51 protein-coding genes and 2 pseudogenes (1 of these 53 running past the window's edge) are annotated in these 56075 nt (G+C 71.7%); 39 read left to right on the forward strand and 14 right to left on the reverse strand.

Going from position 1 to position 56075, the window contains the following annotated elements; translation table 11 throughout:
- Positions 1–232 precede the first annotated feature (232 nt).
- Positions 233–838, reverse strand: a complete 606-nt coding sequence (locus AC3EUV_RS31820; RefSeq protein ID WP_435604446.1) for an HD domain-containing protein — start codon at positions 836–838, stop codon at positions 233–235.
- Positions 839–939: 101 nt separating this feature from the next.
- Between AC3EUV_RS31820 and AC3EUV_RS31825 the strand changes: the two genes are divergently transcribed.
- The 5 genes and pseudogenes from AC3EUV_RS31825 to AC3EUV_RS31845 all read left to right on the forward strand — a co-directional run.
- A complete protein-coding gene (locus tag AC3EUV_RS31825; RefSeq protein ID WP_042158238.1) occupies positions 940–1167 on the forward strand; it encodes a hypothetical protein in 228 nt (75 codons plus the stop codon).
- Positions 1168–1297: 130 nt separating this feature from the next.
- Positions 1298–1465, forward strand: coding sequence for a hypothetical protein (locus AC3EUV_RS31830; protein WP_432145834.1), 168 nt, complete (start codon positions 1298–1300; stop codon positions 1463–1465).
- A gap of 318 nt (positions 1466–1783) precedes the next feature.
- Positions 1784–3304: an AlkA N-terminal domain-containing protein gene (locus AC3EUV_RS31835; protein WP_432145833.1), complete on the forward strand. Its 1521-nt coding sequence runs from the start codon at positions 1784–1786 to the stop codon at positions 3302–3304.
- Entirely contained in the window at positions 3301–3813 is a 513-nt protein-coding gene (locus AC3EUV_RS31840; RefSeq protein WP_435604447.1) for a methylated-DNA--[protein]-cysteine S-methyltransferase, read from the forward strand. The genes AC3EUV_RS31835 and AC3EUV_RS31840 overlap by 4 nt, the downstream gene beginning before the upstream one ends.
- Positions 3814–3821: 8 nt before the next feature.
- Positions 3822–4253: pseudogene (locus tag AC3EUV_RS31845) on the forward strand (2OG-Fe(II) oxygenase); the annotation flags it as partial.
- A 47-nt stretch (positions 4254–4300) separates the two neighbouring features.
- On the opposite strand, the gene AC3EUV_RS31850 reads toward AC3EUV_RS31845, so the two are convergent.
- Both AC3EUV_RS31850 and AC3EUV_RS31855 read right to left on the reverse strand, forming a co-directional pair.
- Positions 4301–5065, reverse strand: coding sequence for an SDR family oxidoreductase (locus AC3EUV_RS31850; RefSeq protein WP_432145838.1), 765 nt, complete (start codon positions 5063–5065; stop codon positions 4301–4303).
- A 146-nt stretch (positions 5066–5211) separates the two neighbouring features.
- Positions 5212–6195 carry a ScbA/BarX family gamma-butyrolactone biosynthesis protein gene (locus AC3EUV_RS31855; protein ID WP_432145831.1) on the reverse strand — a complete coding sequence of 328 codons (984 nt, stop codon included), beginning with the start codon at positions 6193–6195 and terminating at the stop codon, positions 5212–5214.
- A gap of 174 nt (positions 6196–6369) precedes the next feature.
- Here AC3EUV_RS31855 and AC3EUV_RS31860 point away from each other — a divergent pair, with 174 nt between their 5' ends.
- From AC3EUV_RS31860 to AC3EUV_RS31870, 3 genes are all read left to right on the forward strand, one after another.
- Positions 6370–7056 (forward strand): ScbR family autoregulator-binding transcription factor, encoded by a 687-nt coding sequence (locus AC3EUV_RS31860; protein WP_432145830.1) that lies wholly within the window; start codon positions 6370–6372, stop codon positions 7054–7056.
- Between the two features lie 478 nt (positions 7057–7534).
- Positions 7535–9160 carry an MFS transporter gene (locus AC3EUV_RS31865; RefSeq protein WP_432145829.1) on the forward strand — a complete coding sequence of 542 codons (1626 nt, stop codon included), beginning with the start codon at positions 7535–7537 and terminating at the stop codon, positions 9158–9160.
- Entirely contained in the window at positions 9121–9429 is a 309-nt protein-coding gene (locus tag AC3EUV_RS31870) for a carboxypeptidase-like regulatory domain-containing protein (protein ID WP_432145828.1), read from the forward strand. The genes AC3EUV_RS31865 and AC3EUV_RS31870 overlap by 40 nt, the downstream gene beginning before the upstream one ends.
- 315 nt (positions 9430–9744) lie before the next feature.
- Here the strand turns inward: AC3EUV_RS31870 and AC3EUV_RS31875 are convergent, their stop codons facing one another.
- Positions 9745–10278, reverse strand: coding sequence for a GNAT family N-acetyltransferase (locus AC3EUV_RS31875; protein ID WP_432145827.1), 534 nt, complete (start codon positions 10276–10278; stop codon positions 9745–9747).
- Between the two features lie 643 nt (positions 10279–10921).
- Between AC3EUV_RS31875 and AC3EUV_RS31880 the strand changes: the two genes are divergently transcribed.
- The 15 genes from AC3EUV_RS31880 to hypE all read left to right on the forward strand — a co-directional run bounded on the left by AC3EUV_RS31880 (position 10922) and on the right by hypE (position 25434).
- Positions 10922–11656, forward strand: a complete 735-nt coding sequence (locus AC3EUV_RS31880; RefSeq protein WP_435604448.1) for a DUF4232 domain-containing protein — start codon at positions 10922–10924, stop codon at positions 11654–11656.
- A 309-nt stretch (positions 11657–11965) separates the two neighbouring features.
- Positions 11966–13054: an NADH-quinone oxidoreductase subunit B family protein gene (locus AC3EUV_RS31885; protein WP_432145825.1), complete on the forward strand. Its 1089-nt coding sequence runs from the start codon at positions 11966–11968 to the stop codon at positions 13052–13054.
- 92 nt (positions 13055–13146) lie between these two features.
- Positions 13147–14928 (forward strand): nickel-dependent hydrogenase large subunit, encoded by a 1782-nt coding sequence (locus AC3EUV_RS31890; RefSeq protein WP_432145824.1) that lies wholly within the window; start codon positions 13147–13149, stop codon positions 14926–14928.
- Positions 14925–15554: a hypothetical protein gene (locus tag AC3EUV_RS31895; RefSeq protein WP_432145823.1), complete on the forward strand. Its 630-nt coding sequence runs from the start codon at positions 14925–14927 to the stop codon at positions 15552–15554. Before AC3EUV_RS31890 ends, AC3EUV_RS31895 begins: the two co-directional genes overlap by 4 nt.
- A complete protein-coding gene (locus AC3EUV_RS31900) occupies positions 15551–16219 on the forward strand; it encodes a DUF5947 family protein (protein ID WP_435604449.1) in 669 nt (222 codons plus the stop codon). Before AC3EUV_RS31895 ends, AC3EUV_RS31900 begins: the two co-directional genes overlap by 4 nt.
- Positions 16216–16920: a DUF6084 family protein gene (locus AC3EUV_RS31905; RefSeq protein ID WP_432145821.1), complete on the forward strand. Its 705-nt coding sequence runs from the start codon at positions 16216–16218 to the stop codon at positions 16918–16920. The genes AC3EUV_RS31900 and AC3EUV_RS31905 overlap by 4 nt, the downstream gene beginning before the upstream one ends.
- Positions 16917–18335: a hypothetical protein gene (locus tag AC3EUV_RS31910; RefSeq protein ID WP_435604450.1), complete on the forward strand. Its 1419-nt coding sequence runs from the start codon at positions 16917–16919 to the stop codon at positions 18333–18335. The genes AC3EUV_RS31905 and AC3EUV_RS31910 overlap by 4 nt, the downstream gene beginning before the upstream one ends.
- Positions 18332–18895 (forward strand): hydrogenase maturation protease, encoded by a 564-nt coding sequence (locus tag AC3EUV_RS31915; protein ID WP_432145819.1) that lies wholly within the window; start codon positions 18332–18334, stop codon positions 18893–18895. The genes AC3EUV_RS31910 and AC3EUV_RS31915 overlap by 4 nt, the downstream gene beginning before the upstream one ends.
- Positions 18889–18993 carry a DUF6893 family small protein gene (locus AC3EUV_RS31920; protein ID WP_435604451.1) on the forward strand — a complete coding sequence of 35 codons (105 nt, stop codon included), beginning with the start codon at positions 18889–18891 and terminating at the stop codon, positions 18991–18993. Before AC3EUV_RS31915 ends, AC3EUV_RS31920 begins: the two co-directional genes overlap by 7 nt.
- 133 nt (positions 18994–19126) lie before the next feature.
- The gene (locus AC3EUV_RS31925; protein ID WP_432145817.1) at positions 19127–19507 is read left to right on the forward strand and encodes a hydrogenase maturation nickel metallochaperone HypA/HybF; all 381 of its coding nucleotides are present in this window, start codon (positions 19127–19129) and stop codon (positions 19505–19507) included.
- 3 nt (positions 19508–19510) lie between these two features.
- Complete coding sequence (gene hypB / locus AC3EUV_RS31930) at positions 19511–20410, forward strand: hydrogenase nickel incorporation protein HypB (protein WP_432145816.1); 900 nt, start codon at positions 19511–19513, stop codon at positions 20408–20410.
- On the forward strand, positions 20407–22821 hold the full coding sequence (gene hypF / locus AC3EUV_RS31935) for a carbamoyltransferase HypF (RefSeq protein WP_435604452.1): 2415 nt from the start codon (positions 20407–20409) through the stop codon (positions 22819–22821). The genes hypB and hypF overlap by 4 nt, the downstream gene beginning before the upstream one ends.
- A gap of 51 nt (positions 22822–22872) precedes the next feature.
- Positions 22873–23211, forward strand: a complete 339-nt coding sequence (locus tag AC3EUV_RS31940; protein WP_435604453.1) for a HypC/HybG/HupF family hydrogenase formation chaperone — start codon at positions 22873–22875, stop codon at positions 23209–23211.
- A complete protein-coding gene (gene hypD, locus AC3EUV_RS31945; protein WP_432145813.1) occupies positions 23208–24332 on the forward strand; it encodes a hydrogenase formation protein HypD in 1125 nt (374 codons plus the stop codon). The genes AC3EUV_RS31940 and hypD overlap by 4 nt, the downstream gene beginning before the upstream one ends.
- A 46-nt stretch (positions 24333–24378) precedes the next feature.
- Positions 24379–25434, forward strand: coding sequence for a hydrogenase expression/formation protein HypE (gene hypE, locus AC3EUV_RS31950; protein WP_432145837.1), 1056 nt, complete (start codon positions 24379–24381; stop codon positions 25432–25434).
- Between the two features lie 77 nt (positions 25435–25511).
- Here the strand turns inward: hypE and efeB are convergent, their stop codons facing one another.
- On the reverse strand, positions 25512–26765 hold the full coding sequence (efeB, locus tag AC3EUV_RS31955; RefSeq protein ID WP_432145812.1) for an iron uptake transporter deferrochelatase/peroxidase subunit: 1254 nt from the start codon (positions 26763–26765) through the stop codon (positions 25512–25514).
- A gap of 289 nt (positions 26766–27054) precedes the next feature.
- On the opposite strand from efeB, the gene AC3EUV_RS31960 reads away from it, so the two are divergent.
- From AC3EUV_RS31960 to AC3EUV_RS31975, 4 genes are all read left to right on the forward strand, one after another.
- A complete protein-coding gene (locus AC3EUV_RS31960) occupies positions 27055–27543 on the forward strand; it encodes an acyl-CoA carboxylase epsilon subunit (protein ID WP_432145811.1) in 489 nt (162 codons plus the stop codon).
- 345 nt (positions 27544–27888) lie between these two features.
- Complete coding sequence (locus tag AC3EUV_RS31965; protein ID WP_432145810.1) at positions 27889–29526, forward strand: APC family permease; 1638 nt, start codon at positions 27889–27891, stop codon at positions 29524–29526.
- Positions 29527–29695: 169 nt separating this feature from the next.
- A complete protein-coding gene (locus AC3EUV_RS31970; RefSeq protein WP_435604454.1) occupies positions 29696–30529 on the forward strand; it encodes a PP2C family protein-serine/threonine phosphatase in 834 nt (277 codons plus the stop codon).
- Positions 30530–30592: 63 nt separating this feature from the next.
- Positions 30593–31579: an MASE1 domain-containing protein gene (locus AC3EUV_RS31975; protein WP_432145836.1), complete on the forward strand. Its 987-nt coding sequence runs from the start codon at positions 30593–30595 to the stop codon at positions 31577–31579.
- A gap of 31 nt (positions 31580–31610) precedes the next feature.
- Here the strand turns inward: AC3EUV_RS31975 and AC3EUV_RS31980 are convergent, their stop codons facing one another.
- The gene (locus tag AC3EUV_RS31980) at positions 31611–32672 is read right to left on the reverse strand and encodes an ATP-dependent DNA ligase (RefSeq protein WP_435604455.1); all 1062 of its coding nucleotides are present in this window, start codon (positions 32670–32672) and stop codon (positions 31611–31613) included.
- Between the two features lie 93 nt (positions 32673–32765).
- Here AC3EUV_RS31980 and ligD point away from each other — a divergent pair, with 93 nt between their 5' ends.
- From ligD to AC3EUV_RS31995, 3 genes are all read left to right on the forward strand, one after another.
- On the forward strand, positions 32766–33779 hold the full coding sequence (ligD, locus tag AC3EUV_RS31985) for a non-homologous end-joining DNA ligase (protein ID WP_432145807.1): 1014 nt from the start codon (positions 32766–32768) through the stop codon (positions 33777–33779).
- 9 nt (positions 33780–33788) lie between these two features.
- Complete coding sequence (locus AC3EUV_RS31990) at positions 33789–33950, forward strand: hypothetical protein (protein WP_435604456.1); 162 nt, start codon at positions 33789–33791, stop codon at positions 33948–33950.
- A 124-nt stretch (positions 33951–34074) separates the two neighbouring features.
- A complete protein-coding gene (locus AC3EUV_RS31995) occupies positions 34075–34392 on the forward strand; it encodes a hypothetical protein (protein ID WP_432145805.1) in 318 nt (105 codons plus the stop codon).
- Positions 34393–34447: 55 nt separating this feature from the next.
- Here AC3EUV_RS31995 and AC3EUV_RS32000 read toward each other — a convergent pair whose 3' ends face one another.
- Positions 34448–35995 (reverse strand): AMP-binding protein, encoded by a 1548-nt coding sequence (locus AC3EUV_RS32000; RefSeq protein WP_432145804.1) that lies wholly within the window; start codon positions 35993–35995, stop codon positions 34448–34450.
- Positions 35996–36466: 471 nt separating this feature from the next.
- Here AC3EUV_RS32000 and AC3EUV_RS32005 point away from each other — a divergent pair, with 471 nt between their 5' ends.
- Entirely contained in the window at positions 36467–38551 is a 2085-nt protein-coding gene (locus AC3EUV_RS32005) for a SpoIIE family protein phosphatase (protein WP_432145803.1), read from the forward strand.
- 380 nt (positions 38552–38931) lie between these two features.
- On the forward strand, positions 38932–40383 hold the full coding sequence (locus AC3EUV_RS32010) for an APC family permease (protein WP_435604457.1): 1452 nt from the start codon (positions 38932–38934) through the stop codon (positions 40381–40383).
- Between the two features lie 58 nt (positions 40384–40441).
- On the opposite strand, the gene AC3EUV_RS32015 is transcribed toward AC3EUV_RS32010, so the two are convergent.
- The gene (locus tag AC3EUV_RS32015) at positions 40442–40780 is read right to left on the reverse strand and encodes a hypothetical protein (protein ID WP_432145801.1); all 339 of its coding nucleotides are present in this window, start codon (positions 40778–40780) and stop codon (positions 40442–40444) included.
- Between the two features lie 460 nt (positions 40781–41240).
- On the opposite strand from AC3EUV_RS32015, the gene AC3EUV_RS32020 reads away from it, so the two are divergent.
- From AC3EUV_RS32020 to AC3EUV_RS32040, 5 genes are all read left to right on the forward strand, one after another.
- Positions 41241–43970 (forward strand): SpoIIE family protein phosphatase, encoded by a 2730-nt coding sequence (locus AC3EUV_RS32020; RefSeq protein WP_432145800.1) that lies wholly within the window; start codon positions 41241–41243, stop codon positions 43968–43970.
- Between the two features lie 49 nt (positions 43971–44019).
- On the forward strand, positions 44020–44418 hold the full coding sequence (locus AC3EUV_RS32025) for an SHOCT domain-containing protein (protein ID WP_432145799.1): 399 nt from the start codon (positions 44020–44022) through the stop codon (positions 44416–44418).
- Positions 44419–44548: 130 nt separating this feature from the next.
- A complete protein-coding gene (locus AC3EUV_RS32030) occupies positions 44549–45361 on the forward strand; it encodes a DeoR/GlpR family DNA-binding transcription regulator (RefSeq protein ID WP_435604458.1) in 813 nt (270 codons plus the stop codon).
- Between the two features lie 112 nt (positions 45362–45473).
- Complete coding sequence (locus tag AC3EUV_RS32035) at positions 45474–47609, forward strand: MFS transporter (protein ID WP_435604459.1); 2136 nt, start codon at positions 45474–45476, stop codon at positions 47607–47609.
- 273 nt (positions 47610–47882) lie between these two features.
- Positions 47883–48143 (forward strand): hypothetical protein, encoded by a 261-nt coding sequence (locus AC3EUV_RS32040; protein WP_432145796.1) that lies wholly within the window; start codon positions 47883–47885, stop codon positions 48141–48143.
- Positions 48144–48244: 101 nt separating this feature from the next.
- Here AC3EUV_RS32040 and AC3EUV_RS32045 read toward each other — a convergent pair whose 3' ends face one another.
- Positions 48245–48745, reverse strand: a complete 501-nt coding sequence (locus tag AC3EUV_RS32045; RefSeq protein WP_432145795.1) for a MarR family winged helix-turn-helix transcriptional regulator — start codon at positions 48743–48745, stop codon at positions 48245–48247.
- Between the two features lie 52 nt (positions 48746–48797).
- Here AC3EUV_RS32045 and AC3EUV_RS32050 point away from each other — a divergent pair, with 52 nt between their 5' ends.
- Complete coding sequence (locus tag AC3EUV_RS32050; RefSeq protein ID WP_435604460.1) at positions 48798–49445, forward strand: TIGR03086 family metal-binding protein; 648 nt, start codon at positions 48798–48800, stop codon at positions 49443–49445.
- On the opposite strand, the gene AC3EUV_RS32055 is transcribed toward AC3EUV_RS32050, so the two are convergent.
- A complete protein-coding gene (locus AC3EUV_RS32055) occupies positions 49435–50262 on the reverse strand; it encodes an alpha/beta fold hydrolase (RefSeq protein WP_432145793.1) in 828 nt (275 codons plus the stop codon). The genes AC3EUV_RS32050 and AC3EUV_RS32055 overlap by 11 nt on opposite strands.
- A gap of 319 nt (positions 50263–50581) precedes the next feature.
- Between AC3EUV_RS32055 and AC3EUV_RS32060 the strand changes: the two are divergent.
- Positions 50582–51548: pseudogene (locus AC3EUV_RS32060) on the forward strand (cytochrome P450).
- Positions 51549–51593: 45 nt separating this feature from the next.
- On the opposite strand, the gene AC3EUV_RS32065 reads toward AC3EUV_RS32060, so the two are convergent.
- From AC3EUV_RS32065 to AC3EUV_RS32080, 4 genes are all read right to left on the reverse strand, one after another.
- The gene (locus AC3EUV_RS32065; protein WP_435604461.1) at positions 51594–52793 is read right to left on the reverse strand and encodes an MFS transporter; all 1200 of its coding nucleotides are present in this window, start codon (positions 52791–52793) and stop codon (positions 51594–51596) included.
- A 131-nt stretch (positions 52794–52924) separates the two neighbouring features.
- Positions 52925–54730, reverse strand: a complete 1806-nt coding sequence (locus AC3EUV_RS32070) for a M4 family metallopeptidase (RefSeq protein WP_432145791.1) — start codon at positions 54728–54730, stop codon at positions 52925–52927.
- 602 nt (positions 54731–55332) lie between these two features.
- Entirely contained in the window at positions 55333–55623 is a 291-nt protein-coding gene (locus AC3EUV_RS32075) for a hypothetical protein (protein WP_432145790.1), read from the reverse strand.
- A gap of 238 nt (positions 55624–55861) precedes the next feature.
- Positions 55862–56075, reverse strand: partial view of a hypothetical protein gene (locus AC3EUV_RS32080; RefSeq protein WP_432145789.1) — the 3' portion only. 38 nt of this gene lie beyond the right edge of the window; the window shows 214 of its 252 coding nt (coding positions 39–252); its start codon lies off the right edge, out of view — the gene reads right to left on this strand; its stop codon occupies positions 55862–55864.

A 56075-nucleotide genomic window follows, 5' to 3' on the forward strand; every position in this document is an offset into this window, starting at 1 on the left:
CAGGATCGGGAGGGTGTCTCCCGGTGGGCGGGGGCGTGCCGTGCGCGGGCGGGGTGACGGTCATCACCCCGCCGGCCTGGAACGCGCAGCTGTAGTTCACCGTTCAATTGGGTGTGGGTGCTACGGCACCCCGCCCGAGCCGCCCCGGCCAGCGTCCCCCCGTCTGGCCGGGGCTTCCTCTTTGCCGCGCGCGACTGCCATGGCCTGCGGGCCGCGGGTCCAGGGGGGTCCGCTACGCGCCGTGCGCATCCAGCGGATTGGCGGAGATCCGCGCGGCGATGCCCTGGCGGACCGCGGCCGCGGGGGAGCTGTCCGGCTTGCGCTCGGCCTGGTCCCGGAAGCACGCCAGGAATTCTTCGCCGAGGCCGAGCCGTGGATAGCGCGCCAGCACCTCGGTACGGAGGTCCGCCGGCAGCGCGTCGGGCCGCCGCCCGGAGATGTCCAACGAGGTGGAGAACACCAGCAGATGGGCCTCCGGATCCATGGCCACGTCCACCTCGTCCCACATGTGCCGGACGATCACCTCGGACGCCCGCACCCGCCGCTCCACCGGCCACCCGGCGCCCGCCGCGAACACCCACGCCACATGGCCGCCCGCCTCCTCGAAGGGCACGGTGTGACTGTCGAACTCCTTCACCAGGCCGATGTCGTGGAGCATGGCCGACACATAGAGGAGCTCCGGATCGAAGGCGATGTCATGGGCCGAGGCGTAGGCGGCCGCCCAGAGATACGCCCGTACGGAGTGGTTCAGCAGCGCGGGTGAGCAGTAGGCGCTCGCCACCTCCAGCGCGGCACGACAGGCGCGGGAATCCGGAATCACAAGATCATCCATTGTCATGGCCAGGATTGTCGCGCATTGCTCCTGGCCCGTCGCGGAGGATTGACGCTCACGGCGGCTGCCGAAATGCGCGAGCGCGGACCCCGGCGCACGCTGGAGGCATGACCGAGCATCCGCCTGTCATCGTGCATCCGCCGACGCCGTCCGGTGGCCGACGGGTGACCGTGCGTGGGCAGATCGTCGGCCTGGCCCATGGCCGCGGCGATGTTGCCGAGTTCCTCCGCCGCGCGGGCGTCACCGGCCCGGCCGGGAGTATCGCGCTGGACGATCCCCGCCTCGTCGAATGGCGCGGAGGTTCCCTGGACGACTGGCCGATGCCCCCGGCCTGACATCCGCGCTGATCAGCCGTTCGCTGTGGCCGTACCCGTCTCTCGGTGCCGCGGGCCCCAGGGATACGCTGACCTCCGGCGATCGGCAGGCCGTCGGTCGGTGAGCCGGCGGCAGGGAGCGGAGCAGGGCGTGAGCGACGACAGCGGGAACAGCGACAGCAGCGACGACGGCGGGCTCATGACGCGCAGTGGCGGGTCGGGCGGCTCGTCGGACCTGAGTGTCCTGCGGAGGGCGATGCGCTGGGAGACTCTCGTGATCCTCCTGATTCTCGTGATCCTTACGGTAGTGGCTTCGTAGGACGGGTTCGATGCCGGGGAATCCCTGAACTCGCCTCGGCCTCTCGGGAGTTCAGGTGCTCACCTGCTGACCGGGCACGGTGGTCCCGGAATCCTCCCTGGCAGGGCTCGTGGGGCTGAACTCTCGTACGGCTGAAGGATGTTGTCCGCCGGGCCGGCGGTGCGCCGCGGTCCTGCGGGGCGGCACGGCCGCAAGGGGGCGGGCGCGCGCATCCCCACGCGCGTACGCGTGGCCCCGCGGGCCCGACCCGGATCCCCGAACGTGCCGTCCGATTTCCGCCAGCGCCGCCGCCTGACCTGCTGCACAGTGGACCCTGTGATGAACGAGGACAGCAGGTACGAGGCGGTGCGCAGCAGGGACGCCCGATTCGACGGCGCCTTCTTCTTCGCGGTGTCCACGACCGGGATCTACTGCCGGCCGAGCTGTCCCGCCACCACACCCCGCCGCCGCAATGTCGCCTTCTTCCCGACCGCCGCGGCCGCCCAGGGCTCCGGATTCCGCGCCTGCCGGCGCTGCCGCCCCGATGCGGTGCCCGGCTCGGCGGAATGGAACGCCCGCGCCGACGTCGTCGGGCGGGCGATGCGGCTGATCAGCGAGGGTGTGGTCGACCGGGAAGGAGTCGCCGGACTGGCGGCCCGGCTCGGCTACAGCGCCCGGCAGGTCCAGCGGCAGCTGAACGCCGAGCTGGGCGCCGGGCCCGTGGCCCTGGCGCGGGCCCAGCGCGCCCACACCGCCCGGGTCCTGCTGCAGACCACCGGACTCCAGGCGGCCGAGATCGCCTTCGCGGCGGGCTTCGCCAGCGTGCGGCAGTTCAACGACACCATCAAGGAGATCTACGCGCTCACCCCGAGCGAGCTGCGTGCCGCCCGCCCCGGCAAGGGGACCCGCTTCGGCCCGGTGGCGCCGCCCACGACGCCCGGGGTGCTGCCGCTGCGGCTGGCCTTCCGCGGGCCGTATGCGGCGCGGCAGCTCTTCGACCACCTCCAGCGGCGCGCGATCACCGGCATCGAGGAGGTCAGCGGCGAGCCCGGGGCCCGTACCTACCGGCGGACCCTGCGGCTGCCGCACGGCGCCGGGATCGCCGAGGTCGACGAGGCGGCCGGCGACGGCTGGCTGGACTGCCGGCTGCACCTGTCCGAGCTGCGGGATCTCACCACGGCGAGCCAGCGGGTGCGCCGCCTCTTCGATCTGGACGCCGATCCGTACGCGGTCGCCGAGTGGCTGCGCGCGGATGCCGTACTGGCGCGGCTGGTGGACCGGCACCCCGGGCTGCGCTCGCCGGGCGCTCCCGCCCCGGACGAGCTCGCCCTCCGTGCCGTCCTCGGCCAGCAGGTCTCGGTCGCGGCCGGCCGCAGACTGGGCGGTGCCCTGGTCGCCGCGTACGGAGACCCGCTGCCCGAACCGGCCGGCGCGCTCACCCACCTCTTCCCCCGCGTCGACGACCTCGCGCAGGCCACCCTCACCGAACTCGGGATGCCGGAGTCCCGGCGCGCGACCCTGCGAACCCTGAGCACCGCCCTGGCCGACGGCACGGTCGTCCTGGACGCCGGAGCCGACCGGGACGAGGCCGAACGCGCGCTTCTCGGGCTGCGCGGCATCGGCCCCTGGACCGCCGGATACATCCGGATGCGCGCCCTCGGGGACCCTGATGTCCTGCTGAGCGGCGATGTGGCCGTACTGGCCGGCATACGCCGGGCCGGTGCACTCACGGCCGGACTGCGGGAGCGGGCCGACGCCTGGCGCCCCTGGCGCTCGTACGCGATGCACCACTTCTGGAACGCGCCGGTCACGGAGCCGGCGAGCCCCCGCCCCACCACCACGGAAAGCACCGGACCATGACGCTCTACACCACCCTCGACAGCCCGTTGGGCGAACTCCTGCTGGTGGGCGAGGAATCGGCCACCGCACCCGGCGGCACCGCGCTCGCTTCGCTGTCCGTACCCGGGCAGAAGGGCGGGGCGACCGTCCAGGACGGCTGGACCTACGCCCCCGCCGCCTTCGACGGCATCGCCGACCAGCTCCGCGCCTACTTCGACGGGGAGCTGACCCGCTTCGCCCTTGCCTACGCCCCCACCCGGGGCACCGACTTCCAGCGGCGCGTGTGGCAGGCACTGGAGGCCATCCCGTACGGCACCACCACCACGTACGGGAAGATCGCCGCCGACATCGGTGCGGCGCGCGGTGCGGTCCGCGCCATCGGAACGGCGATCGGCGCGAACCCGCTGCTGGTCGTCCGGCCCTGCCACCGGGTGATCGCCGCTAACGGTTCCCTGTCGGGCTACGCGGGCGGGCCCGAACGCAAGCAGCAACTCCTCGGCATCGAGGGCGCTTGGCAGCAACTCCGCTGAGCTGCCACCCCACCGCCCGTGACCGCCGAGCGCCGCACCGACCCAAGCCGGCCACCCTGGAGGAGTGGCTGACCATGTGCCACGAAGCCGGGCAGACCAAGTCCGCGCAGATTCTGCTGCGTTACGGGGCGGGGGACTGGAACGCGCTGCACCGCGACATCTTCGGGGAGATGCTCTTCCCCCTCCAGGTCGTCATCGGCCTGGACGAGCAGGGCACCGACTACACCGGCGGCGAGTTCCTGCTCGTCGAGCAGCGGCCGCGCGCCCAGTCCCGCGGCACCACCACCGTCCTGCCCCAGGGCCACGGACTGATCTTCACGACCCGCGACCGCCCTGTACGCTCCGCCCGGGGCTGGTCGGCCGGCCCCGTACGCCACGGTGTGAGCACCGTCCGCTCCGGCCGGCGGCACTCCCTGGGCCTGGTCTTCCACGACGCCTGAAGCGGCGGTCGCGGGTCGCGGCATGCGGACCCAGGGGGCCGGCGGCCTCACAGCATGGAGCCGCCGGTGACATCGATGCGCTGGCCGGTGATCCAGCGGGACTCGTCGGACGCGAGGAAGGCGGCGACGTCGGCGATGTCCTGGGGCTTGCCGATCCGGTTGAACACCGAGAGGGAGGCCAGCGCGGCGTGCGCCTCCGGAGTCGCCCGCATCGCCGCGTTCATATCGGTCTCGGTGAAGCCGGGCGCGATGGTGTTCACCGTGATGCCCCGCGCTCCGAGATCCTTCGCCAAGGTGAGGGTGAAGGCGTCCACCGCGCCCTTGGAGACGCCGTAGGCGATGGTCGAGGGGAACGCCGTACTCGTCACCGCCGACGAGACGTTGATGATGCGTCCGCCGTCCCGCATCCGGCGCAGCCCGTGCTGGGCGATGAAGAACACGGCCTTGGTGTTGACCGCGAGGGTGCGGTCGAAGTCCTCGGGCGTCACCTCGTCGATGTGCCCCGGGATGCTGATCGCCGCGTTGTTGACAAGGATGTCGAGACCGGGCTCGGCGCCGTACGCCGACAGCCCCTCGTCGAACGCCGCGTAGAGCGCCTCGGCATCACCGGGAACGCCCAGTTCCGCACCGATTATGAAGGCCCGGCCACCCGCGTCGAGGATGCTCTCGGCCGTTTCCTTGGCCGCGGTGTCATTACTGCGGTAGTGGACGGCGACCAGGGCCCCGTCGGCGGCGAGGCGCTGCGCGATGCCCCGGCCGATACCCCGGCTGGATCCCGTCACCAGCGCGGTCTTTCCCTTGAGTTCACCCATGGTGGTCTGGCCTTTCACGTGCCTAATGGTGGGCATGCCGCCCCCGAGGACTGTCGAGTGGTGTGGTGGTGACGCGGTCGCACCGGGCCGGCTGCTCCGCGTAGTGCGTCGGCCGACGGTGAACGGTCCGCCGTGAGAACGGGTCGTCAGTCCCGTGGATCCAGCGCCGTCAGGGTGGAGACGAAGACCGGACTGCCGTCCTGCGAGCCGGTCACCTGCACCGTGGTGGTGCAGGGCAGCGCCGACGGGACACGGTGGGCTTTGATCACACAGGGAGTGCCGTGCTCGGCGTACCGGTGGAAAACGGTCCTGAAGGCGTACGGGACGAAGGCGCCTGGCGAGGTGAGGGTGCGGGCGGCCTGCTGGGCGGCGTCGAGCAGCACCATGCCGGGGACATGGTCGTTCGCCGGGTTCACCACCGCGGGGTGGCCGGGCGGGATGCGCAGCAGCCAGCGGTCGGGCCGGCCGGTGGGGGAGAGCAGGACGTCGTGTTCCTTGGCGCTGCCGGTCGGCCGGGGCGGAACGGGGGCGGGGAGGGGGCCGGGGGTGTGCCGCGCACTCAGTCGATCGCCGCGGAGCCGGCGGTAGACGGCGGGTGAGGTGACCGTGACGTCGGAGTGGCCGGTCGCGACGATCTGGCCCGCCTTACGGAAGGTCATGTCGAAGCGGCCACTGGTCAGCGTGCCCGCCCGCATACGCGTCCGACTACAGATGACGTCGATGGTCAGCGGAGTGGGCCCGCTTCCCACCGCGAGATGCTCGGGGTGGGTGGTGTACACGAGGTCGCCGAGGATGAAGTGGTGGCCGAGCGGGACACCGAGTTCGGCGTGGCAGAGCAGCAACCCGGCCTGACGGATGGTCTCACCCGTGAGGATGAGATGGTGTCGCCCGCGATTGGGGGCGAAGTAACCGTGATCGTGCGGCCACTGGGCGGTCAGCGAGAAACGCGTGTCACCGACCCGGCGCCATGAGGTGACCAGCATGTCGTCGGCGAGAGGGCGGTGTACGAACTCCTGGGGGACCGGGACGCCGTGGGGGTCCCGCGGTCCGGTCGCCCGGTCCCCGACGGGGGCCGGCAGGTGGTGTGGAGACCTGGGCTGAACAGTGCTGACCTGCATCGTGTCGCTCATGACTGCCCCCAGGCGTCGCTACGGGTGGAACTACATCGCTGATAAGATACGTACCATCCGGTTTTATTTTCAATGCCGGGCCGTCGAAAAGGGGAAAGTGGCTGATCGAGCGACGACTTGAGCTGTAGCTAACTGTTGCGGAACGTAGAGACATCGAGAGACAGGAGGCGTCCTGTGGCACAACAGGACCGCGCGATTCGGACCCGGCGAGTGATCTTGGAGGCGGCTGCGTCGGTTTTCGACGAGCAGGGTTACGACCGCGCGACGATCGCCGAAGTCCTCGAGCGCGCCGGCGTGACGAAGGGCGCCTTGTACTTCCACTTCGCCTCCAAGGAGCAGTTGGCGCTCGCGGTGATCGAGGAGCAGGTGGTCGATATCGCCGTGCAGCCGCAGACGATCAAGCTTCAGGAATTCGTCGACTCGGGCCAGGTGCTGGCCTTCCGGCTGCGCAGCGACCCGATCCAGCGGGGAGCGGCGCGACTGGCGGTGGAGCAGGGCTCCAATCACCTCGACCGCAAGCAGTCGATGCTGTCGTGGACCCGGTTCGTCGAGGGCTTGCTGAACGACGCCCGGAGCCGCGGCGAAATTCTGGAGAGCGTCGTCGTGAGGGAGACCGCCGAGTTGTTCGTCGGCGCCTTCGCGGGGCTCCAGATGATGTCGCAGGCCATGACCAACCGGGCCGACCTCAGCCGCCGGCTCACCGTCTTCTTCGAGCACACCCTCCCGAGCATCGCCGTGCCGGCCATCCTCGCCAAACTCAACCTGGACTCCGAGCGGGGTGCCCAACTCAATGCCGCCCTCCAGGCGAAGGCGGTGGTGAAGGCCGCGGCCGACGCGGATGCCGGAGTGGCCGCGGGCTGATCCCGCCCCGTCCGATGTCCGGTTGCGGTCGCGAAAGGCGGCGGATGCTTTGGTGCATCACGACTGCTGAAAACATACCGCGTGTGCGGTGTTGAATATCGAAGTGTGTGCAAGGTGTGGGTGAGTTGTGCAGGTCAGGGGCGTCGCGGAAGAGCCGCGGCGCCCCTCGGCGTTGAGGTGGCGGCAGGGGGTGCGAGAGCCGCGAACGGTGGCCGGCGCAGGCGCGGCGCCTGGGCTCGGGTGAATGTCAGTGGTGTGCTGTTCACTGGACTCGGCGGGCTCGGAGAGGCCGCGTCCGGCGCGAACGGGGAGGTCCGGTGCACGGGGTGAGGGAGAGCGAAGGCCGGGGCGGCATGACGCAGGTCACCGATTCCGGGGGCTCATGCCCCAGGCTGCGTTCGACTCCCCCTCTGCTCACCCCTGCTCCGTCACCCGCTGACGACACCCACCCACCTCTGCCGCCCTGGAGGCCGCACGCATGACCCGGACGACGACGGACCAACTCCCCGCAAGGGCCGCGGAGACCGCGGCCACGACCCCGGGGTCCGACCCGGCCGTGGGCGGGCGGCGGAGATCCCCCGGCGGCATCGTCCCGGTCCTCGCCTTCGCCGGCATCGTCGTCGCGGTGATGCAGACGCTGCTGGTGCCGGTCATCAAAGACCTGCCGGTGCTGCTCAACACGACGGCCGGCAACGCCACATGGGTGATGACCGCCACCCTCCTCGCCGGTGCCGTCTCGACCCCCATCATGGGGCGCCTCGGCGATCTGTACGGCAAGCGGCGGATGCTGCTGACCAGCCTCGCGATCATGGTCGTCGGCTCGCTGGTCTGCGGCTTCACCAGTGATCTGGTCACCATGATCGTGGGCCGGGCGCTCCAGGGCTTCGCCATGGGCGCCATTCCCCTCGGTATCGGCATCATGCGCGACGAGCTGCCGCGTGAGCGGCTCGGCTCGGCCATGGGCCTGATGAGCTCATCGATCGGCGTCGGCGGCGGGCTCGCCCTGCCGGTGGCTGCGCTGGTCGCCCAACACGCCGACTGGCACACCCTGTTCTTCGGTGCGGCCGGGCTCGGCGTGCTGTCGATGCTGCTCACCCTCCTCGTCGTCCCGGAGACCGCGGTACGGGCCCAGGGGCGCTTCGACGTGGCGGGCGCCCTCGGGCTGTCGGCCGGTCTGGTGGCTCTGCTGCTGCCCGTCACCAAGGGCAGCGACTGGGGCTGGGGTTCGCCGACCACCCTCATACTCTTCGGCGTTGCGGCCGTCATCCTGGTGCTGTGGGGCGTGATGGAGCTGCGTCTCGCCGATCCGCTGGTCGATCTGCGGACCACCGCGCGCCGTGAGGTGCTGCTGACCAACCTCGCCTCGATAACGGTCGGTGTGGCGTTCTACGCCATCTCCCTGGTACTGCCGCAACTGCTGCAACTGCCCACGTCGACCGGTTACGGACTGGGTCAGTCGATGGTGGTGGCCGGGCTGTGCATGGCGCCACTGGGCCTGACGATGATGCTCGTCGCCCCGCTGTACGCCCGGATCGCCGCCCGGCGCGGCCCCAAGGTCTCGCTGCTGCTCGGCATGCTCGTCATCGCGATCGGCTACGGCGCGGGCATCGGCCTGATGGACGCCCCCTGGCAGACCGTCATCATCGCGGTGGTCGTCGGGGCCGGCATCGGCCTGGCGTACTCCTCGCTGCCCGCCCTGATCATCGGGGCCGTCGACGCCTCGGAGACCGGTGCGGCCAACGGCCTGAACACCCTGATGCGCTCCATCGGCACCTCGGTGTCCAGCGCGGTGATCGGCATGGTCCTGGCCCATATGTCCCAGAAGGCGGGACCGGTCACGGTACCCACGCTGGCCGGCTTCCGGGTCTCCTTCCTCATCGCCACGGCCGCCGTCCTGGCCGGCGTCGCCCTGGCCTGCTTCCTGCCGTCACAGCGCACGGCGTCCCGCCGGACCCTGGTCGCCCAGAGCACCGACGACGCGGCGGAGGCGGTGGACGCGGTGGATGCCGATGGAGCGCAGGGTGCGGCGCGGCCGGTCACCAGCCGCAGGCGCACGCCGTGGACATGTCCGGCGGGGCGCCGGAACGGCAGGACGCCCGGCTGAAGCCGACTGTCGCCGTCCGCGGCACGGTACGGGGCCCGCACGGCCGGCCGGTTGCCGACGTCGCCGTGACCCTCGTCGAGGACGGCACGGTCGCCGGGCACACCGTCACCGGACCGGACGGCGCCTTCGCCTTCTCCGGCCTGCGCGGCCCGCACTACACCCTCACAGCGGCCGGTTACCCGCCCCACGCCGCCCCGATATCCCTCGCCGCCGGCGCCCACGAAACCCAGGATCTGGACCTGGCCCAGCCACCGACAGCCACCGGCTGACGGACTCAGGCAAGCGGACGCACACCCGCGGACGCACACCGCAGACGCATGCAGACGCCCTGCCGATCACCACTCAACCCGGCAGGGCGGCGGCCTCTCAGCCGCAGCCCCAAGTCGGCTTCTCCACAGGTGACTTGAGGCACAGCTGTCCGCCCTCGGTCCCATCGTGCCGCGTGGTGCTTCAGGTCTCCGGTGCGGCCGGAGGGAGAAAGCCGTCGAACTTCGGTGTGCCGGGTTCCGGGGCGAGCCTGGTCGAAGCAGTGGAGGGAGGCTGGTGCTTCTGAAAACGAAGTACCAGCGTTACCAGTGGCCGACTCAGCCCTGGTACTCCGTGAGATCGATGCTGTGCACCGTCAGCGCATGGCCGTACTTCGGATGTGTCGCCTCCCGTTCGAAGGCCATGCCGAGCTTGCGTATGACGCTCAGGGAGGACTCGTGGCCGAGCCGGTTGACGGCGATGACGCGGTCCAGGCCGCGGTCCTGGAGGGCGAACTCCAGCACGGCCTGGGCGGCTTCGGAGGCGTAGCCCTGGCCCCAGTACTGCCGGCCCAGGCGCCAGCTGATCGCCACCTCGTGCCGGACCTCCGGGAGGAACTGGGGGACGGACAGCCCGGCGCATCCGGCCAGTTCGCCCGAGGCAAGGAGTTCGACGGCGAAGATGCCGAAGCCTTCGTCGTCCCACTCCTCCTCCCATCGCTCGATCTCCTCGGCCGTTTCGTCCAGGCCGAGGGTGGAGCCGTCGCCGATCCAGCGCATGACGAGCGGGTCCGTGTGGATGTCCGCCATGGGGGCGAGGTCGTCGTCGGTCCAGCGGCGGAGGATGAGGCGGGGCGTGCGGATCTCGGTCATGCCGCCCATCCTGTCGAATACGAGGGCGCGGCGGTAATCGGCGGGTGTCCGGTCGCGGGCCGTCCGGTGCAGGTCAGCGGCCCAGCAGCTGCGCCGGCGTCGCGTCGAGTTCGGTCTGTGGACGTGGCTCGCCGCCGCTCCGTCGCTGTCCGTCACGGCCTGGACGAGCGCGGCACGGCGAGGGCCGGCGGCGCGACGGCGCCCGACGGCGTCACCCTCCGTGACCCGCACTCCGCCGCTGCCACGGCGCACACCCCCCGCTCGCCGGTCCCCAGCACGCCTACGACAGCACCTCTCCGCCCGCAACCCGAGCAGTCCGGGTGGGTGAACCGGAGCGGTGCCGCCGGGGCCGGTGGGTCCGCAGGGGGCCGTGGGCCCGGTGATCTCGGTCGACGGAACGGCCGAACCCGGCGGTTCCGTATCCGCAATCCGGGAATTTTCTGCGAGTCTGAGCGGCACGCCCCACATCCCGGCTGGTCACACCGGTTGCCGGGGCTTTCGGCGTGTCGGTGACCCAAGCTCGTTAGTGGTGTGTTAGTGCCTCGTTAGCGGACCGGCAGTGCCCAGGGCCACGCTGGAACGAGCAACGGACGGACCGCACCCCACTACGAGAGCTCGCACCTACCAGACGAGGGGGACACTTATGTCGCTCACCATCAAGTCGCTCGGCCGGGGTCGTCGTGTCGCCGCCGGATCGCTGATCGCTGTCGCGGCGCTTGCGCTCACCGCCTGCGAGGGCGACCCCGACGCCGCATCCCGCCCCTCGTCGGCCGCCGCACCCGCCTCGTCCCACGACAAGGAAAGCGGCGGCTCCTCGTCGTCCCAGGGCAGCGCACCGTCGTCCGGTGCGAAGGAGCAGTCCTCCGCGGGCGGTCAGCGGCCGTCGGCGAAGCCGGCCATTCCCGGCGGGAAGCCGACGGGCAAGGCCCCCAGTGCCGCGGAGGCCCACACCTCCGCCGAGGCGACCTCGGACCGCTGCACCGCCGCCAATATGTCGCTGCGCCTGGGCGCCGCCGACGCCGGCGCGGGCAACATCCGCTACCCCCTCGTCTTCACGAACAAGGGCACCAAGCCCTGCTCGCTGCGTGGTTTCCCGGGCGTCTCGCTGATCAACCGTGACGGTTCGCCGGTCGGCAAGCCCGCCACCCGCGAGGGCGGCGCCGGCGGGGTCGTCCGGCTCCAGCCGGGCCAGAGCGCACACGCCCTGCTGCACACCCTCAACGAGGGCGTCTCGGACACCCCGTGCTGGAGCAAGTCGCAGATCGTCTTCGTCTACCCTCCCGGCTCCAAGGAGTCGATGACCACCGGCAGCCGCGGACTGCGGGTGTGCGGCGGACGGTTCGGCGTGACCGCGGTGGAGGCCGGCGCCCTGGGCTGACGGCCCAGTCCGCGGACCCGGCGGCCAGGACGGCCGCGGACGACTCCGCCACGACAGCACGCCCCCGGCGCACCGTGCGCCGGGGGCGTGCCGTGTGCGAGGTGTGGGGGGCGAACCGGCACAGCGCATGGCGTGACAGCGGCCGGCGATGACCGGCTGTGGTGCCGTGGCCTTCGGTTCGGACGCTCGGGTGGTGTGTCACCGCAACGGCCCCTGGTGACCGCCCCATGTCCGGGGATCGGTGTTACCAAGGTGGATGGAAGCCTTGAATGAGCGCTTTCGTTGCATATCTGCCTAGGAGACATGCCCATGTCCGCAGCTTCGAGCGTGGCCGAAAAGGCCGCTGCGAACGGAAAGCCGTCCGCCGAGGACGAGTCCCCGATCCACATTCTCTGGATCAACGCCGGCCTGAGCTGCGATGGCGACTCCGTGTCGCTCACCGCCGCGACGCAGCCGAGCATTGAGGAGATCGCGCTCAGTGTGCTGCCCGGGCTGCCCAAGATCGCCGTCCACTGGCCACTGATCGATTTCGAATGCGGTCCGGTCGGTGGCGCGGACACCTTCATCGAGTGGTTCTTCAAGGGCGAACGCGGTGAGATCGACCCGTTCGTGCTGGTCGTCGAGGGGTCCATCCCCAACGAGTCCATCAAGCCGGAAGGGTACTGGTGCGGCTTCGGTGATGACCCGGAGACCGGCCAGCCGATCACCACCAGTGAGTGGATCGACCGGCTCGCCCCCAAGGCGCTCGCCGTAGTGGCGATCGGTACCTGCGCCACGTACGGCGGTATCCATGCGATGGCGGGCAACCCGACCGGAGCCATGGGCGTGCCCGACTACCTGGGCTGGGACTGGACCTCCAAGGCCGGGATCCCGATCGTCTGCGTGCCGGGCTGCCCGATCCAGCCGGACAACTTCTCGGAGACGCTGACCTATCTGCTCTACCAGGCGACGGGCGCGGCTCCGATGATCCCGCTGGACGAACAGCTGCGGCCCACCTGGCTCTTCGGAGAGACCGTGCACGAGGGCTGTGACCGGGCCGGCTACTACGAGCAGGGCCAGTTCGCCACCACCTACGACTCGCCCAAGTGTCTGGTGAAGCTCGGATGCTGGGGTCCCGTGGTCAAATGCAACGTGCCCAAGCGGGGCTGGATGGACGGCATCGGCGGCTGCCCGAACGTCGGCGGTATCTGTATCGCCTGCACCATGCCCGGCTTCCCCGACAAGTTCATGCCGTTCATGGACGAGCCGCCCGGCGGCAAGATCTCCAGCAGCGCCAGCTCCGCGTACGGCAGTGTCGTCCGCCGTCTCCGGAGCATCACGGCCAGGACCGTCGACCACGAGCCCAAGTGGCGCCACCGCGGCGACCAACTGACCACCGGCTACCGGAAACCGTGGTGAGCACACCCCGCCCGTAGCCGTCCGGCAGCACCCCGGACCCTCCGTCCGACCCCACCTCCGCGCGCACGCAAAAGAAGGGCACGGCACTCACGATGGCACCGAGAACGAAGGCGGCCGACGGCAGCGGTCTGACGGAGATGTCCTGGGATCCGATCACCCGGATCGTGGGCAGCCTCGGGATTCACACCAAGATCGACTTCAAGCAGAAGCGGGTGGCGGAGTGCTACAGCACCTCGTCCGTCTTCCGTGGCTACAGCGTCTTCATGCGTGGCAAGGACCCGCGTGACGCGCACTTCATCACCAGCCGGATCTGCGGCATCTGCGGTGACAACCACGCCACCTGCTCGGTGTACACGCAGAACATGGCCTACGGGGTGAAGCCGCCGCACCTGGGGGAGTGGATCATCAACCTCGGCGAGTCCGCCGAGTACATGTTCGACCACAACATCTTCCAGGAGAACCTGGTCGGGGTCGACTACTGCGAGAAGATGGTCCGCGAGACCAACCCCGGCGTCTGGGAGCTCGCCCAGCGCACCGAGGCCCCCCACGCGGGCGACCACGGCTACCGCACCATCGCCGACATCATGAGCTCCCTCAACCCCATCGAGGGCGAGTTCTACCGCGAGGCCCTCCAGGTCAGCCGCTACACCCGGGAGATGTTCTGCCTCATGGAGGGCCGCCATGTGCACCCCTCCACGCTCTACCCGGGCGGTGTCGGCACCATCGCCAGCGTCCAGCTGTTCACCGACTACCTCAGCCGGCTGATGCGCTATGTCGAGTTCATGAAGCGGGTCGTGCCGCTCCATGACGACCTGTTCGACTTCTTCTACGAGGCGCTGCCCGGGTACGAGGAGGTCGGCCGGCGACGCGTCCTGCTCGGCTGCTGGGGTGCGCTCAACGACCCGGACCACTGCGACTTCACCTATCGCAACATGACGGACTGGGGACGGAAGATGTTCGTCACCCCGGGCATCATCGTCGACGGCAAACTGGTCACCAACGACCTCACCGAGATCAACCTGGGCATCCGGATCCTGCTGGGCAGCTCCTACTACCAGGACTGGGAAGGCCAGGAGCAGTTCGTCACCCACGACCCGCTCGGCAACCCCGTCGACCCGCGCCACCCGTGGAACCAGCACACCATCCCCGCCCCGCAGAAGCGGGACTTCAACGACAAGTACAGCTGGGTGATGTCCCCGCGCTGGTTCGACGGCAAGGAGCATCTGGCCCTGGACACCGGCGGCGGCCCGATCGCACGGCTGTGGTCCACGGCCCTGTCGGGGCTCGTCGACACCCCGTACGTCAAGTCCACCGGCCACAGCGTCACCATCGACCTGCCCCGCTCCATGACGCGGCCCGAGGCCCGCTTCGAGTGGAAGATCCCCAAGTGGAGCAACGCGCTGGAGCGCAACCGGGCCCGCACCTACTTCCAGGCGTACACCGCCGCCATGGCGCTGCACTTCGCGGAGCAGGGCCTGGAGGAGGTCCGCGCCGGGCGCACCCAGACGTGGGAGAAGTTCGAGGTTCCCGACGAGTCGATCGGCTGCGGCTTCACCGAGGCGGTGCGCGGCGTCCTCTCGCACCACATGGTCATCCGGGACGGCAAGATCGCCAACTATCACCCGTACCCGCCGACCCCGTGGAACGCCAGCACCCGGGACACCTACGGCACCCCCGGCCCGTACGAGGACGCCGTCCAGAACACCCCGATCTTCGAGGAGAACTCCCCGGAGAACTTCAAGGGCATCGACATCATGCGCACGGTGCGCAGCTTCGACCCGTGTCTGCCGTGCGGCGTCCATATGTACGTCGGCAACGGCAAGTCGGTGGAGAAGATGCATGTGCCCACCGGACTGAGCGGGCTCTCCGGATGAGCGCCCGGGCCACCACGGCAGAGGCCGCCGCACCGCAGACCGGTGCACCCGGGGCCGCCGCGCCGAACGCAGCCGCCGCGGCCCCCGCCGCGCCGAACGCCGAGGCCACCGGCCGGCGCGTCGAAGAGGTGCTGGACCGCCTCGCGCAGCGCGACGACCGCGAGGCGAGCGCCGCCGCCGAGGAACTCGTCCGCGTCCTGATGGACTTCTACGGCGCGGGACTCGCCCGGATCATGCACCTCGTGGGCAGCGCCACGGGCGACGACGGCCCCCGGCCGGCGCTGCTGCGCGACGAGCTGGTGACCAGCCTGCTGGTGCTGCACGATCTGCACCCCGAGGACCCTGCGACCCGCATCGGCCGCGCCTTGGACAGTGTCCGGCGCCAACACCCCGCCGAGGTCGCGGAGTTCGACGCGGGCAGCGGAACGCTGCGGCTGCGCGCCGCCGACTCCGGCGGCTGCGGCTGCCCGAGCACCAGCCAACAGGCCCAGCAGGCCGTCGAGGCCGCCGTCTCCTGCTTCGCGCCCGAGGTGACCTCGATGGGGTGGGAGGCGGCGGGCGAACGGGCCGAGCCGGCGCTGTTGCAGATCTCCCGTCGCCCGCCGACCGCCGCCACCGCCTCGTGAGCGGCCGGCAACCGGCGCTCCCGCGCCTCGGAACACCGCCCGCCCACCGTGGCCTGCGCCGCTTCCGGGCCCCGGTGCCGGCCGCCCCCGAGCGCTGCGAACTGTGCGCCGTGGTGCTCGCCGAGCACAACCACCGCCATCTGGTCGACACCGCACGCCGCGCGCTGGCCTGCGCCTGCACCCCGTGCGCGCTGCTCTTCGACCGGCCAGGCGCCGGCGCCGGACAATTCCGTACCGTCCCCGACCGCTACTTCGTCGACCCGGGCTATACCCTCGACGACGCGGCCTGGGACCGGCTCCAGATCCCCGTCGGTGTCGCCTTCTTCCTGCGCAGCGCCGACCCGGACCGGCTGGCCGCCCTCTACCCCAGCCCGGCCGGCGCCACCGAGAGCGAGCTCGACCCGTCGACCTGGCAGGCCGTGCTCTCCGCCAGCCGGCTGGCCGCCCTCCTCCGGCCCGATGTGGAGGCGCTGCTGCTGCGCCGCGCCGAAGGCCGGATCGACTGCTACCTGGTGCCCGTCGACATCTGCTACGAACTCGTCGGCCGGATGCGCCTGTTGTGGCAGGGCTTCGACGGCGGTGCCGAGGCACGCGCCGCGCTCGCCGACTTCTTCACCAAGGTCGCCCGCCGGGCCCGCGAGCCGAGGGAGGACGACCGGCCGTGACCGAGCTGTCCTTCGTCTGCACCGGCGTCCGCGCCGACCGCTACGCGGCCGCCCCCACCCTCCTCTTCCGGCTGCGGATCACCGCCGCCGAAGCGGCCCGGGTGCACGCCCTCGCGCTGCGCTGCCAGCTCCGTATCGAACCGGCCCGCCGCGGCTACCGGTCCGACGAGGCCGAGGCACTGTCCGACCTCTTCGGCGAGCGGTCCCGCTGGGGCACCACCCTGCACCCGCTTCAGTTCGCCCAGGTCTCCCTCGTCGTCCCCGGATTCACCGGTGAGACCGAGGTGGACCTCCCCGTCCCCTGCACCTACGACCTGGACGTCGCGGTCGGCCGCTACTTCCATGCGCTGCGCGAGGGGGAGGTCCCGCTGCTGCTGTTGTTCTCCGGCACGGTGTTCGCCGGCGCGGGCGGCTTCCAGGTGCACCCGGTGCCCTGGAACAAGGAAGCGTCCGTACGGATGCCGGTGGCCGTCTGGCAGGAGATGACCGAGGCGCACTTCCCCGGCTGCGGCTGGCTGCGGCTGCCCCGCGAGACACTCGACGCGCTGCTCGCCTACCGCTCCCGGCACGCCCTGCCCTCCTGGCAGGCGACCGTCGAGTCGCTGCTGGCCGCCGCCGACGGCACCCCACCGCCCGCACCGCGCGCCCGGCTCTTCCCGGGCACCGCCGTCCGCCCCGTCAGCGAGAGGACCGCGCCGTGACGACCAGCGTGCTGCCCCAGGAGATGGCGGACCGCTTCGCCGCCGCCCGCCAGGTGGCCGACGCCGTGCTGTTCGAGGGCTATGTGCTCTACCCGTACCGCGCGTCCGCCGCCAAGAACCAACTCCGCTGGCAGTTCGGGGTGCTCGTCCCGCCGCACTGGGGCGCCGGCAGCGCGGAGCACTCCTTCCAGCGCACCGAATGCCTCATGGAGCCCCGCTCCGGTGCCCGGCTCTCGGCCGAGCTGCGGTTTCTGCGCGCCCAGCGGCGCACGGTCCAACGCCGTTCCCCGGAGGGCGGGTTCGAGACCGTGACGGAACTCGAACTGCCCGACCGGGTGCTGGTCCCCTGGGACGAGGGCGTCGAGGAGCGCGTCACGCTCGCGGCCGATGTCTCCAGGCTCACCGGCGAGGGCGTCACCGTCCCGTTCACCCGGCCCGCGCGGAACGAGACCGAGCCGGTCCATGACGCCGACGGACAGCTCGTCGGCCGGCTGGCGCGGCACAGCGCCCGGATCGACGGCCGGGTCCGGCTGACCGCGAGCGCACTCGACGGCCCGTACGCGGCGTTCCGGCTGACCGCGACCGTCGAGAACACCAGCGGCTGGCAACCGGACGACGACGCCGACCGTGCCGCGGCACTGCCCCGCTCGCTGGTCGGGGCCCATCTCCTCCTCGGCCTGAGCGCGGGCGCGTTCGTCTCCATGACCGACCCGCCGGAGTGGGCCAAGGCGGCCGTCGCGGCCTGCCACAACGAGCACGCCTGGCCGGTGCTGGCCGGCGAGTCCGGCCGCGCCGATGTGGTGCTCTCCGCGCCGATCATCCTGGAGGACCACCCGGCCATCGCCCCGGAAAGCCCCGGCGCGCTCTACGACGCCCTGGAGATCGACGAGATCCTGACCCTGCGCACCGCGGCCCTCACCGACGAGGAGAAGCGCGAGGCCCGCGGCACCGACCCCCGCGCCGCCGAGGTCATCGAGCTCGCCGACACCATGCCGCCCGAGGTGCTGGAGCGGCTGCACGGCGCCGTACGGGCCCTCCGCGATGTCACCGGACCCGGCCCGGCCGCCCCGGACACCCTCGCCCCGGACGTGCCGGGCGTCCGCCCGGACACCCCCTGGTGTGACCCGGAGAGCGACCGCAGCGTCGATCCCGTCCGCGACCGGATCACCCTCGACGGGCGGTCGGTCGGCGCCGGCAGCCGGGTGCTGCTGCGCCCCGGCCTGCGGCGCACCGACGCCCAGGACCTCTTCCTCCAGGGCCGTACCGCGCAGGTCGAGGCGGTTCTGCACGACGTCGACGGCGGGGTGCACCTCGCGGTGACCGTGGAGGGCGACCCGGGCGTCGACATCCGGCGCGAGCAGGGCCGGTTCCTGTACTTCCAACCCGACGAAGTCGCTCCCCTGGAGGACGCGTGAGTGCCGAGGCATCCGTCGCCAGGCGGCCCGCGAAGACGCTGATCGCCGGCGTCGGCAACATCTTCCTCGGCGACGACGGCTTCGGCGTCGAGGCCGTCCGCCGGCTCGGTGAGCAGCAACTCCCCGACGGGGTCGAGGTCGTCGACGCCGGCGTACGGGGCATACACCTCGCCTACCAGATGCTGGACGGCTACCACACCGTGCTCCTCGTCGACGCCTCCGCGCGCGGCGGCGACCCCGGCACCGTCTACCTTCTCGACGCCACCGCGCCCGCCGCCCGCCCGCCGGACACCGCGATGGACGGCCACCACATGACCCCCGACGCCGTGCTCGCGCTCCTGGACACCCTCAGCGCGGGCACGGGTGGCCGACGCCCGGAGCGCGTCCTGGTCGTCGGCTGCGAACCCGCCGATGTCGCCGAAGGCATCGGGCTCAGCGAACCCGTCGACGCCGCCGTCGACGAGGCCGTACAGCTCATCCTGCGGCTGATCGGCGCGGAGGAACCGACCCCGTCCGCCGCCGGACCGCACACCAGTGAGAGGAACACGACACCATGCTGAAGTTCGCCCTGAGCGGGGCGGTCGCCGCCGCGCTCGCCCTCGTCGTGAAGTCCATGCTGCCCGACCTCAAACGCTATCTGCGCATCCGGTCCATGTGACGGGGCGGGGCGGCGCTGCACCGAACGGTGTACGCCACCGCGCCGCCCCGGCGAGGCACCCCGGCCGCCCTCCGGCCGCGCCGTCTAATGAAGCCGAGCGGCACCCGGTCGTCCCCGCACCAGAGAGGGACCGATGCACGAGATGTCCATCGCGCTTGCGGTCGTGGACCAGGTCGAAAGCGCGGCCCGGCCCGCCGGGGCCACCGCCGTCCACCGCGTCCGGCTGCGGGTCGGCGAACTGGCCGGGGTGGTCCCCGACGCGCTGGCCTTCTCCTTCGAACTCGCCTGCGCCGGAACGGTGCTGGAGGGGGCGGAGCTGGTGACGGAACCCGTCGCGGCCCGCGCCCGCTGCGGCCCCTGTGCGGACACCTGGCCGGTGGGCATGCCGCCGCAGCTCAGCTGTCCGGGCTGCGGCGGAGCCACGGCCGAGCTGCTGTCCGGCCGGGAACTCCAGATCGTCAGCGTGTGCTGGAACGACGCACCGGTACACGCACCGACCCACGAGGAGCGCTGAACCATGTGCCGTGTCGTCGACCTGCAACAGGCGGTCCTCGCCAAGAACGACGCCTGTGCCCACACCCTGCGCGAGGACCTCGCTGCGCGTGGCACCGCGCTGGTCAATCTGCTCTCCAGCCCCGGCAGCGGCAAGACCGCGCTCCTGGAGAGTGAGCTCACCCTGGCCCGCAGCCGGGGTATTCCCGTCGCGGCGCTCACCGCCGACCTCGCCACCGAGAACGACGCCGTCCGGCTGGCCCGCTCCGGAGTGCCCGTCAAACAGGTGCTCACCGACGGGCTGTGCCACCTGGAGGCCGAGATGCTCGGCGGGCACCTGCACGGCTGGCTCCCCGCGGACACCCGGCTGCTGTTCATCGAGAACGTCGGCAACCTGGTCTGCCCCGCCTCCTACGACCTCGGGGAGACGCTGCGCGTCGTGCTGGCGTCGGTGACCGAGGGCGAGGACAAGCCGCTGAAGTACCCCACCGCCTTCGGTCTCGCGCATCTGGTGGTGGTCACCAAGACCGATATCGCCGAGGCGGTGGCGTTCGACGAGAAGGAGTTCCGCGCCAACGTCGAACAGATCAACCCCGGTGTGGAGGTCGTCCTCACCTCCGCGCGCGGCGGGGAGGGCGACGGGCTGCTGCTGGACCGGGCGCTGGCGGCGCGGGACGGCGTGCCGGTGCACATCCCGGTCATGACCCGTAAGTCCCACCACGTGCATGACGCCGAGGACGACCAGCCGTGCGACGAGGGGCACACCCACCCGGCAGACCACTCCCACCCGGCAGACCACGGGCACGGCGAGCACACCCACGCGGGGGAGCACCACCACGCCGGGGAGCACCACCACCCGCACCGGGCACCGGGCGGCCCTGCGCACAGCACCGACCCCGACACCGTGGCGTCGAGCCGCTCATGACCATCCGGCAGGCCGAGGGGAGCACCGCGACGGCCCCTCCCACCGCCGCCGTACGCCGCCGGATCACCGTGCGCGGCGTCGTCCAGGGCGTCGGCTTCCGCCCGTTCGTGCACACCCTCGCCACCGAAATGGGCCTGACGGGCCATGTGACCAACACCGGTGAGGGCGTGGTCGCCGAGGTCGAGGGCGCTCCCGCGGCGCTGGCCCGCTTCGGTGAACGCCTCAGCGGCGAGGCCCCGCCGCTGGCCGTCGTGGAGACCGTCGACGGCCAGGAGATCGCCGTGGCCGGCGACACCGGCTTCCGGATCCTCCCCTCCCGCGCCCACGGCCCCTCCCGCACCCTGGTCGCCCCGGACGCCGCCACCTGCGCGGCCTGTCTCGCCGAGCTGACCGACCCCGCCGACCGCCGCCACCGGCACCCCTTCCTCAGCTGCACCCACTGCGGGCCGCGCTTCACCATCGTCACCGCGATCCCCTACGACCGGGCGCTGACGACCATGGACCGCTTCCCGATGTGCCCCCGGTGCGCGCGGGAGTACGCGGACCCGGGCGACCGGCGGTTCCACGCCCAGCCGATCGCCTGCCATGACTGCGGCCCCCGGCTGCGGCTGCTGACCGCGGACCCCGCCGACCGCACCCGCCCACCGCGCCCGGCCCCCGGCGCCGACCCGGTCGCCGACACCCGGCGGCTGCTCGCCGAGGGCGCGATCGTGGCCGTCAAGGGGCTCGGCGGCTACCACCTCGTCTGCGACGCCTCCGACGACACCGCCGTCGCGCTGCTGCGCCACCGCAAGGCCCGCGGCGACAAACCCTTCGCCCTGATGGCCCGTCACGTGGACGAGGTGACCCACCTGGTGCGCGTGGGAGCGGAGGAGAGCGCGCTGCTCACCGGGCCGGTGCGTCCGATCGTCCTGCTGCGCCGCACCCCGCACCCGGCCCCGGCCCCCGGCGCACCCACGCTGTCCGACGCCGTCGCCCCCGGCAGCCCCGACCTGGGCGTCATGCTGCCGTACACCCCGCTGCACCACCTGCTCCTCGGACTGCCCGGCGACCCTCCGGGGCCCCGGCTGCTCGTCATGACCAGCGGAAATGTCGCGGGCGAACCGATCGTCACCGACGACGACGAGGCCGTACGGCGCCTCGCGCATCTCGCGGACGCCTGGCTCACCCACGACCGGCCGATCCGGATTCCCTGCGACGACTCCGTGGTCCGGATCAGCGACGGGGAGCCGCTGTTCGTCCGCCGCTCCCGCGGCTATGCCCCGTTCCCGGTCCCGCTCCCGGTGCCGGTCCGGCCCGCGCTCGCGACCGGCGGCGACCTCAAGAACGTGTTCTGCCTCGCCGAAGGGCACCGCGCCTGGCTGTCCGCCCACATCGGCGACATGGACGATGTGGCGACCCAGTTCGCCTTCGAGCGGGCCGAGGCACATCTGGAAACGGTCACCGGGGTACGCCCCCAACTCCTCGCCGCCGACCGGCATCCCGGCTACCGCTCCGGCCGGTGGGCGCAGGGCCACACCGACGGCCGGCCGCTGGTCCGCGTCCAGCACCACCACGCCCATATCGCCGCGGCCATGGCCGAACACGGGCTCCGCGACGGCCATCCCGTCATCGGGGTCGCCTTCGACGGCACCGGCTACGGCGACGACCACACGATCTGGGGCGGCGAGATCCTGCTCGCCGACTACGACGGCTACCGCCGCTTCGGACAGCTCGCCTACGTGCCGCTGCCCGGCGGCGACACCACCGTACGGCGCCCCTACCGGATGGCCCTCGCCCACCTGCGCGCCGCCGGTATCGACTGGGCCGCGGACCTGCCCCCGGTGGCGGTCTGCCCGCCGGACGAGCGGCGGCTGCTGGCCCGGCAGCTCGAACGGCTCCTCAACTGCGTGCCCACCTCCAGCATGGGCCGGCTCTTCGACGCGGTCTCCTCGCTGGCCGGGGTCTGCCACCACGCCGGGTACGAGGCCCAGGCCGCCGTCGCCCTCGAAGCCGCCGCCCTGACCGCGGGCGAGGACCCCGGTCCCGGCTACACGTTCGCGCTGCGCGCCGGGCAGACCGGCCCGGCGGCCGCCGACCTCGTCGCCGACCCGGCGCCGGTGTTCACCGCCGTCGTCGAGGACCTCCGCGCGGGCACCGCCGTCCCGCTGATCGCGGCCCGCTTCCACACCGCGGTCGCCGACCTCGTCCGGCGCTGCTGCGCGTCGGCCCGGGAGCGGGCCGGCCTGACGACCGTGGCCCTGACCGGCGGGGTCTTCGCCAACACCCTGCTGGCCGAGACCACCGCCCGACTCCTGCGGGAGGACGGCTTCACCGTCCTGCGCCACCGCCGCGTCCCGCCCAACGACGGGGGACTGGCGCTCGGTCAGATCGTCGTGGCGGCGCGCACGGCAGGAGCCGCCGTGCGCTGAGCGGCACCGCGGCGCGGCGGACGCAACGTACCCACGACGAGGAGAGGCCCCATGTGCCTGGCGGTACCCGGCAAGGTATTGGACATCGAGGAACGGGACGGCACCCGCATGGCGACCGTCGACTTCGGCGGCGTGGTCAAGGAGGTGTGCCTGGAGTACGTCCCCGACCTGAAGGTCGGTGAGTACGCCATCGTTCATGTCGGCTTCGCACTCCAGCGGCTGGACGAGGAATCCGCCCGGCACACCCTCGCCCTGTTCGAGGAACTGGGCCTGCTCCAGGAGGAGTTCGGCGATTCCTGGGAGGCGGCCGCCGCCCCCGAGGGATGGGACGGGGCGGGCGGTACACCCCCGGCCGTCCACCACGACGGAGCGCGGGAGGCGAGCCGGTGAAGTACCTCGAAGAATTCCAGAACCCCGAGCTGGCCCGGCGGCTGCTTGACGAGATCCGGGCCACGGTGACCCGGCCCTGGGCCCTGATGGAGGTCTGCGGCGGGCAGACCCACACCATCATCCGGCACGGTATCGACCAACTCCTGCCTGATCAGGTGGAGTTGATCCACGGGCCGGGCTGTCCGGTCTGTGTGACGCCGCTGGAGGTCATCGACAAGGCCCTGGAGATCGCTGCCCAACCCAACGTGATCTTCTGTTCCTTCGGGGATATGCTCCGCGTCCCCGGCACCGACCGCGATCTGTTCCAGGTCCGCAGCCAGGGCGGCGACGTCCGGGTGGTCTACAGCCCGCTCGACGCCCTGAAGATCGCCCAGCAGAACCCGCACCGCGAGGTGGTGTTCTTCGGCATCGGCTTCGAAACCACCGCACCGCCCAACGCCATGACGGTCCATCAGGCACGCAAGCTCGGCATCCCCAACTTCAGCATGCTGGTCTCCCACGTCCGGGTGCCGCCCGCCATCGAGGCGATCATGACCTCGCCCAGCTGCCGGGTCCAGGCGTTCCTTGCCGCGGGCCATGTGTGCAGTGTGATGGGCATGGGGGAGTACCCCGAACTGGCCGACCGCTTCCAGGTCCCCATCGTGGTCACCGGCTTCGAACCGCTGGACATCCTGGAGGGCATCCGCCGCACCGTCCGTCAGCTGGAGCGCGGCGAACACACCGTGGACAACGCCTACCCGCGCGCCGTCCGCAGCGAGGGCAACCCGGCCGCGCAGGCCATGCTCGCCGATGTCTTCGAGGTCACCGACCGCGCCTGGCGCGGCATCGGCACCATCCCCGCCAGCGGCTGGCGGCTGTCGGAGCGCTACCGCGACTACGACGCCGAGTACCGCTTCTCCGTCGACGGCATCACCACCCGCGAACCCGCCGCCTGCCGCAGCGGGGAAGTCCTCCAGGGGCTCCTCAAACCGCACGAGTGCGAAGCCTTCGGCACCACCTGCACCCCGCGCTCCCCGCTCGGCGCCACCATGGTCTCCAGCGAGGGCGCCTGTGCCGCCTACTACCTCTACCGCCGACTCGGCGTCACGCCCACCCCGCAGGAGGCGAGCCCCGTTGCCTGACACCAAGCACCCCACCCCAGGCGGTCCGACCCCGGCCGATCGCGGTCTGCCCACCGTCGACATCTCCGGCTGGACCTGCCCCACCCCGCTCCGTGACCAGCCCCGGGTCGTCATGGGGCACGGCGGCGGCGGTGCGCTGTCCGCCGAACTCGTCCAGCAGATCTTCGCCCCCGCCTTCGGCGGCGAGATCCTCGCCCAGCTCGGCGACTCCGCCGCGGTGTCCCTCGGGGGCGTCCGCCTGGCGTTCTCCACCGACTCCTATGTCGTGCGGCCGCTTTTCTTCCCGGGCGGCTGCATCGGCGACCTCGCCGTCAACGGCACCGTCAACGACCTTGCCATGAGCGGCGCCAGAGCGGCCTATCTCTCCTGCGGCTTCATCCTGGAGGAGGGGGTGGAGATGCCGGTGGTCGCCGGGGTCGCCGACGCCATGGGCGCGGCGGCGCGGGCCGCCGGGGTCGAGGTGGCGACCGGTGACACCAAGGTCGTCGAGGCGGGCCACGGTGACGGCGTCTACCTCAACACCGCCGGCATCGGCCTGATCCCGGCGGGCGTCGATCTGCGCCCGCAGCGCGTCGTCCCCGGCGATGTGGTGATCGTCAGCGGTGACATCGGCCTGCACGGCGTGGCCATCATGAGCGTCCGTGAGGGCCTGGAGTTCGGCGTCGAGATCGAGAGCGACTGTGCGGCCCTCGGCGGCCTCGTCGAGTGCATGCTCGCGGTCACCCCCGATCTGCATGTGCTGCGCGACCCGACCCGCGGCGGGCTGGCCGCCGCCCTGTGCGAGATCGCCACCGCCTCCTGCACCGGCATCGTCGTCCAGGAGCGCGCGATCCCCGTGCCGTCGGCCGTCGCCAACGCCTGCGCCATCCTCGGCCTGGATCCGATGTACGTCGCCAACGAGGGGAAACTGGTGGCGTTCGTCCCCCGCGAGCACGCCGATGCGGTGCTGGACGCGATGCGTACGCACCCGCTGGGCGCCGGCGCCGCGATCATCGGGGAGACCGTCGAGACGCACCCCGGCATGGTCGTGGCCCGCACTCCGCTGGGCGGCACCCGGGTCGTCGATCTGCCGCTGGGCGAGCAGCTGCCGCGGATCTGCTGAGCCACGCACTCTGCTGAGTCACGTACGAGGGCGGCGCCGGAACGGGCGCCGCCCTCGTGCCGTGCGGCCGGACCCGCTCAGGTCTTCTGGAGCAGCCGGGACCCGAACCAGTCGTCGGCGTCCCGTACCCCGGGCAGGGTGAAGAAGTAGCCGCCGCCGATGGGTGTGATGAACTCGGACAGCGGCTCGTGCCGGAGGCGCCGCTGCACGGTCGCGAACTGCCGCTCCGGGTCCTGCTGGTAGCCGCAGAACACCAGCCCGAGGTCCATCCGTCCCTGGCCGTCGTAACCGGCGTCGTAGTTGTAACTCCGGCGCAGGAAGCGGGACTTCTCGGTCTTCTCGGTGCGGGGGTTGGCCAGCCGGATGTGGGAGTTGAGCGGGATCTTGCTGCCGTGCGGGTCCTCGCCGTACCGCGGCGCGTCCGACTCGCGCGTGCCGTCCAGCGGCGCGCCGCTCGCCTTGCGCCGGCCGAAGATCTTCTCCTGGCGCGCCAGCGGCACCTTGTCCCACTTCTCGACCTGGAAGCGGATCAGACGCAGCACCTGATAGCTGCCGCCCAGCGCCCAGTCCGGCTCCCCGCAGGGCGGGGTCACCCACAGCAGCCGGTCCATCTCCCGCGCCGAGCCGGTGTCCGGATTGACGATCCCGTCCTTGAAGCCGACGAAGGTCCGCGGTGACCCCGAGGGCCGCGACGGATTGAGGAAGGCGTCCGCACGCCAACGGGGCCGCAGCAGCCCCTCCGTCTCCCGCGCCAGATCGCGCAGCACATGGACGACCGCGTCCGGGTGCTGGGCACAGACCTGCAACGACAGATCACCATGGCAGCGGGCCGGCTCCAGCCGGTCGTCGGGGAACGCCGGCATCGCCTTGAGGTGCCGGGGCTTGTGCCCGGACAGGCCGAAGCGGTCGTCGAACAGGGAGGCGCCCACGCCGAGGGTGATGGTGAGGGAGTCGGGGGTGGGCTCCTCCGAGGCGACCTGCTCGTCCGACGGCTTCACCCCGGCCGTCAGCACCCGCGACCGTCTGGTGAGCCGCTGGAACAGGGAGATCAGGCTGTCGCGGTCCTGGGCCAGCACATCGAAGCCGACGAAGCCGGCGAAGAGCTGCTGCGGGGTCACGATGCCGGCCTGATGCTCACCGTGGAAGGGCACCTTGTCAGGCAGCGGCCCGCCGTCGCGCAACCCGCCCACGGGCCGGTCCGCCGCGGCGGCCGCCGGCCCGCCGAGCCCCGCGGCGGCCACCCCCGCGATCCCCGCCGCACACTTCAGAAATCCCCGGCGTCCGTCCTGCCGCGGAGCGGCACACCCGTCCTCGGCCTGATCACGTCTCATCGTCCCGCCCTCCTGACTGCGCCCTCCGGCAGCCGCGTGCCTGCACATACCTGTGCGCGATGCTCGCCGCCCACGACGTGAGGACCGGGAGCAACACGGCCCCGGCCCCGGATATCACGCCTGGGCCCCCGGCGGGTCGTCCGAATGGCGCAGCGGACGGGCTCAGCGCGCGACAGCGCCCCGGCGGGCTTCTAGCGTCGGCCCTGTGACCTGCCCGAACAGCCCCCGTGCACCGTCGGGCGGCAGGTTGCGCAGCACGCCCCACCGTCGAGCCCATGGACCCCCACACATGACCACATCCACCGACGCGAGCACCGTCCTCAGCGAGGCCACCGGCCTCGGCGAGGGCACCACCCTTGACGAGCGCGCAGCCGATGGCGCCGCCGTCTCCCTGGGCGAGGGCCCCGCCGTCGACGGGGCGCCACCCGCAGCGGCCGAGGAGGACACCGTCGCCGACGCGGGCGGGGCCCCGGACGAGAGGGTGGCCGTAGGCGGCGCACCTTCCGGCGGGGGTCAGGTCGCGGGGGAGAGCGCGCCCGCAGACCGCAGCACGCCTCTCGACGGGAGCGCGACCGAGGATCCGCCCGCCTCCTGGCTGCGTATCGAGAAGGGCCATGCCGAGCCGGAGGAAATCGCGGCGATCAGCGTCGTGCTGTGCGCCCAACTCGCCGCACTGCACGCCCTCGCAGAGGACGGCCCGCCCGCGGAGCCGCCACCGGGACGGCGGCCCGCGCCGCACCGCTCGGCCTGCTGGTCGGGCTGCTGGAGCTGTGGCTGAGCCCCTGGGGCAGCCCTGGCGGGTGGTCAGCCGAAGGCGACCAGGACTACCGACACCACGGTGACCACGAGTGCGCCGATGACGAAGCCGGTGATGACCTTGCGCTGCCAGGGCGCCAGGCGGCCCCCGTGGAGTGCGCTGCCCATCCGGCCGTCCTTGAGCTGTGGATCACATGGCGCCACGTACGCGGTGCCCGGTCCGGGCCGGTCCCGCTCGGCACGCTCCGTGCCCCGACGCTGCGCTGTGTGCAGGAAGTGTCCGCTGGTGGAACGCGGAATTCCCCTTCGGTGATCGTCGAGTAGGGTCCGGCGGGCCGTAACAGTGAATCAAGGAGGCCGTGTTCTCGTGACGGAGCGTCAGGTATCGGGTGAGGGCGACGGGGCCGCGGTCCCGGAAGTGCAGGCGCAGGAGCGCCGATTGCGCCGTGACCTGGGCTTCTGGGGGCTGACCGGCATCGGCTTCTCCAATATCGTCGGCTCCGGCTGGCTGTTCGCCGCCCTGTACGCGGCCCAGACGGCCGGCCCCGCGGCGCTGCTCTCCTGGGTCGGCGCCGGTGTGCTGTGCGGGCTGGTCGCCCTGGTCATGATCGAGCTGGGCGCGACCCGGCCGGAGGGCGGCGGCACGGTCCGCTGGCCGCTGTTCGCCAGCGGCCGGCTCGTCGGCACCCTCATCGGCTGGTCGACGCTGCTGTCGGTGGGCGGTACCGCGGCCGAGATCAGCGCGATCATGCAGTACGCCGGGCACTACCTGCCGGGCATCTACAACGGACAGACCCTCACCCTCGCCGGGCTGGCCCTGGCCGCCGCACTCAGCGTGCTGCTGACCGCGCTGAACTGGTTCGCGGTGCGGATGTTCGCCCAACTCAACAACCTGATCTCGGTGTTCAAGATCGTGGTACCGGTCGTCACGGTGATCGCGCTGATCGCCTCCGGCTGGCACTCCGGCCGCCTGACGGACCACGGCGGCTTCGCCCCGTACGGCTATGTCGCCTGCCTGACCGCGCTGGCCGGCGGCGGCATCGTCTACTCCGTCAACGGATTCCAGGCACCGCTGGACTTCTCGGGCGAGACCCGCAACCCCCGCCGGACCATCCCCGCCGCGGTGCTCACCGGCATCGGCCTCGCCGTGCTCATGTACCTGGCCCTTCAGCTGGCGTTCCTCTTCACCGTCCCCGAGCAGCTGCTCGGCAACGGCTGGAAGGGAGTCTCCTTCGAGTCGCCCTTCGGCCAGCTCGCCCTGATCCTCAATCTGCACTGGCTGGCCAGCCTGCTGTACGCGGACGCGGTGATCTCGCCCGGAGGTTCGGCGTACGTGGGAGTGGCGCTCAACGCGCGGCACACCTACGCGCTCGCCAAGAACGGCACCATTCCCCGGTACTTCATGAAGGTCAACGAGCGGTTCGGCATCCCGCGCCGGGCGCTGGTAATCAACCTCGTCGTCATCATGGTCTTCCTGCTGCCGTTCGGCGGCTGGCAGGACATCGTCAGCGTCATGGGCGATATGTATCTGCTGATCTACGCGGCCTCTGCGGTCGCGGTCGCGGTGTTCCGCGCCGAACCGGGCGGCCGCACCGCCGGCTGGGTCCCGGGGCTGCGCTGGATCGCGCCGCTCAGCTTCGTGGTGGCCAGCGAGTTCGTCTACTGGTCGGGCTGGCACGATCTGCGCCTCGCCCTGCCCCTCGTACTCGGCGGCCTGCTGATCTTCCTGGCCATGCGCCCCGGCACCCGCGACAAGGCCGCCCTGGAGAGCGACGGCGCCGGGCCGAGCCGCCCGCTCGGCGCGGAACTCCGCACCGGCGCCTGGCTGGTGGCCTACCTGGTCGGCCTGACGGTGCTCTCCTGGCTGGGCACCTTCGAGGGCTCCGGCCGGCTGCCGGCCCCGTACGACTCGGTCACCGTGGCGGCCCTCGCGTTCGCCGTCTTCTTCTGGGCCGTGCGGTCCGGCGTCCGGCATCTGGAGGTGGCTCGTCCCGCGGCCGCCTGAGCCGCGGCGGCCGGGCCGGAGTCGTCAAGCGGAAGTCACCCCGCAGAAATATGATGATTCGGGAGAGGCGGGCTCCCCGAGAGCCCCATGAGGCTGGTCCGGCGGCCACTGCGGAGACGCATGAGCGCGCCCGCGGTGGCCTTCGCACCGACGCACCTGGGAGCGGCCCATGCTTCGGCGTCGTCCCCCGCGGTCGGCGAGCGCGGACGATCTGCTGACCACGCTCGGGCGGCTGACCGCCCAGGCCCGGGAAGGCGCCGAGAAGCAGCGGGCCCGGGTCGAGCTCGCCGAGGCGCTCCAGCGGGAGATGCTGCCGGCCGTACTGCCGGGGGTTCCGGGGCTGCGCGCCGCCGCCACCTACGCACCCGCCCGGCACGGCCTGGACATCGGCGGCGACTGGTACGACGGCTTCCCGCTGCCCGACGGCTCGCTCGCCTTCTGCGTCGGCGATGTCCAGGGCCATGACGTCGAGGCGGCCGCCTTCATGGGCCAGATCCGCTTCGGCCTGCGCGCCGTCGCCGGCCACGCCGCCGATCCGGGGGAGGTACTGAGCCGGGCCAACGATCTGCTGCTCTCCGTCGACTGCGGGCTCTTCGCGACCTGCACCTTCGTCCGCTTCGACCCGGTCGCCTGGGAGCTGACCAGCGCCCGCGCCGGGCATGTACCCGGCATCTGGGCCACCACCAACGGCCGCTCCGGCCTCGCTGACGACCCGGGGGGCCTGCCGCTCGGCATCGCGCCGGGGGAGAGCTACCCGGTCACCCGCCGCCGGTTCGCCACGGCGGGGGCGTTCGTCCTGCTCACCGACGGCGTCGTCGAAGGGCCGTCGTTCCCGATAGAGGCCGGACTGAGCCAGGTGACCCGCCTGGTCAGCGCCAACGCGGACGGCGATCCGGCCACCGTGGCGGACGTGGCGATGAGCGTGGCCGAGTTCACCGGGCACACCGACGACTCCGCGGTGCTCGTGCTGCGCTTCGACGCGGCCGCGCCCAGAGCCGGGTGAAGCGCGGCCCGGGCGTGCGTGTCGCGGACAGCCCCCGGCGGTCCGCGTTGTCTGATGGCTGACGTGGTGCGCACCGAGGAACTCCGCCGTCCCGGACCGGCAGCCCTGACGATCCTCGTGCTCGCCGGCGTCTACTACGGCACCGCGCAGATCGGGCTGCTGGACCAGGTGGTGATCGCGGGCGCCAGGGTCACACCGTTATGGCCCCCTACGGGTATCTCCCTGAGCTGTCTGCTGCTCCTGGGCCTGTGGACCTGGCCGGGCATCGCGCTCGGCACCCTGCTGGTCGTCGCCTCCCTCGGCCCGCTGGAGGTCTCGGTCCTCGGCATCATGGCCGGCAACACCCTGGCCCCGGTGTGCGCCTTCCTGATGCTCCGTCGGGTGGGCTTCCGTACCGGGCTGGACCGGCTGCGCGACGGGGTGGCGCTGGTCGCCCTCGGCGCCTTCGCCGGGATGCTGGTCAGCGCGACGGTGGGCAGCGGGACGCTGCTCCTCAGCGGGGCGCTGCCGCCCGGCGGCTTCTGGCGGACCTGGGCGGCGTGGTGGGTGGGCGACGCCATGGGCATCCTCGTCGTCACCCCGCTCGTCCTGGTCTGCCGTACGGTCCGCCGGCCGACGGGCGTGCCCGCCTATCGGTGGGCCGAGGCCACCGCCCTGCTGATCGCCTCGGTCGTGGTCTCCCTGGTGGCGGTCACCAGCGAGCTCTCCCTGCTGTTCCTGGTCTTTCCGCTGATCGTGTGGGCGGCGTTGCGCTTCCAGCTCACGGGGGCGGCGCCCTGTGTGCTGCTGGTGTCCGTCCTGGCCATTACGGCGGCGACCCGCCGCACCGGACCGTTCGAGGGGCAGAGCCTGCTGGAGGCGATGGTCAACCTTCAGGCCCTCAACGTGTCCGCGGCGCTCACCGCGCTGCTGCTGTCGGCCATCGTCACCGAGCAGAACAGCATCCGCCGCAAGGTCGAGCAGGCCTGCCGCGAACTGGCCGAAGTGGTGGACCGGCTCGCTCCCGGGGAGAGCCGGCGCCGGTGGCCGCCGGAGGGGGAGGAGAGCTGACCCGCCGGGGTGAGGCCGGTGGCCCGTACGGTCAGCCCCGCAGCAGCTCCTCCAGGTCGTAGCCCACCGGCTCCTCCAGCTGGGCGTAGGTGCAGCTCTCCGGCGTACGGTCGGGACGCCAGTGGCGGAACTGGGCGGTGTGCCGGAAGCGGCTGCCCTCCATGTGGTCGTAGGCCACCTCGCACACCCGCTCCGGGCGCAGCGGCACCCACGACAGGTCCTTGCCGCCGCTCCAGCGGCTGGGCCCGCCCGGCATCCGCCGCGACGCATGCGCAGCTTCGTCGGTCCACTCGCCCCATGGATGGCCCGTGACGTCCGCCATCCGCAGCGGCGCCAGCTCCTCGACCAGCTTGCGGCGCCTGGCCATGGGGAACGAGGCGCACACCCCGACGTGCTGGAGCTGCCCGGCGTCGTCGTGCAGCCCCAGGAGCAGGGAGCCGACCACCGGCCCGCTCTTGTGCAGCCGGTACCCCGCGACGACGCAGTCGGCGGTGCGGGCATGTTTGATCTTGAACATGGCCCGGTCGCCCGGCCGGTACGGCAGATCGAGCGGCTTGGCGACCACGCCGTCCAGCCCCGCCCCTTCGAACTGGGTGAACCAGCTGCGCGCCAGCTCCTGGTCCCGCGTCGCGGGCGCGGTGTACACCGGCGGACGGGCCGGCCGCAGCGCCTCGACCAGGGCTTCCCGCCGCGCCGACTGCGGCTCGGACAGCAGCGAGGCGGAGCCGAGGGCCAGCAGGTCGAAGGCGACGAGCGAGGCGGGCGTCCGCTCGGCGAGCGTACGGACCCGGGAGTCCGCCGGGTGGATGCGCTCCAGCAGTTCCTCGAAGTGCAGCCGGCCGTCATGGGCGATCACGATCTCGCCGTCGATGACGCAGCGCCGGGGCAGCTCGGCTCGGGCCGCCTCGACCACTTCGGGGAAGTAGCGGGTGAGGGACTTCGTGGTACGGCTGGCGATCTCGATGTCCTCGCCGTCCCGGAAGACGATGACGCGGAAGCCGTCCCACTTGGCCTCGTACTGCATACCGGCGGGAATCTCGGCCACCAGCTTCGCGAGCATCGGGGAGACCGGGGGCATGACGGGCAGGTCCATGTCCCGATCCTGCGGGCTGCCGACACATCCCGCGCGCCGGGCCCGCGGCCCTTCCGGCGCGCGGCGGCGGCGCACCGTATTTAACGTGGAGCCATGGCCGGAGCCGGAGCTGTGGAACTGGATGTCGCGGGGCGGAAAGTGCGTCTGTCGCACCCCGACAAGACGTATTACCCGGAGCGCGGCTTCACCAAGATGGACGTCGCGCAGTACTACCTCGCCGTCGCCGACGGGGTGCTGCGGGGCCTGCGCGACCGGCCCACCACCATGCAGCGCTTCCCCGACGGCATCGAGGGCGAGTTCTTCTACCAGAAACGGGCGCCCAAGGGCATGCCGGACTGGCTGCCCACCGCCCGGATCGCCTTCCCGAGCGGACGGTTCGCCGACGAGATGTGCCCCACCGAGCCGGCGGCCGTGCTCTGGGCGGCCAACCTGGGGTGTCTGACGTTCCACCCCTGGCCCGTCCGCCGCGGTGACACCGAGCACCCCGACGAGCTGCGGATCGACCTCGACCCACAGCCCGGCACCGACTTCGCGGACGCCGTCAAGGTCGCCTACGACCTGCGGGAGCTGCTGGCCGAGCACGGGCTGCGCGGCTGGCCCAAGACGTCCGGCGGCCGCGGGGTGCACGTCTATGTGCCGATCCGGCCCCGCTGGACCTTCACCGACGTCAGACGGGCCGCGATCACGCTGGCGCGGGCGCTGGAGCGCCGGATGCCGGATCTGGTGACCTCGGCGTGGTGGAAGGAGGAGCGCGGCGAGAAGGTCTTCGTCGACTACAACCAGATGGCCCGGGACCGGACCATCGCCTCCGCCTACTCGCTGCGCGCCCGGCCCCGGGCGACCGTCTCCACCCCGCTGCGCTGGGACGAGCTGTCCGATGCCGCCCCCGAGGACTTCGATCTGCGTACCGTCCCGCCGCGGTTCGCGGAACTCGGGGATGTGCACGCGGACATGGCGGACCACGCCTTCGGCCTGGATTCCGTCCTGGAGCTCGCGGACCGGCAGGCGGTGGACGAGGGCCTCGGCGATCTGCCCTATCCCCCCGACCATCCGAAGATGCCGGGCGAGCCGTCCCGGGTCCAGCCGAGCCGGGCCCGTAAGCGCTGACCTGCCCTGGTGTCCTGCGCTCTGCCGGTGGCGACGCTGGTGCTGCCCGCCCGCACGGTGCTGCTCGTCGTCCTGTGGCTGCCCCCGGCCCTGCTGCACCCGGACGGCACCGTCGGGCCGCTGGACCGGGCGACCGGCCGCCGCAGGCCGTTCAACAGCTCGCTTTGCTGATTCATTACCGCGACTGGAGCAATTCTTGGGGCCGTTGGAGTGGCTCTCCGTCGTGTCTGCGGAGTTTCCGGCGAGGCGCGGTACTCATCGAATGTCAGATTTCCTGCCACACAGGAGAAACGCAATGCGCAAGTACATAGGCCGCTCCGTGGCCACCGCGGCCCTTGCCGCCGCTACCGTCCTCCCGCTCGCCGGCATCGCTTCGGCCACCCCGCAGGCGCCGGCCGCATCGTCAAACGGCGACCACCACGGTCGTCACCACCATGGTCGTCACCACCACCACTGCCACCACCACGGCGGCTACAACGGCTTCGGCGGCTTGGGCGGCTTCGGCGGCCTCGGCGGCTTCGGCGGCTACAACGGCTTCAACGGCTACGGCGGCTGCGGCAACCACGGCTACGGCTTCGGGGGCTTCCCCTTCGGCCTGCTGGGCATCCTCTGACCGGCAGTAGCACTGACAGGCCGCCGCAGCCCTTGGCTGCGGCGGCTCGTCGCTGTCATGCCAGGGTGCCGGCCTCCTGCTCGGCCCGCCGCCGCAGCTCCTTCTTGTCCGGCTTTCCCACATCGGTCAGCGGCAGCGCCTCGACGAAGGTGATCCGGTGCGGCTCGTACATCGCACCGCGCTCCGCGCGGACCAGCGCCCGCAGCTGTTCCCCGTCGACCTCGCTGCCGGGCGCCCGCACCACCGCGGCGTGCACCCGCTCCATCCGGTCGGCGTCCCGGACGCCGAACACCGCGCTCTGAAGTACCTGCGGGTGCGAGTTCAGCAGGTCCTCCAGCTCCGTGGTGTACACATGGCCGCCGACCACGACGATCATGTCCTTGAGCCGGTCGACGATGGTCAAGTACCCCTCGTCGTCGAGGAATCCGATGTCCCCGGTGTGCAGCCAGCCGTCCCGCAGGACCTCGGCGGTCAGCTCGGGCTGCTTCCAGTACCCCTGCATGATCATGGCGGAGCGCACACAGACCTCGCCGTGCTCACCGGCCGGCAGATCGCGCCCGGACTCGTCGCGGATCGCCAGCTCGACGCCGGGCAGCACCTTCCCCGCCGAACGCAGCCGGTCGGGGCGCCGCGGATCGTGGTCGTCCTGGGTGAGCACGCTGATGCCGCCGGCCTCGTTCTGCCCGTAGCCCTGCACCAGCACCGGGCCGAACATCCGCACCGCGTCGGCTATCCGGGCCGGGGACGCCTGGCAGCCGCCGTACGTCAGGCTCCGCAGACTGGAGGTGTCGGTGTGCGGGGCGTCCGGGTGGTCCATCAGCTGGTAGAGCAGCGGCGGCAGCAGGAACAGCTCGGTGATGCGCTCGCGCGCCAGCGTGGCGAGCACGGTGCCGGGGTCGAAGTCGTCGAGCAGGACGACGGTGCCGCCCGCGCTCAGGGTGCGGTCGGCCTGCGCGCCCGCGGCGTGCGCCAGGGTCGTGCAGACCAGCTGCCGGCGCGTGGCCTCCGGCTGCTGCCGCGCCACTCCGTGGAACCAGCGGATCTGCTCGAAGGTGGTGCAGATGCCCTTCGGGTGGCCGGTGGTGCCGCCGGTGTGGCGGATGGTGCAGACATCGTCGGGCCGGGCCCGGCTCGCGAACGGCTCGTCCGACTGTCCGGCCGCCAGCTCCAGCAGATCCGCGCCCACCTTCGCGGGGCCGAGGACGAGGACGTCCGATACCGGCGCCAACTCGGTGATCTCGGCGGCCCGTTCGGCGTACCGCGGGTCGACGATCAGGGCCCGGGTCTCGACATCGCGGACGATGGCGGCCTGCGACTCGGCGGACAGCTTGTTGTAGAGGTGGTTGACCCGGGCGCCGATCAGATTGGCGGCGTAGCGGGCGGCGAGGATCTCCGGGAGATTGCCGCTGAGCAGGGTGACGGTCGCGCCGCGGTCGACGCCCCGGGCGCGCAGGGCGCGGGCCAAGCGGTGGACCATGGAGCGGAGTTCGCCGGCGGTGACGCGGCGGCCCTGGTGGACCAGGGCTTCGCGCGCCGGGTCTGCGCTAAGTGCATCGAGGTTCTCCTCCACGTAGGTACGGAATGTCCGGGCGGCGCTGGGCATGATGTAGGGCTTCCTCCTGACGCCGGCGGGTGCGGGCACGTACGCCGGGGTGGCACATTTAGTTGCTAGAGGCAACTAAAGCAGGGTAGTCGCTGGAGATCGACATCTCCAAGTCGGCTGCCGGGTACGGGGTGCACGCCGGTCCCGGGCTGCCGCGGCCGGCCCGCGGCGCCCGGCAGACACCACGTGCGGTCGGCCGCGCGACGCACGGTCACCGACCCGGCTGCCCACGCCGGAACCCGTCCGGAATCTTCGCTGCGAATATCACCAACGCGGTCGCCCGCCTGGGAACCGCGTCGGATAATGCTCGCTCGCGCACGGCGCGCGGACACCCTGCGGATCTCGCTCTCCCTGCGGGTCCGTCCCGTGTCGAGAGATGATGGGGAGCAACGGAAGCACAGCGAGAACCGGCCGATGTACGGAGAGCGCCACGGCTGTCGGTCTGCGATGACCGGCGGAAGGAGTGCCTGGATGGGTGCGACCGACGCGTTCCCCGAAGGTGCTGCCCAGGTGGGGGCCACACCCGGGCAACCCGGCGGCCTGCTGGACGTGCTGGGCGTCGCCGCGGTGATGCTGGACGCGGACGGACGGATCACCCTCTGGAGCCCGCAGGCCGAGTCGCTGTTCGGCTGGACCGCGGAGGAGGCGCTCGGCCGGTCGGCCGCGCAGCTGCTGGTCGGACCGGAGCACTTCGATCTGGTCCTGGGGCTGTTCTCCCAGGTCATGGCGGGCGGCGAGAGCTGGGCCGGCGTCTTCCCCGTCCAGCACAAGGACGGCAGTACCCGCCTGGTGGAATTCCGCAATATGCGGCTGCTGGACGAGCGCGGTGAGTCCTACGCCCTGGGGATCGCCACCGACCAGGCCGTCCTGCGGCGGGTCGAGCGGGATCTGGCGCTGTCCGTCCGCCTGGTGGCCCAGTCGCCGATCGGCCTGGCGGTCCTGGACACCTCGCTCCGCTTCGTGATGGTCAACCCGGCGCTGGAGCGCATCAACGACCTGCCCGCCGACCAGCACATCGGCCACGATGTCCGGGAGGCGCTGTCGTTCCTGGACACCGACACCATCGTGTCCAGCATGCGCGCGGTCCTCGACACCGGCACGCCGATGCTCGACCAGTACACCGTCGGCCGCACCGCCGCCGACCCGCACGCCGACCGGGCCTGGTCGGTGTCGTACTACCGGCTGGAGGACGCCCACGGCCGGGTGCTGGGGCTGGCCACCTCCGTCGTGGACGTCACCGAGCAGCACCGGTCCGCCACCGAGGCGGCCCGCGCCCGCAGGCGGCTGGCCGTCATCGCCGACGCCTCCGCCACCGTCGGCACCACCCTCGATGTCGACCAGACCGCGCATGAACTCGCCGACGTCATCGTGCCCGAGCTGGCGGACCTGGCCGCGGTCGATGTCCTCGATGCCGTACTGGACGGCCGGCGCCCGACCTCGCTCTCCCGCGGCGGCCCGGCCCGCTTCCGGGCGCTCGCCGTATCGGCGGCCTACTCCACCGAAGCCGTCCGGGCCGCCGACCCCACCGGCCAGATCGCCTCCTATGAGGCCGACCGGCTCATCACCCGCTGTGTGACCGAGGCCCGTCCGGTCCTCGTCCCCCAGGTCAGCGAGGGCGACCTGCCGCACATCGCCGCCGACCCGCAGGGCGCCGCGCTCCTCGGCAAGGCCGGACTGCACTCCTACCTCGCCGTACCGCTGATCGCCCGCGGCGAGGTCCTCGGCGCGCTGTCGCTGTACCGCGTCCGTAATCCGGAGCCGTTCGACGAGGACGACGCGGTGCTCGCCGTCGAACTGGCCGCCCGGGCGGCGGTGTGCATCGACAACGCCCGTTCGTACCAGAGCGAACGCCGCACCGCGCTCACCCTCCAGCGCCATCTGATGAACCACCGGCCGCCGCAGCCCACGGCCATGGAGATCGCCTACCGCTACCAGCCGGCCCAGGCGGCCAGTGAGGTCGGCGGCGACTGGTTCGACGCCATCCCGGTGGCCGGCGACAAGACCGCGCTGGTGGTCGGCGACGTGATGGGCAGCGGCATCAACGCCGCCGCCACCATGGGCCAGCTGCGCACCACCGCCCGCGCCCTGGCCGACCTCGACCTCGACCCCGCCGAAGTACTCCGCCATCTCGACCACATCGCCGTCGGCCTCGACCCGGCCTTTGCCACCTGCCTGTACGCCGTGTACGACCCGCACCGCATGGAGTGCCGGATCGCCGTCGCCGGGCATCTGCCCCCCATCGTGGTACGGCCGGACCGGGCGCCCGAGTTGCTCGATCTGCCCACCGGGGCGCCGCTCGGGGTCGGTGGCGTCCCCTTCGAGCAGACCACGGTGGCGCTCCGCGAAGGCGACCAACTGGTCCTCTATACCGATGGGTTGATCGAGACCCGGGAGCAGCCCATCGACGCCCGTCTGGACACCCTGCTGGAGCTGCTGGCCGAGCCCCAGCAGGATCTGGAGGGCCTGTGCGACCGCCTCCTGGGCTCCCTGCGCGATGAGCACGATCACGACGATGTCGCGCTGCTGATCGCCCGCCCGCATGTGCACAAGGACTGACGGGGTGGGCGGCGGCGCGGCGGACCGGCCGACCGGTCACCGATTCGACCCACCGGCCGCCGATCCGGCCCACCGGTCACCGTTCGGCGGGATGGAAAGGGATCCGGCGGCGGCCCGCGGGAATCCGCACCCTCCCTCCGGCCGCGGAATTCGCTTGAATTCCACGATGGATCATGGATAAGCGTTCCGGGAGCCTTCAATAGCTACGGATTTCGTTGTCCACGAGCCTTAACGAGACCTTGACGTGAGTCGTCGGCAGGGGTTGTATTCGGTCACCAAAGCGGGCCCTGTGGGAATCCGGGGCCGCATCGCTTTGCGGCGCTCGTCCCCCGAAGTGCCACCCCTCATGCCGCCAGCACCGATGGGATACGGATACCGATATGCCCTACACGCCTGTTGCCCCCGCAGCACCTGAGCGGGACACCCGTAGCGCGACGGACGGGGACACCTCCACCGGCCCGAAACTCACCCGGTCGATCGGTGTGGTCGGCGGGACCCTGCTCACGCTGTCCTGCCTGACCCCGGCGTCCTCGCTCTTCGTGATCGTGCCGGACTCCTTCGCCGGCCTGGGCACGGGCACCGCACTGACCATCGCCGTCGCGGCCCTGCTGTGTATCGGCGTGGCCTTCACCTACTCCGAGCTCGGCACCCTGATCCCGAGCTCCGGCGGCGAGTACGCCATGGTCGGCACGCTCATGGGCCGCCTGGCCGGGTGGCTGGTTTTCGTGCTTTCGCTGATCGTCGTGATGATCGTGCCGCCCATTATCGCCCTGGGCACCGCCGACTATCTGGTGCCGATCGTGCACCTGGATCCGCAGTACACCGCCGCCGCCGTGATGCTGCTGGCCACCGCGATGGGCCTGCTCGACCTGCGCGCCAACGCCTGGATCACCGGCATCTTCCTGGTGCTGGAAGTCGTGGCCTGCGCGGTCGTGGCCTTCCTGGGCTTCACCCACACCCAGCGCTCCGCGTCCGTGCTCGTGCACCCCGTGATGGACGCCGGCGGCGGCCACAGCACCGCCGTCACCGCCGGGCTCATCGTGACCGGGCTGGCCACCGCGCTCTTCATCCTCCAGGGCTTCTCCACGGCCGTGTACCTCGCCGAAGAGATGGACAACCCTCGCCGCAATGTCTCCCGCACCGTGCTGTGGACGCTCGGCATCGGTGTGGCCGTCGTCCTGATCCCGGTGGTCGCGATCACCCTCGGCGCCCCGGACCTGAAGACCCTCGGCGCCGGTGACCTCGCCGGCATGGTGCAGGACTGGAGCAATTCGGGCATCGGCACCTTCGTCAGCCTCTGCATCGCCCTGGCGATCATCAACGCGGCGATCGTGATGGTGATCCAGAACTCCCGTGTGGTCTTCTCCTCGGCACGCGACGCGGCCTGGCCGGCCGCCGTCAACCGGGTCTTCTCACACGTGGGACGGCGCTTCGGCTCCCCCTGGGCGGCCACCCTCGCGGTGGGCGTCCCCGGCGCGGCGCTGTGCTTCGTCAACCTCGACACCCTGAGCGAGGTCACCGGGGTGGCCGTCGCCGCGATGTATGTCTTCGTCGCCCTGGGCGCCCTGGTCTCGCGCCGGGGTGAGCACAAGCACCGGGCGGCCTGGCGGATGCCGCTGTGGCCGGCGGTCCCGGCGCTGCTGGTCATCGTGCTGGCGTGGGTGCTCTACCAGCAGAGCACCGAGAGCCTGGTGATCACCGGCGTCATCGTGGCCGTCGCCGCCCTGTACTGGGCGTGCTATCTCCGCCCGCGCCAGGAGACGCACTGGGTGATCTCGGTCCCCGAGGATGAGCAGGCCCCGCCCGAGAAGCCCGCCTCGCTGTCCGTATAGGGCCGTAGAAGCCGCAGAACCGCCCGCCCGGAGTTCTTGCCCGGGCGGGCTCTGCTCGTTACTGCCCGGTGAGCCGGGAGAGCGCCAGCGCGTCCAGGAGGAGGCATACGTGGTCGACGGCGTCCCGCCCGGCGGGGCTCTCGGCCACCGGGGCGTCGTCGAGCAGCCCGGCGGTTGCCCGCAGCAGGTCCAGCAGTCGCGCGGTCAGGTCGGCAGCCGGTTCCGTGTGCGCAAGGGCGGACCGGATCTGCTCGCTCGTGAGCGGCAGACCGGTTTCGAGGAAGTGGAACAGTGCCACGGCGGTGCGCCGGTCGGCATCGTTCGGCTTCCACAGTCCGAGCGCGTGGTGGTCGATGAGCGCGGCCGCCTCGGCTCGGATCTCCTCGGGAACATGCATGCCCACGAACGTCTCATACCGTCCCGAGGGCGAGTGCGCGGGCCCGGGGGCACCCGGGGCACCCCCGTGCCACCTCCGGGGTCCCGGTGAACGGTGCTGACCAGGCACGTTGCGCCTGCGCTGAGCTCACCCGACCGGCGGAGCCCGATCAGGCAAGCCGACGGGCCTGTGGGAAGAGTTACATGAACCCCTGGCGCCTTGGGCGATTTGTTCCCGATGCGGTGGCGTCCGGCCGCAGCCGGGTATGTCCCCTTAGTCGGAGAGGTTCGCATGTGTGCAGCAGTGAAACCTCCCCGGGGGTCTTCCCGCCCTCTGGCGCCGTGCCGTGGATCACGGGATCATCCTCGGAAAAGCCGTGCGGCCGCCCGGCGGGACGGGCCCTCGCGGACATGCCCTGGTGGCTGCTGCGCTCCGCATCGCGCGGCTCGCCCACCGTATGCGGGAGGTGTAGAAAGAGGACATGGCCGGACGCTACGGCCGCCCGCGTTCGGTTCTCAGGATGCGAACTGTCGCAGGTCAGGTCTTTCTCCTGCAGGTGGCGATCGTGGTGTTGCTCGTCGCCGCCGCCATCGCGGCACTCGTGCTGCAATCCCGGTCCGACGCAGACCGCGAAGCCCGCAACAGGTCCGTGGCCGTCGCTGAGGCCTTCGCGAACGCACCGGGCATCGAGGTGGCACTGAAGAGCGCCCACCCGACCACCGTGCTACAGCCGCGGGCGGAAGCCGCCCGCAAGCGCTCCGAGGTCGACTTCATCGTCGTGATGAACACCCAGGGCATCCGCTACACCCACCCCATCGTCAACCGGATCGGCAAGAAGTTCGTCGGCACGCTCCAGCCGGCGCTGGCCGGCGGGGTGGTCACCGAGAAGATCACCGGCACCATCGGGCCGCTCGTCCAGGCCGTCGTACCGGTCTTCAGCCACAGCGGCCCGGACAAGGGAAAGGTCATCGGGCTGGTCTCGGCCGGGATCACCGTCAACCGCGTGAGCGGTGTCGTCGACGACCAGTTCCCGCTGCTGTTCGGCGCCGCGGCCGGCGTCCTCCTGCTGACCACCGGCGGCACCGCGCTGGTCAGCAGGCGGCTGCGGCGGCAGACCCACGGCCTCGGCCCGGCCGAGATGACCCGGATGTACGAGCACCACGACGCGGTGCTGCACGCCGTCCGCGAAGGCGTGATCATCATGGGCGGCGACGGCCGGCTGCTGCTCGCCAACGACGAGGCGCGCCGGCTGCTCGGCCTGCCGCCGGACGTCGAAGGGCGCCAGATCGCCGATCTCGGGCTCGACCCCGCCACCGCCCGTCTGCTGGCCTCCGGCCGGGTCGTCACCGACGAGGTCCACCCGGTCGGCGACCGGCTGCTGGCCGTCAACCAGCGCTCGACGGACCAGGCCGGCGGGCCGCCCGGCAGCGTCACGACGCTGCGCGACACCACCGAGCTCCGGGCGCTGACCGGCCGGGCCGATGTGGCCCGCGGCCGTCTGAAGCTCCTCTACGACGCCGGTACCGAGATCGGCACCACCCTGGACGTGGTGCACACCTGCGAGGAGCTCGCGCAGTTCGGCGCCACCCGCTTCGCCGATATCGTCACGGTCGACCTGGCCGAGGACGTGCTGATCGGTGAGGAGCCCACGTCCGCCGGCGGCGCGACCGTCGAGATGCGGCGGATAGCGGCCAGAGGCGCCCCGCCGGACAGCGGCCTCTACCCCGTCGGCAAGCTGATCCGGTTCGAGCCGGCCACCGCCCTCGGCGCCGGCCTCACCAGCGGCAAGGCGGCCCTGGAAGCGGATCTGTCGGCGTTCGCCGGCTGGCACCTCCAGAGCCCCGAACGCGCCAGAAAGATCGTCCAGCACGGTATCCATTCGAGGATCGCGGTGCCGCTGCGCGCCCGCGGCGTCATCCTGGGCGTGGCCATCTTCTGGCGCTCGAACGAACCCGAGCCCTTCGAGGAGGAGGATCTCTCCGTCGCCGAGGAGCTGGTCGCCCGTGCCGCGGTGAGCATCGACAACGCCCGCCGCTACACCCGCGAGCACACCATGGCGGTCACCCTCCAGCGCAGCCTGCTGCCGCGCGCCCTGCCGGAGCAGAACGCTGTCGAGGCGGCCTACCGGTATCTGCCCGCCCAGGCCGGACGCGGCGGGCTCGGCGGCGTCGGCGGCGACTGGTTCGACATCATCCCGCTGCCCGGCGCCCGGGTGGCGCTCGTCGTCGGCGATGTCGTGGGCCACGGGCTGCACGCCGCCGCCACCATGGGCCGGCTGCGCACCGCCGTCCACAACTTCGCCAACCTGGACCTGCCGCCCGACGAGATCCTCTGGCACCTCGACGAGCTCGTGACCCGCATCGACCAGGACGAGGGCGCCGAGGAGGCCGAGGGCTCGGTCACCGGGGCCACCTGCCTCTACGCCATCTACGACCCGGCCTCCGGGCACTGCACGATGGCCCGCGCCGGGCATGTCCAGCCCGTCCTGCTGCGGCCGGACGGTACCGCCGAGGTCGCCGACGTGCCCGGCGGCCCGCCCCTCGGGCTCGGCGGCCTGCCCTTCGAGACCTGGCAGCAGCAACTGCCCGAGGAGAGCCGTCTGGTGCTCTTCACCGACGGGCTCGTGGAGGACCGGAACCGGGACCTCGACGAGGGCATGGCGCTGCTGAGCCGCACCCTGGCCGACCACCCCGGCCGGACGCCGGACGAGACCTGCGAGGCCGCGCTCGGCGCGCTGCTCCCGGACCGGCCCAGCGACGACATCGCGCTGCTCGTCGCCCGCACCCGGGTGCTGGACACCCAGCATGTCGCCGACTGGGACGTGCCGCCCGACCCCTCGGCGGTGGGCCAGATAAGGGCCGCGGCGGTCCGCAAGCTGATCGAGTGGGGTCTGGCGGAGGAGGCGTTCACCGCCGAGCTGATCCTCAGTGAGCTGGTCACCAACTCCATCCGGTACGCCGCCGGTCCCATCCGCGTCCGCCTGATCCGCGACACCTCCCTGATCTGCGAGGTCTCCGACCGCAGCAGCACCTCACCGCATCTGCGGCAGGCCGCCACCACGGACGAGGGCGGCCGCGGACTCTTCCTGGTCGCCCAATTGGCCGAACGGTGGGGGACGCGTTACACGACCAGCGGCAAGGTCATTTGGACGGAACAGGCCCTCGCCGGCCTGGATGTGGTCGCGGTGGAGGCCGACGGCGAGGATCCTTGAGCTGACGGAAGGATGAGCTCGGGGGCTCCCAGCGCCATAGGAGGCCAAGATGGACTACCCGCTGCTCAACGCGTTCTGGACCATGTGCCTGATCTTTTTGTGGGTCATGTGGCTGATCCTGCTGTTCCGCATCATCGGTGACATCTTCCGCAGCCATGACCTCAAGGGGTGGGGCAAGACCGGCTGGCTCGTCCTGGTGATCCTGCTGCCCTTCCTGGGCGTCTTCATCTATGTGATCGCCCGCGGTCACGGGATGAGTGAACGGGAGATCGCCCAGGCCGAACGGCAGCAGAAGCAGCTCCAGGAGTATCTGCGAAAGACCGTGGCGACCGGTGACGACGAGACGACCCGGCATGCGGATTCCCTGGCGAAGCTCGCCGAGCTGAAGAACCACGGCGACATCACGGAGGAGGAGTACCAGAAGGCCAAGGCGAAGGTTCTCGCCTGACCGCACAGCACCCTGAAGGTGGCGCCCGCCGCTGCCTGCTCGACTGCTACTCTCGAATTGCGCGAAACACGCAACTTGAGAGGTCCCTTCGGGACGCCGGCAGCGACGGCAGGCAGAGGCGGGCAGTGACGTGACCAGTGGGGAACGCTCGGCCACCCGGCGCCGGCGCGAGCGGATGGTGGAGCTGCTCGGCGCCGGCGACATCAGCGTGCACGATCTCGCGGCGGAGTTCGATGTCTCGCTGTCCACCGTCCGCCGCGACCTGGCGACACTGGCCGCCCTGGGCCGGATCACGCGCACGTACGGCGGCGCCGTCGACCACCGGGCCGTCGAGCGGTCCTGGCACGACAAGGAGCACGAGCAGCGCGGCGAGAAGGACGCCATCGCCCGCGCCGCGGCGGCGCTGGTCCGCAGTGGCGATGTCGTCCTCCTCGACGCCGGCACCACCGTCGCCCGGCTGGCACATGAGCTGCGCGACCGCGGTGACCTCACCGTCGTCACCAACGGCCTGTCCACCCTGGTCGAGCTGGCGGACGCGGAGGTGGAGGTCGTGGTGCTCGGCGGCCGGCTGCGGCGGCCCAACGAGTCGCTGCTGGGCACCCGGACGGAACAGGCGCTGCGCCGGCTCACCCCGGACATCGCCTTCCTCGGTGTCGACGGTCTCGATCCCCGGCGGGGCGTCAACTGCCCGGACCCGGAGCAGGCCGCGCTGAAGGAGACGATGGCCGAGTGCGCCCGGGCCGCCTGGGTGCTCGCCGACCACTCCAAGCTCGGCGGCGGAGGCGGCTTTCCCTACTGGGCGCCGATGCCGGCCGGGACCGGCCTGATCTCCGGGGGCGGGGAGCGGGAGCTGGCCGCGTTCACGGACGCGGGCTGGTCGGTGCAGCCGGCCGAGGTGCGCCCCGAGGGCGGCGCCGAGGGCGCCCCGCTGCACACCTCTTGACAGCCCGTTCGGCGAGTCGCCACTCTGAATTGCGTGAACCGCGCAACAAAAAATGCGTGGTTCGGTCACTTCGGAGTCGACGCCGACACCGGAGCCGACGGGAGGAGACCGGGTGGCCCAGGTGCTCGTCATCGGAGACGACCTCACCGGCAGCAATGCGACCGGTGCGCTCTATGCGCGACAGGGCCTGCGGGCCGTCACCGTCGGCGACCTCGACCGCATCACTCGCTACGCGGACCGGGTGGACGTCCTCGTCGTCAACACCGCCTCGCGCCACTGGAGCCCCGCCCGCGCCTACGCGGCCGTCCGGGCCGCCGCCGACACCGCGGGGGAGGCGCCGCTGACCGTCAAGCGCGTCGACACCACCCTGCGCGGCAACCCCGGCAGTGAACTCGACGCGGTGGTGGATGCGCTGGCCGCCCGCGAGCCCACGGCCCGGATCCGGACCCTGGCCGTCCCCGCCTTCCCCGACGCCGGCCGGACCACGGTGGGCGGTCTGCATCTCGTCGACGGCGTCCCGCTGACCCGGACGGCCGTGGCCCACGACCCGTTCGACCCGGTCCGGCATGCCCGGGTCGCGGCCGTACTGGGCACCCAGAGCGGGCGCAGCACGGCCGAACTGGCCCTGGACGTGGTGGAGCGGGGCCCCAGCGCGGTGGCCGCGGCGCTGCGGGCGAGCCCGGCCGACATCGTGGTCTGCGACGCCACCGAGAACGCACATCTGCGCACGGTCGCGGCGGCCGCGGCCCGCCTCGCCACCGAGGACCGCGTCCGCTGGGTCGCGCTGGACTCCGGACCGTTCGGCCCCGCCCTCGCCACCGAAATGGGCCTGCGGCCCGAAGGCGGCGCCCCCGCCACCGTCCTGGCGGTCGTCGGCAGCGTCACGGGCCGCACCCGCACCCAGCTCGCCCGCACGGAAACCGCGCTCGGCGCCCGCTGGGCGGAACTCGACCCCGCCGCCCCGGACCCCGACCGGGTGCTGACGGCACTGCGCGCGGCGGCGGGGGAGGGCGCCACGGTGCTCGGCGTCCGGGTCGCCGCCGAACCGCCGACCGCCGTACCCGATCCCCGCACCGCGGCCCGCATCCTGCGCGCGCTCGCCGACAAGGGCCTGGTCGGCGGCATCTTCTTCGTCGGCTATGTCTTCCTCCAGATCCCGGCCGCGATCCTCGCCCAGCGCTGGAGCGCCCGGAAGACCGTCCTCATCCTGATGGTGGCGTGGGGGCTGGCCGCGTCGCTGTCCGGTCTCGTCCAGACCAAGTCGCAGTTCTACGCGGCCCGTTTTGTGCTCGGCTTCTTCGAAGGCGGTGTCTGGCCGGCCGTACTCATCCTGCTCGCCTCGTGGTTCCCGCTGCGCGAACGGGCCCGCGCCAACGCCCTGTGGATGGCCTGCCTGCCGCTCTCCTCGGTGTTCATGGCGCCGCTGTCGGGGTGGATGCTCGACCATGCGAGCTGGCGCTGGGTGCTGGTGCTCCAGGGGGTGCCGCCTCTGGTGTGGGCGGTGGTCTGGTGGTTCGCGGTCGCCGACCGGCCCGCACAGGCCCGCTGGATCTCCCGCGCCGAGGCCGCGCACGTGGAGCGCTCGATCGCCGCCGACGAGGCCGCGAAACCCCCGGCGGGCAGCGGCTCGTACCTGGACGCGGTCAAGCAGAAGCCCGTCCTCGTCCTCATCGGTGTCTACTTCTTCTGGATCACCGGCTTCTACGGCTTCAATCTGTGGCTGCCCTCGGTCATCAAGGAGCTGACCCACGACGGCTCGTCCACCGAGGTCGGGCTGCTCACCGCGATCCCGTTCACCGTCGCGCTCGCCGTGATGATCGCCAACGCCGCCTGGTCCGACCGCACCGGCAGACGCCGCCGGGCGGTGGCCGTCCCGCTCGTCGTGGGCATCGCGGCACTGCTGCTGGGACAGGCCGTGGACGGCGCCCTGCCGCGGATGCTGCTGTTGTGTGTGACGGCTGCCGCGGTCTACGCGCCGTACGGCCCGTTCTGGGCGATCCCCGGTCAGTTGCTGCGCTTCGAGGTGGTGGCCGTCGCCATGGGCCTGATCAACGCCCTGGGCAATCTCGGCGGGTTCGCCGGCCCCTATCTGGTCGGCTGGCTGACCGACACCACCGGCTCCAGCGTGACCGGCTTTGCGGTCCTCTCCGGCTTCCTCGCCGTGGCCGTGGCCCTGGTGACACTGGGCCTGCGCACGGGCACCCGCCCCGTAGGCCGACCGTCCGAACCGGCGGTGGAAGGGGCCTGACGAGCCGTCGTGTGATGCGCTATCAGTTCAGGAGTTCATTCAGCCAGTTCAGCCTGTTGCAGGGTGCTCATGCAGTCGCCCCCGCCGGGATCGCCCGGCGGGGGCGCCGCCTTTCCTCAACGCCGGGCGGTATCCCTACACGACAGAGAGGGACGGCGGGTTGATCAATTACTCCAACTCGCTCAATTCACGACGTGTCAGGTTTTGGGAGATTCCGTAAAGGTGCATCCTGAAAAGGTCGATATACCCCTTTGATCCTCTCGAGGAGCAGACATGCGCATCCGCGCCGCGATCGCAGCCAGCGCGCTGGCCACCACCATCGTCATGGGTGGTGCGAGTGCCGCCCTGGCCTGCAACATGGGCAAGGTGCACAAGGACCGTCACCACCACCACTACAAGCACCACCACGGCCACGGCCACCACGCGTCCTGCTGGCTCTCCGCGGGTGTGCTCCACCACGTCGGCCCGGTCTTCAGCGAGGGCTGCGAGCGCGGCGGCTGGGGCTGGGGCGGCGACGACGGCCGTCGTCGGTAATCACAGAGCTCTTCCGGCCGGCGCCGGCCGACGGACCCACGGGTCCGTTCGGCCGGCGCCGTCGGCATGCCGGGGCCGCGCCGTGCCGCCCGCCCGGCGGGTCAGGTCCGGGGTGAACCCCGGCCGGGCTTCCGCGCCGTCAGCTCCGGCAAGGTGTACAGCGTGTGCAGCGCCCGCAGGAGGGCCGCGCGATCGGCGGCCGGAAGCTGCGCGAGCAGCCGTTCCTCGCCTTCCTGGATCGCGGCCTGTGTCGTGTCCCGCAGCCGCCGGCCCTCGGCGGTGAGGGACAGCAGGCGCACCCGGCGGTCCTCGGGGTCCGGCTGACGGCGAATCAGCTCCCGGCGCTCCAGATCGTCCAGGACGGCGATGATGCGGGTCTTGTCCGCCCGGATGGCCTCGGCCAGCGCCGCTTGTGTGCGGAGCGGTGTCTCGTCGAGATGCAGCAGGACCGCGTAGGCCCACATCGTCAGTCCGTGTGCGTCAAGCACCGGCTGCTCGGCCGCCATCAGTGCGCGGCCCAAGGGCACGACCATCGCCGCCAGGTCGGGACGGGGCGGCCGCCCTGTGGTTGGGGTGCCCTTGTCGGCTGCGTTCTCGGCCATGGTCACGAAAATACCCGTTGACAATTCATGTGCCTGAGCTGATCGTAAGCACATGCCTACGAATATTGCGAACGCGTCCGCACCGCGCCCGGACTTCGCCGGCCTCCGGCGGGTGCACGCCCAGGCCGTCCGGGACAGCGTGGCCCTGATCCGCCGGGTGACCCCGGGCGATCTGTCCCGGCCTACCCCCTGCTCGGCATGGGTGCTGGCCGATCTGCTCGCCCATATGACCACCCAGCACCACGGCTTCGCGGCGGCAGCGAGGGGGGAGGGACGGAAGCCGGATCACTGGGCCGTCCGGCCGCTCGGCACGGACCCCGTCGGGGAGTACACCGCCGCGGCGGAGAACGTCATCGCCGCCTTCGCGTCCGTGGAGGGTCCGGACCAGGCGTTCGCGCTCCCCGAATTCAGCGCCACCCGGACCTTCCGCGCCGCCCGTGCGATCGGCTTCCACCTCATCGACTACGTGGTGCACAGCTGGGACGTCGCCCGCACCCTGGACCTGGCGTACACCCCGGCCCCCGAACTGCTGCGGGCCGCCCTGCCGATAGCTCGCGCCGTCCCGGACGACGACTCCCGGCTCGCCCCGGGCAGCGCCTTCCGGCCGGGGCTGACCGCCGACGCGGACGCCGACACCCTGGAGCGGATCCTGGCGGCTCTCGGCCGTGCGCCGCACTGGCCCGAGGCGCTCAGCTCTTGAGGAACGCCAGCAGATCGGCGTGGAAGTCGTCCTTGTACGAGCCGACCGCCGAGAGGCCGTGCGGTGCGCCCGGGTAGATCTTGAGCGTGGCGTCCGGCACCAGCTTCGCCGACTTCTTGCCGGCGGCCACGAAGGGCACGATCTGGTCGTCGTCGCCGTGAATGATGAGGGTGGGGATGTCGAACCGCTTGAGGTCCTCGGTGAAATCGGTCTCCGAGAACTCCTTGACGCAGTCGTACGCCCCCTTCATCCCCACCTGCATGCTCCACATCCAGAACGCGTCGCGGACGCCCTGGGAGACGGCGGATCCGGGCCGGTTGGCACCGTAGAACATCTCGCTGAGGTCCTGGTAGAACTGCGACCGGTCGCCGGCGACACCGTTGCGGATTCCGTCGAAGACCTCGCGCGGCAGGCCCTCCGGGTTCGCCTGGGTCTTGAGCATCAGCGGCGGGACCGCGCCGAGCAGCACCGCCTTGGCCACCCGGCCGGTGCCGTGACGGCCGATGTAGCGGGTCACCTCACCGCCGCCGGTGGAGTGCCCGACCAGCACCGCCTCCCGCAGGTCCAGGGCCTCCATCAGCTGCGCGAGGTCGTCCGCGTAGGTGTCCATGTCGTTGCCCTGCCACGGCTGGCCGGAGCGGCCGTGTCCCCGGCGGTCGTGGGCGACCGCGCGGTAGCCGTGGGCGGCGACCAGATGCATCTGGTCGTCCCAGACATCGGCGTTGAGCGGCCAGCCGTGACTGAACACGACGGGGCGGCCGGTTCCCCAGTCCTTGTAGAAGATCTCCGTGCCGTCGGTCGTGGTGAAGGTGCCCATGAGGTGGTCGGTCCTTTTCTGTCGTTCGACGGCGTACGAAGGGCGGTCCGCGGGGCGGGGCCGGGGTGTGACGGGAGAAGGCGGCGTGCTGGAACTCAGGGTTTCCGGCCCCGGCCGCAGGAGCGTGCCCGGAGGGGCAGCGGAGTGAAGGCGGCCGTCCATCCGGGTGGCGAGCGACGGTGCCGTGCATCCGGGCGGCGCGGGTGATGCCGGGCGGGCGGCGCGCTCTGGACGGGTGCCGGACCGTGCTCTAGCGTCAACAGCCGCCGTGCACCACCGTCCGAGCCCGACCGCCGCTCAGGGAAACCGAGGACGTGTCGTGACCACTCTCCCGCAGCCGCCCGAGATCCTGTCACCGGAGTTCGCGGCCGACCCCTACCCCGCTTACCGCGTCCTGCGGGAGCACTACCCGGTCTTCCATGACCCGGGCACCGACAGCTTTCTGCTCTCGCGGTACGAGGACGTGTCCCGGGCCTTCCGCGATCCGGTGTTCACCAGCGACAACTACGAATGGCAGCTCGAACCGGCGCACGGCGGCCGGACGCTGCCCCAGATGAGCGGCCGTGAACACTCCGTACGCCGGGCCCTGATGGCCCCCGCCTTCCGGGGCCGGGAGCTGCGGGAGAAGTTCGTGCCGGTCATCGAGCGCAATGCGCGGGAGCTGATCGATACCTTCCGCGACGCGGCGGAGACCGATCTCGTGGCGCGGTTCGCGACCCGCTTCCCCATCAACGTGATCGTCGACATGCTCGGGCTGGACCGGGCCGACCACGACCGCTTCCACGGCTGGTACGGCGCCGTCGTCGGCTTTCTGGCCAATCTGGCCCAGGACCCCGAGGCCGCGGAGGCCGGCCGGCGCGCCGGCCGGGAGCTCGCCGATTACCTGCTCCCGGTCATCCATGAACGGCGGGCCGCCCCCGGCGACGATCTGCTGTCCACGCTCTGCACCGCCGAGGTCGAGGGCACCCGGATGAACGACCAGGACATCACGTCGTTCGTCAGCCTGCTGCTCTCGGCCGGCGGCGAAACCACGGACAAGGCCCTCGCCGCCCTGTTCCGCGGCCCGGCACGTCGCCTTCGCCCTCGGCCGGCACTTCTGCGTGGGCGCACTCCTGGCCAGGGCCGAGGTGGAGATCGCGGTCAATCAACTGCTCGATGCGTTCCCCGCGATGGACTTCGCGGAAGGTACGCCGCCCGCCGACGCGGGTGTTTTCACCCGCGGGCCGGAGCGGCTGCGGGTGCGGCTGGTGCCGGCGGACGACCGGGCCCGGGCGCACGCGGACTGACGAACCATCAGGAAGTGTGGTACGGGTTCCGGTACCCGGCGCCGGTCAGCTCTCGTCGGCCGGCGGGTGTCGCAGTACGTAGAGGCCGACGGCGACGGCGAGCACGATGACACAGGCGGAGAAGGTCAGGCCGGCGCCGCGCAGGCCGAGTACCAGGGTGAGGGCACCGACGCCGACCACGGGCAGCGAGATGCCGAGATAGGCGACGAGGAAGAACGCCGAGATGGTGCCGCCGCGGTGGGCGGGCGGTGCCGCGTGGCCCACGGCGGTCAGCCCGGCCCGGAACGCCAGGCCCTGGCCGACGCCGCCGCACACCGCACCGCCGACCAGCAGCGGCAGGGAGGTCACCGCCAGCGAGGTGGCCACCAGCAGAAGGCCCACCACCAGCACCAGGCAGCCGCCCGGCAGCGCTCGGCGGACGCCGATCCGTTCCGTCAGGGACTGCCCGGCGGTGGAGCCCAGGAACACCGTGAAGACGACCATCCCGGCAACGGCCAGATTGCGTACCCCGAGCGTCTCGTGGAGGAAGCTCGGCGCGACCGCGGTGAACAGTCCCAGGAGGGCGAAACCGGCGAACGCGGCGACGGCCGACGGGGTGAATACGCCCCGCACCTCGGGCGGGAGCCGCAGGCCCTGGGGCCGCAGCTTGTGGAGGCGGTGCGGAGCACCGACGGTCTCCGGCAGGAACCAGGTCACCCCGGCCGCCCCGGCCACCAGGACGAGATGGACCAGGAACGGCAGGACCAGCGGCCACGGCGCGTACTGGGCCAGCAGCCCGGACAGCAACGGGCCGCAGCCGAGGCCGCCCATGTTCGCGGCGGTGGCGGCGAACCCCGCGTGCGCTTCCTGGCCGGGCCGGGCGAGCTCCAGCACGGCCGCGGTGGCGGCGCCGCTGAACAGCCCGGCGGCGAAGCCGGACAGCACCCGGCCGAGCAGCAGTATCGGCAGCCCGCCCTCGAACACGAAACACAGCGCGCTCGCCGCCGACAGCCCCAGCGCGCACAGCAGCACCGGCCGCCGGCCCACCTCGTCGGAGACATTGCCGGCCAGGAGCAGCACCGTGATCACCCCGAGGGCGTACACGGCGAAGACCACGGTCACGATCAGCTCGGAGAAGCCGAGCTGGGCGCGGTAGAGCCCGTACAGCGGGGTGGGCAGGGTCGTCCCGGCCATGCCGACGGCGAACACCCCGGCCGCCGCGGGATAGCCGAGCCGCCGGGGCCCGCCCGTGTGATCGATGATCATGGCGTCAAACGTAGGCTCCCGCCGCGACCCCGTCGAGGACCGACCGGAGGGACCTCAGGGAGCGGGAAAAGGCCGGGCGTGGCACCCCCGCGGTCGGCGGGGGCACCACGCCCGGCCCGGTCCGGGACGGATCAGTGCTTGGTGGAGGGCGTGTTGGACGCCTTCACATTCACGGCCGCCCAGGCCCGGTCCACCGTCTTGTACTCGGTGCTCTTGGCGCCGTACATGTCCTTGGCCGCACGCAGGGTCGCGGTCCGGGCGTCGTGGAAGTCGGTCGTGGAGACCATGTACCGGGTGAGTGCCCGGTAGAAGATCGCCGTCGCCTTCGTCCGGCCGATGCCGGTCACCTTGGAGCCGTCCGCGGTGGGGGAGTTGTAGGCGACCCCGCCGATGGTCTTCTTCCCGCTGCCCTCGGCGAGCAGGTAGTAGGCGTGCGAGGAGACGCCGGAGCCGGCGTGCACCTCGGTGTCGTAGGACGCCTTCGACCAGTAGTCGACCGTGCCTTCGAGCTTGTCGAGGGACGGCTTGTCCAGGCGGCGCAGGAACTTCTGGTCGAGACCGAGCTTCTCGCCCATCAGGTAATTCGGCGGGTTCTTCGGGTTGTTGGTCGAGAACTCGACCGCGCTGCCGAAGATGTCCGCCAGCGACTCGTTGAGCGAGCCGGGCTCACCGAACTGGTTGCCCTCGATGTCCACCCGGGTGGGCTGGAGGTTGGCGGTCGCGTCGACGACGCCATGGGAGAGCTCATGGCCGGTGACGTCCAGGACGACCAGCGGCTTGGCGAACGTCCGGCCGTCACCGTCGCCGTAGAGCATGCAGCCGCACTCGGGGGACCAGAAGGCGTTGCCGACCTTCTTGCCGAAGTGCACCAGGGCCCGCGCCCCACGGCCGTCGTTCTTGATGCCCTTGCGGCCGAAGGTCTTCTTGTAGAAGTCGAGGGTGCTGGCGACGCCGTACTGGGCGTCGACGGCGGCGGTGGCCCGGTTGCTCGTGGTGCCGTTGCCCCAGCGGTTCGTGGTGCTGGTGAACGGCTTGCCGTCGCTGAACTTCTCCAGTTCCTTGTCGCCGGCGTCCCTGGTCTCGGTGTTGCCGCGGGTGGAGTCCTTCAGGGTGAAGGACTTCTTCGCGGTCTGGGTGGTGGACAGCGGCACACTGCCGACAAAGAAGGACGCGCCGGTGCCCTTGGCCGCCGCCGGGAAGCCGGCGGACTTCGCCGCCTGACCCGTGGCGGGCGCGGCGGGGGTGACCAGCCCGGTCGAGGGGTTGAGCCGCTCGCCCCGCGCGCGCAGCTTGCGCTGGAGGGCGGGCGACAGGAACGAGTCGTCGGCCTGGACGTTGCTGAGCACCGCGCCGGTCGCCGCGTCGAGGACGACCGTACGGGCGCCACCGGACTCGGCGGTACGGCTGTCGGTCACCTGCACCTGATAGGCCAGCGTCGTACGGCCGTTGCGGGCGTCCACGACCAGTTCGGCGTCGCCGGCCTGGCCCTTGCCCACGGCAGCGGCCTTGGTCCGGGCCTCGCCGGCCGACAGCTTCGGGTCCGTGCCGGTCATGTCGACCTGATGACGGTAGGCCCGGGTCACGCCCTCGTACGCCGAGTCGGCCGTCAGGTGGACGACGAGGTCGCCGCCGAGCACCGGCATTCCCCGGTGGGTCCGGACGAAGCGGACATGCTGCCGGCCGTCCGGGTCGACGAGCGTGTCGGTGGCCTTGAGGGTGTCCTTCTTGCTGACTCCGGTGGCCGTGGCGTGCGCGTAGGCGGCGTCGCGGGCGGCGTCAACAGCCTTCTGCAGGGCAGGAGTTGCGGAGGAAGCAGCGACCGGCGAGGCCGGCGGGGTCGCGGAGGCACTGCCCGCCACACCCGCTGTCAGGGTGGCGGCCGTCGTCACGGCGACCGCGATGGCCAGGCGGTGTCTGCGTATGTGGGGTCTACGCACTGATGTGGATCCTTAGTGCTGCGGGGGCGGTCTGGCTCGCCAACCGCCCGTACGCGCGGTGCTGTTGTGCACCACGGGGGCCGCGGGGCCCCGCGCAAACCCTGGTATGCCTGGCATGGGCATGTAAAGCGAAAAGATCGGGAATCGAGATTCGTGGGCGAAATTTAACAATTGATCAGCATTAAGTAGCCAGCAGGTGACCAACTGTGGTCCACCTGAGGAGACATGCGGTGGCGCGAAATGGTTGCTCGGAAGATGAGCGGATCTGCGGGCTGCTATGAGAGCGGGCTCGCCAACGTCAAACGGCCGTCAGTGCGGGGTCGTTGGCGTGGAGCCTCAGTGGGGGAGCACTCTCATTCCGTGGAGATCGCGACGAACTGGGCCGCGCCGTGATCCAGCCCGGGTCGCGGCACGTGGCGCGGCGCGGGCGGCTAGGGACGGGGGCGGGGCCGGCCGCGGAGAGGGGCGGGGCCGACTACGGAGAGAACGCGTGGGGAGACCCGGTGCTACGGCGCGGCTCTCGTGCCCGGCGCCGCTCGTCGGGCCAGGGGCCGGCCGGTGCCGCTCATCGGGTCACGGGTCGGCCGGGGCAGGGTGATGCCCTAGGGGTGAAACAGCTCCTCGAGGGAGGCGTCGGCTCGCTCTCCGCCGCGTACGGCTTCGACGACGGCCTGGTGGAAGGTGCGGCTGGCCTCTTCGGAATCGCACGGGACGGGGCTGCCGGCCATGGTGTACCAGTCCGACGCCCCGGTGTACTGCACAGCTACATGGGCCAGGTTCTCCGACCAGGTCGTGTGAATGGTCAGGTCACCGTTGATCACGCCGATCTCCGCGGTGTGAACCGCGCCGGGTAGGGCGTGTATCCCCACGGTGGTCCAAGATGCCCAGGTCATGATGGTCCCCTCGGCGGCAAGGGCCCCGGCCGGCGGCCGGGCGCGGTGACTCAAGTTTGGCACTTGCCGTGCGGCAGCGCACCGCATGCGGTGCCACGGATTCCGCCTGAGGTGCGGAGGCCGGGCCGGGCCTGGAAACCGGCAAGCTATTTGAAGGAAGAACTTGAAAGGTGTGGGCCCGGTGCCGGAGTGTCCGGCCGGGGCCAAGGGGGCGGACCGGGAGGGTCTGTGGGGAAGCTCAGTCGATGACCGTATGGAAGAAGGTGACGGCGGCACCGAAGGCGGCGCCGCCGACGAGGGTGGCGGAGGCCGGGGTGCCGCCGTTGAAGAAGGTGAGCACCCCGGCGCCGATAGCGGTGAGGGCGCCGAGGAGGAAAATGACGGCGGCGCGCTGACTCAGCAGGGTTGATCTGTTGTCGGACACATCAACTCCGATCTGCGCGGGAGCGAAG

This window comes from Streptomyces sp. bgisy130 (genome assembly GCF_057708345.1).

What these genes read in the sequence shown, in the direction of transcription:
- AC3EUV_RS32005 (WP_432145803.1), top strand. Translation starts at nt 36,467, where the DNA reads ATGGGTGCGACCGACGCGTTCCCCGAAGGTGCTGCCCAGGTGGGGGCC.
- AC3EUV_RS32020 (WP_432145800.1), top strand. Translation starts at nt 41,241, where the DNA reads ATGGCCGGACGCTACGGCCGCCCGCGTTCGGTTCTCAGGATGCGAACT.
- AC3EUV_RS32055 (WP_432145793.1), bottom strand. Translation starts at nt 50,262, where the DNA reads ATGGGCACCTTCACCACGACCGACGGCACGGAGATCTTCTACAAGGAC.
- AC3EUV_RS31840 (WP_435604447.1), top strand. Translation starts at nt 3,301, where the DNA reads ATGACGCTCTACACCACCCTCGACAGCCCGTTGGGCGAACTCCTGCTG.
- AC3EUV_RS31885 (WP_432145825.1), top strand. Translation starts at nt 11,966, where the DNA reads ATGTCCGCAGCTTCGAGCGTGGCCGAAAAGGCCGCTGCGAACGGAAAG.
- AC3EUV_RS31820 (WP_435604446.1), bottom strand. Translation starts at nt 838, where the DNA reads ATGACAATGGATGATCTTGTGATTCCGGATTCCCGCGCCTGTCGTGCC.
- AC3EUV_RS31855 (WP_432145831.1), bottom strand. Translation starts at nt 6,195, where the DNA reads ATGAGCGACACGATGCAGGTCAGCACTGTTCAGCCCAGGTCTCCACAC.
- hypF (WP_435604452.1), top strand. Translation starts at nt 20,407, where the DNA reads ATGACCATCCGGCAGGCCGAGGGGAGCACCGCGACGGCCCCTCCCACC.
- AC3EUV_RS31850 (WP_432145838.1), bottom strand. Translation starts at nt 5,065, where the DNA reads ATGGGTGAACTCAAGGGAAAGACCGCGCTGGTGACGGGATCCAGCCGG.
- AC3EUV_RS32025 (WP_432145799.1), top strand. Translation starts at nt 44,020, where the DNA reads ATGGACTACCCGCTGCTCAACGCGTTCTGGACCATGTGCCTGATCTTT.
- AC3EUV_RS31865 (WP_432145829.1), top strand. Translation starts at nt 7,535, where the DNA reads ATGACCCGGACGACGACGGACCAACTCCCCGCAAGGGCCGCGGAGACC.
- hypB (WP_432145816.1), top strand. Translation starts at nt 19,511, where the DNA reads ATGTGCCGTGTCGTCGACCTGCAACAGGCGGTCCTCGCCAAGAACGAC.
- AC3EUV_RS32045 (WP_432145795.1), bottom strand. Translation starts at nt 48,745, where the DNA reads ATGGCCGAGAACGCAGCCGACAAGGGCACCCCAACCACAGGGCGGCCG.
- AC3EUV_RS31880 (WP_435604448.1), top strand. Translation starts at nt 10,922, where the DNA reads ATGTCGCTCACCATCAAGTCGCTCGGCCGGGGTCGTCGTGTCGCCGCC.
- AC3EUV_RS32000 (WP_432145804.1), bottom strand. Translation starts at nt 35,995, where the DNA reads ATGCCCAGCGCCGCCCGGACATTCCGTACCTACGTGGAGGAGAACCTC.
- AC3EUV_RS31925 (WP_432145817.1), top strand. Translation starts at nt 19,127, where the DNA reads ATGCACGAGATGTCCATCGCGCTTGCGGTCGTGGACCAGGTCGAAAGC.
- AC3EUV_RS31980 (WP_435604455.1), bottom strand. Translation starts at nt 32,672, where the DNA reads ATGGACCTGCCCGTCATGCCCCCGGTCTCCCCGATGCTCGCGAAGCTG.
- AC3EUV_RS32065 (WP_435604461.1), bottom strand. Translation starts at nt 52,793, where the DNA reads ATGATCATCGATCACACGGGCGGGCCCCGGCGGCTCGGCTATCCCGCG.
- AC3EUV_RS32050 (WP_435604460.1), top strand. Translation starts at nt 48,798, where the DNA reads ATGCCTACGAATATTGCGAACGCGTCCGCACCGCGCCCGGACTTCGCC.
- ligD (WP_432145807.1), top strand. Translation starts at nt 32,766, where the DNA reads ATGGCCGGAGCCGGAGCTGTGGAACTGGATGTCGCGGGGCGGAAAGTG.
- AC3EUV_RS31825 (WP_042158238.1), top strand. Translation starts at nt 940, where the DNA reads ATGACCGAGCATCCGCCTGTCATCGTGCATCCGCCGACGCCGTCCGGT.
- AC3EUV_RS32075 (WP_432145790.1), bottom strand. Translation starts at nt 55,623, where the DNA reads ATGACCTGGGCATCTTGGACCACCGTGGGGATACACGCCCTACCCGGC.
- efeB (WP_432145812.1), bottom strand. Translation starts at nt 26,765, where the DNA reads ATGAGACGTGATCAGGCCGAGGACGGGTGTGCCGCTCCGCGGCAGGAC.
- AC3EUV_RS31995 (WP_432145805.1), top strand. Translation starts at nt 34,075, where the DNA reads ATGCGCAAGTACATAGGCCGCTCCGTGGCCACCGCGGCCCTTGCCGCC.
- AC3EUV_RS31835 (WP_432145833.1), top strand. Translation starts at nt 1,784, where the DNA reads ATGAACGAGGACAGCAGGTACGAGGCGGTGCGCAGCAGGGACGCCCGA.
- AC3EUV_RS32010 (WP_435604457.1), top strand. Translation starts at nt 38,932, where the DNA reads ATGCCCTACACGCCTGTTGCCCCCGCAGCACCTGAGCGGGACACCCGT.
- AC3EUV_RS31920 (WP_435604451.1), top strand. Translation starts at nt 18,889, where the DNA reads ATGCTGAAGTTCGCCCTGAGCGGGGCGGTCGCCGCCGCGCTCGCCCTC.
- AC3EUV_RS31870 (WP_432145828.1), top strand. Translation starts at nt 9,121, where the DNA reads ATGTCCGGCGGGGCGCCGGAACGGCAGGACGCCCGGCTGAAGCCGACT.
- AC3EUV_RS32040 (WP_432145796.1), top strand. Translation starts at nt 47,883, where the DNA reads ATGCGCATCCGCGCCGCGATCGCAGCCAGCGCGCTGGCCACCACCATC.
- AC3EUV_RS31960 (WP_432145811.1), top strand. Translation starts at nt 27,055, where the DNA reads ATGACCACATCCACCGACGCGAGCACCGTCCTCAGCGAGGCCACCGGC.
- AC3EUV_RS32015 (WP_432145801.1), bottom strand. Translation starts at nt 40,780, where the DNA reads ATGCATGTTCCCGAGGAGATCCGAGCCGAGGCGGCCGCGCTCATCGAC.
- AC3EUV_RS31890 (WP_432145824.1), top strand. Translation starts at nt 13,147, where the DNA reads ATGGCACCGAGAACGAAGGCGGCCGACGGCAGCGGTCTGACGGAGATG.
- AC3EUV_RS31875 (WP_432145827.1), bottom strand. Translation starts at nt 10,278, where the DNA reads ATGACCGAGATCCGCACGCCCCGCCTCATCCTCCGCCGCTGGACCGAC.
- AC3EUV_RS31940 (WP_435604453.1), top strand. Translation starts at nt 22,873, where the DNA reads ATGTGCCTGGCGGTACCCGGCAAGGTATTGGACATCGAGGAACGGGAC.
- AC3EUV_RS31895 (WP_432145823.1), top strand. Translation starts at nt 14,925, where the DNA reads ATGAGCGCCCGGGCCACCACGGCAGAGGCCGCCGCACCGCAGACCGGT.
- AC3EUV_RS31970 (WP_435604454.1), top strand. Translation starts at nt 29,696, where the DNA reads ATGCTTCGGCGTCGTCCCCCGCGGTCGGCGAGCGCGGACGATCTGCTG.